Below are 57,671 nucleotides of genomic sequence, written 5' to 3'. Positions count from 1 at the left end.
CGCAGCTGTACTTCAAGGGCGGCAGCCATGTCGCGGACGACATCGCCCAGGCCGTGAAGCCCGAACTCATCCTCGACCCCGGCCCCGCCGCGGACGGCAGCGGCCGCCAGGTCACCTACGACTTCGTCCTCGACAAGGTGTGACGCCCGATGCTGTTCGCGGTACGGATGAACGTCGACATCCCGCGCGACCTCGACCCCGGGGAGCGCGCGGACCTGGTGGCGCGCGAGAAGGCGTACTGCCAGGAGCTGCAGAAGGCGGGCACCTGGGTGCACATCTGGCGTTGCGTCGGGCAGTACGCCAACCTCAGTGTCTTCGACGTCGAGGACAACGAGGCGCTGCACCAGATCCTGTGGAACCTGCCCCTCTTCCCCTATATGGCGATCGACGTCACACCCCTGGCCCAGCACCCCTCCGACCTGGCGGCCGACGCCGCCGGGGCGTGAGGGGACGTACGACGAGCACAACGAGCAACAACGAGCATGACGAGAACGGAGGCGGAAACACTATGACGACGGCTGCACCGCGCGTGGCGATCGTGGGAGCGGGCATCGGGGGACTGACCCTCGGGCTCTTCCTGCGGCAGCGCGGCATCGACGCCGAGATCTTCGAGCAGGCGGAGGAGCTGAAGGAGACCGGCGCCGCGGTGGCACTGTCCGCCAACGCCACCCGGCTGCTGGACGAACTCGGCCTCGGCGCCGCCCTCGCGGAAGCCTCCGCGGTCCCCACCGAGCTGGTCTACCGCCACTGGCGGGACGGCCACCGGGTGGCCGCGCACCCGGTCGGCGAGGTGTACCGCGAGCGGTACGGCGGCGCGTACCGGGGTGTGCACCGGGCGGTGTTCCAGACCCTCCTGAGCACGGCGTGGGGCGAGGACGGGCTGCACCTCGGAGCGCGGGTGCACGGTCTGGCCGAGGAGCACGACGGCATGCGCGACGGCATGCGGCTGGAGCTGGACGAAGGCCCCGGCGAGGACCGATTCGACCTCGTCGTCGGCGCCGATGGCGTCCACTCCGAGGTCCGCCGCTGGGTGCACGACGGTGAGCCCGCCGTGTACTCGGGCACCAGCGGCTTCCGGGGCCTGGTCCCCGCCGAACGGGTGCCGTCGCTGCCCGATCCGGGGGCCATTCAGTTCTGGATGGGTCCGGGCGCACACGTCCTGCATTACCCGATCGACCGGGACGGCACGATCAACTTCCTCGCCGTGGTCCGGGGCCCCGCCCGGTGGACCGCCGGTTCCTGGCGGACCGAGGCCGCGCCGGGTGAACTCGCCGCCGCGTTCGACGGATGGCATCCGGCGATGGCCGAGATGGTCACCGGCGCCCCGCAGAGCGACCGGTGGGCCCTGTTCGGCCAGGACCCGCTGCGCAGCTGGACCCGCGGCCGCGCGGTGCTGCTCGGCGACGCCGCGCACGCCATGCTGCCCCACCACGGGCAGGGGGCCAACCAGACCATCGAGGACGCCGCCACCCTGGCGGACTGCCTGGCCGGGGCGGACGGGCCGCAGGCGTACGGCTCGGCGCTGAGCCGTTACGAGCGGCTGCGCCGCGCCCGTACCCGGCAGGTCCAGCGCAGCTCGTGGGTGACCTCGGACCTGCTGCATCTGCCCGATGGCCCCGCCGCGCAGCGGCGCGACCGCGAACTGGCCACCGTGCCCGAGGACTTCGGCTGGATCCACGCGTACGACGTACGGCGTGCGGGAACTGCCGCCGGGTTCGGTCGAGAAGGTTGACACTCCTGCGCGGCTCCCTGACCATGCGCTGAGGTGGGAGCGCTCCCACCCCTTCGTCCCATCTCCATGTCCCGTCGTCAGCACGGCCGCCCCGAAGGAGACCCACGCGCATGACTCCGAGAGCCGCGTCGGCGGCCGTGGTGCTGCTGGTGGCCGCCGCCGGTCTGGCGGGCCCCCACCAGGCGAGCGCCTTACCGGACGGGGGAGCGCGGTCCGCCGCCTCCTCCGCCGCGGCGGAAGGCCCCGCCCTCAGCGTCGACACCACCACCGGCCGCAAGGCGATCGACCCGAACATCTACGGGATCAACTTCGCCGACGAGGCACTGGCCGAGGAACTGCGCCTGCCGGTCCGGCGCTGGGGCGGCAACGCCACCAGCCGCTACAACTACCAGCTCGACGCCTACAACGCGGGCCACGACTGGTACTTCGAGAACCTCTTCTACGACAACGGCACCGCCCAGCTCCCGGACGGCTCGCAGGCGAACAAGTTCGTCGAGCAGGACCGCCGCACCGGCACCGACACCGTGATGACCGTGCCCATGAGCGGCTGGACGACCGGGGCACGCAACACCGCCTGCGGCTTCAGCATCGCCAAGTACGGCCCCCAGAAGGCGAACGACGCCCAGTGGCGGCCGGACTGCGGCAACGGGGTGAAGACCGACGGTACGAACGTCACCGGCAACGACCCGGCCGAGACCAGCATCCCCGCGGGCCCGGAGTTCACCAAGGGCTGGGTCGAGTACCTGAAGCGCGCGTACGGCGCCGCGGACGACGGCGGTGTCCGCTTCTACAACCTCGACAACGAGCCCGACCTGTGGTGGAGCACCCATCGCGACGTCCACCCCGAGGGCACGGGCTACGACGAGATGCGCGACAGCACGTACGCCACCGCCGCCGCCATCAAGGACGCCGACCCTAAGGCGCAGACCCTCGGCCCGGTCGGCTGGGGCTTCAACTCCCTGATCTACTCCGGGCTCGACCAGAAGACCTGCAGTGAGAAGGGCGGCGACTGCTGGAACAACCCGCCCGACCGGGCCGCCCACGGCGGGCAGCTGTTCGCCCCCTGGTACCTCCAGCAGATGAAGGCGTACGAGCAGACCCACGACCGCCGCATCCTGGACTACTTCGACGAGCACATCTACCCCCAGCAGACCGGGGTGTTCGGTGGCAGCGTGGACGCCGCCACCCAGGAGCTGCGGCTGCGCTCCACCCGGCAGCTGTGGGACCCGACGTACGTGGACGAGAGCTGGATCAACCAGCCCATCCAGTTCATCCCGCGCATGCGCTCCCTGGTCGACGAGAACTACCCGGGCACCAAGCTCGCCATCACCGAGTACAACTGGGGCGCGCTGGACCACATCAACGGGGCCCTCGCCCAGGCCGATGTGCTCGGCATCTTCGGACGGGAGGGGCTGGACCTCGCCACCCTGTGGGATCCGCCCACATCCACCGAGCCCGGCGCCTTCGCGTTCCGCATGTTCCGCAACTACGACGGCGAGGGCGGCTCCTTCGGCGACACCGCGGTCCGCGCCGCCAGCGCCGATCAGGACAAGCTCGCGGTGTACGCGGCCGAGCGCAGCAGCGACAAGGCGCTGACCGTGCTCGTCGTCAACAAGACCACCGGTGATCTGACCGCCCCGGTGTCCGTGACCGGCGCCACCACCCCGGGCGGCGCGGCGCAGGTCTACCGCTACGGTCAGGACGACGTCACCGCGATCAAGCACCTGGCCGACCAGCCGCTGACCAACGGTGGCTTCACCGCCACCTTCCCGGCCTACTCCATCACCGAGTACGTGCTGCCCGCCGGATCCTCCGAGGCCGAGCCGCCCACCGTGCCCGGCACCCCGGCCGCCACCGCCGTGGCGTCCGACCGGGCCACCCTCACCTGGGGCGCCTCCACCGCCGGATCGTCCCCGGTGGCGCGATACGAGGTGTACTCCGGCGACACCACCGGCGCCCCGGTCGCCACCGTCGACGCGCCCGCCACGAGCGCCACCGTCACCGGGCTGTCCCCGGCCACCGCGTACACCTTCCGCGTGGTGGCCAAGGACACCGCCGGACGCAGCTCCCCGCCCTCGGCCCCGGTACGGGTGACCACGGCCGGGGCCCCGGCCGCCTCCTGCACGGTCGACTACCGGGTGACCACCGACTGGGGCAGCGGCTTCACGGCCAACGTCACGATCACCAACAAGGGCCCCGCCCTCAACGGCTGGCAACTGGGCTTCTCCTTCACCGGCGACCAGAAGGTCACCCAGGGCTGGAACGGCACGTGGCGCCAGAGCGCCACCGAGGTCACCGTGAAGGACGCGGGGTGGAACGCCACTCTGGCCACCGGCGGCTCCACCGCCATCGGCTTCAACGGCGCCTACACCGGCACCAATCCCGCGCCACGGGACTTCACCCTGAACGGCAAGCCGTGCACCGCCCCCGGCACCTCGGCCGCCGCACACATCGCGGCCCCGGTCGGCCACGCGCCCGGCCCGGACGCCGTACCGGACCGGAGGAGGACACGGTGACGTTGCACGCATGCGGACGCACGCTCCGGGCCGCCCTGCTCGCCACCGTGCTCGCCCTGGCGGCGGCCCTGCTCACCGTGCCCGCCAAGGCGTCCGCCGTCAACGCGCTCAGCATGCGCGGCGCCGATGTGTCGACCGCGCAGCGCGCCCTCGACCTCGGCGCCCCGTACTACGACGCGAACGGCACCGCCGCCGACCCGCTCGACATCCTCAAGGGCGCCGGAGTGAACTACGTCCGCCTGCGGGTCTGGAACAACCCCGCCAGCGGCTACAACAACAAGGCCAAGGTGCTGGCCTACGCGAAGAAGGTCAAGGCCAAGGGGCTGGCGCTGCTGATCGACTTCCACTACTCGGACACCTGGGCCGACCCGGGCAAGCAGTACAAGCCCGCGGCCTGGGCGAGCCACGGCATCGGCCAGCTGCAGACCGACGTCTACAACTACACCTACGACGTGTGCGACAGCCTCAAAGCGCAGGGCACGGCCCCGGACAGTGTGCAGATCGGCAACGAGATCAACGTCGGCATGCTGTGGAACGACGGCAAGGTGGTCAACAACGACTTCACCAACCTCAGCCTCCTGCTCAAGGCGGGCTACAACGCCACCAAGGCGTGCAACGGCAGCACCAAGGTGATCATCCACACCGCGAACGCGGACAGCGACGCCCACGCCCGCTGGTTCTACGACGGGATCAAGGCGAAGGGCGTCAGCTGGGACATCACCGGGCTGTCGTACTACTGCATGTGGCACGGCTCGCTGTCCACCCTGTACGACGTCACCGCCGACATGCGGTCCCGGTACGGCAAGGACGTGGTCATCGCCGAGACCGCGTACCCCTTCACCACGGCGAACGCCGACAGCACCGGCAACTCCGTCACCACCGGCTGCTCGGGCTATCCGCTCACTTGGGCGGGCCAGGCCGCCAACTTCACCGACGTCCAGAACACCGCCCGCAACGCCGGTGCGATCGGTGTCTTCTACTGGGAGCCCACCTGGTACGCGGTGCCCGGCAACGGCTGGGACCCGGCCGACATCAACAACAGCGGTGACGGCTGGGACAACATGGCTGTCTTCAACTGGACCGGCCAGCTGAACCCGAACATCCGGTGGACCCCCTAGCCCATGTCATCGCACACATGCTCGAATACCTAGGTACACTGCCGCCATGGGCGCGTATCTCCAGGGCTCGCTCTTCGACCAGGCCGACGACGCCGTCCTCGGCCCGCTGCGCGGGGTGCGCAGGACCGGGCTGGGCGACGGCGCCTGGATCGATCTGCTGACCGGATGGCTGCGGGGCGCCGACGACCTGTTCGCGCGCCTCGCGGCCGACGTCCCCTGGAAGGCCGAGCGGCGGCGGATGTACGACCGGACCGTGGAGGTCCCGCGGCTGCTCGCCTTCTACGGCGACGACGACACCCTGCCCCACCCCGTCCTCACCGAGGCCCGGGACGCGCTCTCCGCGTACTACGCCACCGAACTGGGGGAGCCGTTCACCACGGCCGGGCTGTGCTACTACCGCGACGGCCGCGACAGCGTGGCCTGGCACGGCGACCGGACCGGCCGGGGCAGCAGCGAGGACACCATGGTCGCCATCCTGTCCGTCGGCGCGCCACGCGATCTGCTGCTGCGCCCCCGGGGCGGCGGGGCCGCCGTGCGGCATCCGCTCGGACACGGCGATCTCATCGTGATGGGCGGCTCCTGCCAGCGCACCTGGGAGCACGCCATCCCCAAGACCTCGCGGACGGCCGGGCCCCGGATCAGCGTCCAGTTCCGGCCCGCCGGGGTGCGGTGAACACGTGGCCTCTTGAGCGGGCCGACGCTTTGCACGATGCTCATGGCCTGACCACGCACCTGCTCATGCGGGAGGAAGGTGAGGGCGATGCGTGCTGAGCTGGAGGGCGACTCCCTGCTGCGCAAGGTGCGGCTGATCCTGGGCGCCTTCGACACCGGGGCCCCGGTGCTCGGCCTGTCGGAGCTGGCGCGGCGGACCGAACTGGCGAAGACCACCGTCCACCGGGTGGCCACCGAGATGGTCGGCGTCGGCCTGCTGAACCGGCACGGCCGCCGCTACGAGCTGGGGTCCCTCCTCTTCGAGCTGGGCCAGCGCGCGCCCCGGACCAGGGCCCTGCGGCTGATCGCCGCCCGCTACCTCGAAGATCTGGCGCTGACCACCCGGGAGACCGTGGTGCTCGCCTTCCCCGGGGACCATGACGTGCTCTTCGTCGAGAAGTACTTCAGCCAGCGCGGTGGCGGCGTCGCCGTCACCGAGGTCGAGGGCCGGGTGCCGTTCCACTGCGGGGCGTCGGGCAAGGCCCTGCTGGCTTTCGGCGCCGAGGAGATACGCGCGGCCGTCATGGCCTCCCCGCTGCGCCGCCGCACCCGGTGGACGATCACCGATCCGGCCCGGCTGGAGGCCGAGCTGGAGCAGGTGCGCCGCCAGGGCTACGCCGTCGACCGCCAGGAGCTGGTCGCGGGCTACGCGGCGGTCGCCGCGCCCGTGTTCGCCGACGGTGTCGCCGTGGCGACGCTGACCGTGGTCGGCCCGGCCGAGCGGCTGGACGTACGCAAGCTGGCCCCCGTGGTCGGGGCGGCGGGCCGCGCGCTGACGCGGGACGTGGCACCGGTGAAGGGCTGAGTCCGGCAAAGCGGCTGCGCACGCGAACTTTTCGGTCCGGTGACCGGGCCAATGGCATTTCCTCCATCCACGCCTCCGCAAACAATGCGTGAACAGCTGGGCCGCATTGGTGATCGGAGAAGCGGCCCGATGGAGGGCCAATATGGCAGCAACGAAGGGCGCCCCGCGCCAGGTGCGCACGGCAGCGATAGCGAGCCTGGTCGGCAGCGCCCTGGAGTGGTACGACTTCTTTCTCTACGGCACGGCCGCCGCGCTGGTGTTCAACACCCTGTTCTTCCCCACCTTCGACCCGCTGGTGGGCACGATCGCCGCCTTCGGCACCAACGCGGCGGGATTCCTCGCCAGACCGCTCGGCGGCATCGTCTTCGGACACTTCGGTGACCGGCTCGGCCGCAAGGCGATGTTGGTCATCACCCTGATGATCATGGGGGTTTCGACCTTCTTCATCGGCGTACTGCCGGGCTACGCCACCATCGGGGTGTGGGCCCCGGTGCTGCTGGTGGGCCTGCGGATCGTGCAGGGCATCGCCGTCGGTGGCGAGTGGGGCGGCGGTGTGCTGATCGTCAGCGAACACGCCCCGGACCACCGCCGGGGCTTCTACTCGGCCTGGAGCCAGACGGGCGTGGGGCTCGGGTTCGTCCTCTCGGCCTCGGTCTTCACCCTGGTCCAGGCCGTGACCAGCAAGGACGCGTTCCTCGCCTGGGGGTGGCGCATCCCGTTCCTGGCCGGGATCGTGCTCACCGCCGTCGGACTGGTGATCCGGATGCGGGTCATGGAAACACCCGCGGCCCAGCGGGCGGCAGCGGCAGAAAAGGCCGGGAAGGCCGGGAAGGCCGAGCAGAAGGCCAGGCTGCCTCTCCTCGACGTCCTGCGCACCCACCCCAAGGCGGTGCTGATCGCCTTCGGCGCGCGCATCGCCGAGAACGGCGCGCTGTACGTGTTCCTCACCTTCAGCCTCTCCTACGCGGCCACGATCGGGCTGGACGGCGATCTGGTGCTGACCGCGGTCGTGGTGGGGATGCTGGTCGAATCGTTCGCGATGCCGATGTGGGGAGCGCTGTCCGACCGGGTCGGCCGCCGCCCGGTTTACCTCGGCGGTGCCATCGCGATGATCGTCTGGGCGTACCCGTTCTTCGCGATGTTCGACTCGCGCGACCCGGTCCTGGTGTTCGTGGCCGCGTTCGTGGCGCTCGTGATCTGCCACGGGACGATGATCGGCACCCAACCGGCGTTCTTCCACGAACTCTTCGACAGCCGGGTCCGCTACAGCGGGGTCGCCCTCGGCCACGAGCTGGCCTCGATGGTCGCCGGTGGCTTCTCGCCCATCATCGCCACCGCGCTGTTCGCCTGGGCGGGCGCGTCCTGGCCGATCGCCGTGTTCCTGATGGGCATGGGCGTGATCACCGTCGTCGCCGTGGCGCTCGCCCCCGAGACGGCGGCACACCCCGATCACGAAGAGGAGGCCGTTCCCGCATGTCCTCGCCCGAACATCTCGCACACGGGACGTTGATCCGCTACCTGGAGCTGTGCGACGTCCCCCGGCCACCGGACGCCACCGGCCGGTTGGAGGACCTGTTCACCCCGGACGCCGTATGGGAGGGCGTCGGCCCGCTCTACACCGCGAAGTTCGGCCGTACGACCGGCGCGCGGGCCATCGCGGAGATGGTGGCGGCGCATCTGCCGCCGAACCCGCACTTCCGGGCGAATGTGCATCTGCTCCACCCCGGCACGACAGGCGCCACCGGGGGCCAGGTCCGGGGGAGATGGCTGATGCAGCAGCTGTCCCGGTACGCCTCCGGGGCCGCCGAACTCGTCGTGGCCCGGCTGGAGGTCGACTTCCGTATCGACGGCGACACCGCCGCCCGCGCCGCCCGCATCCGCCACTTCCGCACCGAGCGCGTCTTCACGACCGCGCTCCCCGACGAGGCAGCGGGGGCGGCGTGATGACCGCACACGGCGACGGCCGGACGATGCTCCTCACCTGCTACCGCGACATCCGCCGCTACGGCTGGCTCCACGTGGACCTGTTCCTGCGTGACCGGGACGGCAGAGAGCTGAACTGGGTGCACTGGGGCGCCGCCGAGGAAGGCCCCGACGGCGCGGACGCCGCCTGCGCGGCCGTCGAACCCACTCTGCGCAGAACCACCGAGTGGCGCCATGGCATCCGGGCCGACGGCAGCGACTACTGGACCGCGGAAGCCGAGTGGGACCAACAAGCCGCACGCGACGACTCACAGGAAGCGACGGAATGAACATATCCAGCCTCGTCCAGGACGACCGCGTGGACGTCTCGCTCTACACCGACCCGGAGCTGTTCGAGCGGGAGATGGAGCGCATCTTCCAGCGCACCTGGGTCTGGGTGGCGCACGAGAGCGAGATCCCGAAGGCCGGTGACTTCCGGACGGCCATGGTCGGACGGCAACCGGTGATCGTGACCCGGGACCGGCGCGGCGGGATCAACGTCCTGCTGAACCGTTGCCGCCACCGCGGGGCCAGCCTGTGCGAGGCGCCCCGGGGCAACGCCAACGGCTTCACCTGCCCGTACCACGCCTGGTCGTACGCGCTCGACGGAAAGCTGCGCGGCATCCCGTACCCGGACGGCTACGAGGACGTCGTCGAGAAGAAGGACTTCCCGCTGCACCGGCTGAAGGTCGACAGCTACGCGGGGATGATCTTCGCCAGCTTCAACCCGGACGTGGAACCCCTCGCCGACTTCCTGGGACCGGCCAGGCACTGGATGGACCTGTTCATGAAGCAGGGCGCCGGATACCCGGTCAAGGTGCAGGGCGAGCACAAGTTCCGGTTCGACGGCAACTGGAAGATCCAGCTGGAGAACACCACCGACGGCTACCACTTCCCGATCGTGCACCGCTCCTGGATGTCCTCCGTGGACGCGGAGACCGCCGAGATGCTGTCGTTCATGACCGACGAGAAGGCGGTCACCCACTCCCTCGGCCATGGCCACAGCGTCATGATCATGGTGCCGGAACATGTCGACCTCGACGAGGACGACGGCACCGAGCAGCTGCAGGGGCGCTTCGGCCACATCATCGAGGAGCTGTCCCGGGAGTTCGAACCGGCGACGGTGCGGCGCATCGTGCGCTCGATGCACGGCGCCGGATTCAACCTGAACCTGTTCCCCAACGTGGCGATGTCGATGGCGTTCTTCCGGGTGCTGCGGCCCATCTCCGTGTCCGAGACGGAGATCCGGCACCTGGCGCTGGGCCTGCACGGCGGCCCGGAGATCGTCAACCGTGAACGGCTGCGGATCCACGAGCACTTCCAGGGCCCGTTCGGGTTCGGCAGCCCCGACGACTCCGAGGCCTGGGACCGGGTCCAGCGCGGCGCGGCGGCCGGTCCCGGCGTGCCGATCATGGTGAACCGCGGTCTGTCCCGGGAGCGGGACGACCACCAGGGGCGCGTGGCGCACGCCACCGACGAGACCGGTATGCGCGAGGCGTACGCGATGTGGAAGGCGATGATGACTGATGTCCGTTGAGCCGATGCCCGTTGAGCCGGTGTCTGTTGGGCCGATGTCCGTTGAGCCGATGTTCGTTGAGTTGGCCCCGGCCATCGAACTCATCTGGCGCGAGGCGCATTTGCTGGACCGCAAGCAGTACCACGAGTGGGACCGGCTCTGGGCGCCCGACGGCCGGTACGTCATCCCCATCGACCCGGAGACCGAGGACTTCGAGTCCAGCCTCAACATGGTCTACGACGACGACCGCATGCGCCGGATGCGGATCGAGCGGCTGACCTCCGGCTACTCGATCTCGGTCGCCGCCGCCGCGCGCACCGTGCGCACCCTGTCCCGGTTCGTGGTCCTGCGCCGCGACGAGGACACCGTCACGCTCAGTTCCGCACAGGTGCTGGTCGGCCACCGGCGGGAGCGGACCTTCGTACTCGGCGCGGACGTCACCCACCGGATCCGGCTGGACGGGCCCGAGCCGCTGATCCAGGAGAAGGTCATCCGGCTGGTCAACTCCGAGGACGCCGTCAACGCGTCCGGCTTCCTGCTGTAGGAGAGGCACACGATGATCAGGGCCACGGTCAGCGAGGTCACGGCCGAAACCGGCGCCGTGAAGTGTTTCCGGCTGCGGCGCAGCGACGGCCACCCGTTCGCACCGTACGAGGCGGGGGCGCACGTGGACGTGGTGGGCCCGAGCGGCGTCACCCGGCAGTACTCGCTGTGCGGACCACCCGACGACGGTGGCGCCTATGTGATCGCCGTCAAGCGGGAGGAACCCTCCCGGGGCGGGTCCTCGGCGCTCCACGACCAGGTCGGGGCCGGTGACGAACTCGTCATCAGCGAACCCCGCAACCTCTTCCGCATCGAGCCCGAGGCGGTCCGCCATGTGCTGGTCGCGGCCGGTATCGGGATCACGCCGCTGCTCAGCATGGCGTATCAACTCCGCCGTACGGGCGCGCCGTTCCGGTTGCACTACTTCGCCACCAGCCGGGAGCGGGCGGCGTTCGTCCCGCTGCTGGAGAGCGCCGAGTTCGCCGCCGACGTGGAGTTCCACTTCGGGCTCGGCCGGGACGCACAGCCCGGGGCGCTGGCGGCGGCGCTGGCGGACCCGGACCCCGGTACGCACGTCTACACCTGCGGCCCCAAGGAGTTCATGCGACGTGTCGTGGAGGTGGCGGCGGCCCGCTCGCTGCCCGAGGACCAGGTCCATGTCGAACACTTCCAGCCGCTGGAGCCGGTGGCCGAAGCCGGTGACGCGTTCGAGGTGGAACTGGACACCGGCGAGGTGTTCGCCGTGCCGCCCGGGCGGAGCATCGTGGATGTGCTGGCGGAGGGTGGCATCGAGGTCGACACGTCCTGCCGCGAGGGCATCTGCGGCACCTGTGTGCTCCCGGTGCGGGTCGGCGTACCGGACCACCGGGACAACTGCCTGACCCGCAAGGAGAAGGAGGCCGGGGACCAGATCGCCACGTGTGTGTCACGGGCCCGCACCGCCCGTCTCGTACTGGAGCTGTAGCCCACCGGAAGGGAGAGACACCGATGCCGGAAGCCCGGTACAAGGCAACGGACCTGGTGCGCGGCGCGCTGGAACGGCTCGACGCCACGGAGCCCGACATCCGGGCGTGGGTGCGGGTCGACCGGGACGGGGCGCTGGGCGCCGCCCGGCGGCTCGACGCCACGCCGCCACCGGGCGGGCCCCTGCGCGGTGTCCCGTTCGGGGTCAAGGACATCATCGACGTCCGTGGCCTGCCGACCGAATGCGGCTCACCCCTCCGGCAGGGGCAGGTGGCCGCGTCCGACGCCCCGGTGGTCGACCGGCTCCGGCAGCTCGGCGCGATTCCCCTGGGCAAGACGGTCACCACCGAATTCGCCTACTTCGCCCCCGGACCCACCCGCAATCCGCACCACCTCGCGCACACACCCGGGGGCTCCTCCAGCGGCTCGGCGGCCGCCGTGGCGGCGGGCGTGGTGCCGCTGGCTCTCGGCAGCCAGACCGCCGGTTCGCTGACCCGGCCCGCCGCGTACTGCGGTGTCGCGGGCTTCGTGGCACCGGTCGGAGCGCTCGACACGACGGGGTTCGCGGGGCTGTCCCACAGCCTCGACGCGGTCGGGCTGCTCACCCCGACCGTCGCCGATCTGCGGCTCGCCTATCTGGCGCTGACCGGTGCGGACCGGCTTCCCGGCCCGCCACCCGAACCGCCCGCTGGTGTGAGGCTCGCGGTGTGGCCGGGCACCGAACTGACCGACATCGCGGACACCCTGCGCGCGGCCCTGCGGCGCACCGCCGACCGGGCGGTGGCGGACGGCGCGGTGCTCGTGGACGTCGACTGGGCCGCGCGGACACCCGCGCTCACCGAAGCACACGCCACGGTCATGGCCTACGAGTCCGCCCGCGCCCTGGCCACCGAGGCCGCACACCCGGAGCGGCTGAGCGCGCCCCTGGGCGAACTCCTCGCGCGGGGGCGCGCCACCACGGCCACGGACTACCGTCAGGCGCTGTCCGTCGCGGAGCGGGGGCGCAGCGAGATGCTTTCGCTGCTCGCCGACGTGGACGCCGTACTGGGCCCGGCCGCCCCCGGCCCCGCCCCCAGCGGCCTCGCGGCCACCGGTTCGCCGGTCCTGAGCCGCCCGTGGCAGCTCCTGGGCCTGCCAGCGCTGACCGTACCGGGCCACCGGGACGGCCACGGCCTGCCCCTGGGCCTCCAGCTCATCGGACACCCGGACCGGCTGGAGCGGCTCTTCTCGCTCGGCCACGCCATGGAGCGGGCCATCGGGCAGGCTCCCGGCAGGGCTACGGGGCCGGTTTGATGGTCTTCATCGTGAAGTGCGAGGTGACGTTCTTGACCCGCGGGATGGTCATGACGTGCTGGCTGAGGAACGTCTCGTAGGCGGCCAGGTCGGCCACGGCCACGCGCACGAAGAAGTCGGGCGTGCTGAACAGCCGCCGCAGCTCGACCACCTCCTCGGCCTGGGTGAGCGTCTGCTCGAAGTGTCCGGTGGTCCGCGCGTCCTGGGAGTCGAGGCTGACGTCGAGCAGCACCTCGAAGGACCGCCCCACGGCGACGGGGTCGATGACGGCCCGGTAGCCGCAGATGACCCCGTCGGCCTCCAGCCGCTGCACCCGCCTCAGACACGGCCCGGTGGTGAGCCCGACCCGACGGGCCAGCTCCACGTTGGTCAGCCGCCCGTCCCGCTCCAGCTCGGCGATGATTGCTCGGTCCATGGCATCCATGGCATAAAGATTGCACGATCACGAGGGCAGCCTGCAATATTCGCAACCACATGGCGCGGCTTCCGCGAGACGATGAGCAGGTGCGACACGACGTACCCACTCAGACCACAGCGCCGGATCCGCCACCGGCTTCCGCCTCGGACACTCAGCGGCAGCGCATCGCCGCGGGGGTGCGCGACTCCTTCTCGGCGGGGCTCGGGATCTTCCCGCTGGGCATCGCGCTCGGCCTGCTGGTCATCCAGGCCGGACTGCCGTGGTGGCTCGCCCCGGCGCTGTCCCTGTCCGCGTTCGCCGGATCGCTGGAACTGCTGCTCGTGGGCATGGTGGCCACCGTCACGCCACTGGCCTCGATCGCGCTGACCGTCCTGGTGGTCAACTTCCGGCATGTGTTCTACGCCTTCTCGTTCCCGCTCCACCTGGTCAGGAATCCGTTCGCGAAGGCGTACGCCGTGTACGCGATGATCGACGAGGCGTACGCCGTCAGCGCCTCCCTGCCCGAGGCGGAACGCTCCGCGCCACGCCTGCTGGCGATGCAGATCGCCTCCGAGATCTACTGGGTCGGCGGCGGCCTGGCCGGTGTCGCCCTGGGCGCGGCCCTGCCCGGGCCGATCAAGGGGCTGGAGTTCGCGCTGTGCGCCCTGTTCACCGTGCTCACGCTGGACGCGTTCCGCTCGCGCGAGGAGATCCCCTCCGTCCTGCTGGCCGGGGCCAGTGTCACGGTCGCGCTCGTCCTCACCCCGGGCGTCGCGCTGTTCACCGCGCTGCTGCTGTTCGTCGCCCTGCTGCTGGCCCGCCACGCGTACACCACCCGCCGCCCGACCCGCTGCTCCACTGGGGAGGCCGCCGATGCCTAGCACGTCGTACCTGGTCGCCGTCCTCGCGATCGTCTTCACCATCACCCTCGCGCTGCGCGCCGTGCCCTTCGCGGTGCTGCGCACCCTGCGCACCTCGCCGATCGTGCGGCAGCTGTCGGCGTGGATGCCGGTGGGCATCCTCGCGATCCTCGCGGTGACCGCCCTGCACGGCAGCGTGGCCGCCGCACCGCACACCACGCCGTACGCGCTGCTCGCCGTCGCCGTCACGGTGGGCGTTCACCTCGCCTGCGGCCGCCGCACGATCCTGAGTGTCGGCATCGGTACGGCTGTCTACGTGGCCCTCGTCAACGCCCTCTGACCGGAGACCAGTGGCCTCCTCCGCGGGCTGATTCAGGCCGCACTTTACGGCGACGCACCGCATGGGCGTGGAATTCAGAATCCGGAATGTGCTCCGCCGATTGGGTTCGATCGGCCCGCTCAAGTGGTTTACCCAGTGGGACTCCCGCTGGGTAAATGGTGCATTCGAGGGGCACAAGGGACGCCGGTGACACGCTCTCTTCTGTCCCCGCTCACGAAAGGTACATCAATATTTAACAAGGGAAGAGAGGGGCGGTGCCGCGATGGATCTCCCCACCTGTGGCGAGATCCAGCCCGTCCTGGCAGGTACGCCGCCCGCAACTTGTTGACGGCTCAGTAACCGGATCGCTAATTTCGCCTCCGCGTCGTTCTGTGTAAATGGCGCAAGCCGTACGTTAGATGCACATGCCAGAATTATCTCCCCTTTCGCGGCTTTAGCGATTTACCCGGAGAAAACATGTCATCCGTTGCGTATCCTGGCGATCTTGTTATAGGCATCACTCCGTTCGGGGAACCGGACCCCCGACTCGCCGCGGCGGTCAGCCGCGCGGGCGGTCTCGGCGTCCTCGACCTGGGAACGACGCGCCGAACAGCACTGGACGCGTGGGAACGCGTCAACGATTGGGTGGCCGACGGACGGTACGGGGTGCGGGTGGCGGCGGGCTGCCCCCTCACGCCCGCGGATCTGCGGCACGCGGCGCCACCGGACGCCGGACCCCCAGGGCCCGGCGGGCCCGGACCGCACACTGTCATCCTCGGTGCCGGTGCGCCCTGGCCCATCGACGCCGTCGCCGCCCGCCACCGCGTACTGGCCGAGGTCGCCGACCTGGACCAGGCCCTCGAAGCGGTACGGGCCGGGGCGCACGGGCTGATCGCCCGGGGCAGTGAATGCGGCGGCCCGGTAGGCGAGTTGAGCACCTTCGTCCTGCTCCAGCGGCTCCTGGCCGAGCCCGAGGTGTCCGTACCGGTGTGGGCCTGGGGCGGCATCGGCCCGCGTACCGCCGCCGCGGCGGTGATCGGCGGCGCGGCCGGGGTCGTCCTGGACACCCAGCTGGCCCTGCTCGCCGAATCGGGGCTCCCCGAAGACCGCGCCGCGCTGCTCCGGCCCATGGACGGGTCGGAGACCACCGTGGTCGACGGACACCGCGCGCTGCGCCCGCGAGCCCGCTCCCCGCACCCCGTGCCGCCACCCCTGCCGGTGGGCCAGGACGGCTTCCTCGCCGCACGGTTCGCCCAGCGCTGGGGAGACGTCGGGCGCGCCGTCCGAGGCGTCGCTGAGGCCGTCCAGGACGCCGTACGGGACGCCGCGCACGAGGCCGCGCCCCAACTGCCCGTCGCGCAGGGCCCGATGACGCGGGTCAGCGACCGGGCGGGGTTCGCCTCCGCCGTCGCGGCGGACGGCGGACTGCCGTTCATCGCGCTCGCCCTGGCCGGACGCGAGCAGGCGCGCACCCTGCTGGAGGAGGCCTCGGCCGCGCTGGCCGGGCGTCCATGGGGAGTGGGCGTGCTCGGCTTCGCCCCCGAGGAGATCAGAAGCGCCCAGCTGGAGGCCGTACGGGAGATCCGCCCGAGCCACGCCATCATCGCGGGCGGACGGCCGTCCCAGGCCGCGGCGCTGGAGCAGGACGGCATCACCACGTATCTGCATGTGCCCTCGCCCGGACTGCTGCGCCAGTTCCTGGAGGGCGGGGCGCGGCGGTTCGTCTTCGAGGGCTCCGAATGCGGCGGCCACGTCGGCCCGCGCGCCAGCTTCCCGCTGTGGGAGGCGCAGCTCGCGGTCATCGAGGACTACCTCGACGACCCCGCACACCCAGCGGATCGCACACGCGTCGAGGTGTACTTCGCCGGTGGCGTGCACGACGCACGGTCCGCCGCGATGGTGGCCGCGCTCGCCGCCCCGCTGACCCGGCGCGGCGTCGCCGTGGGGCTGCTGATGGGCACCGCGTACCTGTTCACCGACGAGGCCGTCGCGCACGGCGCCGTACGGCCCCTCTTCCAGCGCCAGGTGCTGGCCGCCGAGCGCACCGCGCTGCTGGAGACCGCCCCCGGCCACGCCACGCGCTGCGTGCCGAGCCCCTTCACCGAGAGCTATCACGCCCTCAAGGACCGGCTGCGGGACGAGGGCGTCCCCGACCGGGAGCTGTGGGAGCGGCTGGAGCGGCTGAACGTGGGGCGGCTGCGCATCGCCAGCAAAGGCCTGGACCGCGCCCCCGACGGCCGGTTGACCGAGGCCGACGAGCAACGCCAGCTCTCCGACGGCATGTTCATGGCCGGACAGGTCGCGGTGCTGCGCTCCGCCACCACCACCATCGCCGCGCTGCACCACGCGGTGGGCCCGGCCTCGGCGGATTTCCTCGCCGAGCGGGCCGGTGCGCTGCGTACGCCGCTCGGCGTGGACGCGGCCCCCTCGGCGGCCCCGGCGCCCGCGCCGCTGGACGTGGCCGTGGTCGGCATGGCCTGCATGTTCCCGCAGGCTCCCGACCTCGCCTCGTTCTGGGCCAATGTGGTGGGCGGCGTGGACGCCATCACCGAGGTACCGCCCGAGCGCTGGGACCCCGCCGTCCACTACACGGGCGACGGGGACGGCGCCTCCACCTCCCAGTGGGGCGGCTTCCTGCCGCGCATCCCCTTCGACCCGCTGCGCTACGGCATCCCCCCGGCCTCCCTCGGCAGCATCGAACCCGTCCAGCTGCTGGCCCTGGAGGCCGCCCGCCGCGCCCTGGACGACGCCGGGTACGGGGATCCCACTGACCGTGGCCGGGCCTTCGACCGCTCGCGCACCTCCGTGGTCTTCGGCGCCGAGGCGGGCAGCGATCTGTCCAACGCGCAGACCCTGCGCACCGTTCTGCCGTCGTACTTCCGTGCGGTGCCGGAGGCCCTGGTCGAGCAGCTGCCCCGGCTCACCGAGGACTCGTTCCCGGGCATGCTCGCCAACGTCATCTCCGGGCGGATCGCCAACCGGCTCGACCTCGGCGGCGCCAACTACACCGTGGACGCGGCGTGCGCGTCCTCGCTGGCCGCCGTCGACGTCGCCTGCAAGGAGCTGACCTCGGGCACCAGCGACCTCGTCCTGTGCGGCGGCGCCGACCTGCACAACGGCATCAACGACTATGTGCTCTTCTCCTCCGTGCACGCCCTGTCCCCGACCGGCCGTTCCAAGGCGTTCGACGCGTCGGCCGACGGCATCGCGCTCGGCGAGGGCGTGGCGTGCGTCGTCCTCAAGCGGCTGTCCGACGCCGAGCGCGACGGCGACCGGATCTACGGCGTCATCAAGGGCGTCGGCTCGTCCAGTGACGGCCGCTCGCTCGGGCTGACCGCCCCGCGCCCCGAGGGCCAGCGGGCCGCGCTGGAGCGCGCCTACGCGAGCGCCGGGGTGTCCCCGGCGAGCGTCGGCCTGGTCGAGGCGCACGGCACCGGCACGGCGGTGGGGGACCGTACCGAACTCACCGTCCTCAGCGAGGTGTTCGCGGACGCCGGGGCGGCCCCCGGCGGCTGTGCGCTCGGCTCCGTCAAGTCCCAGATCGGGCACACCAAGTGCGCCGCCGGGCTGGCCGGGCTCGTGAAGACGGCGCTGGCGCTGTACACGGGAGTCAAGCCGCCGACCCTGCACGTGGAGCGGCCGAACCCGGCGTGGGACGCCGAGCGTGGCCCCTTCGCCTTCCACACCGAGGCGCGGCCGTGGGCCACGGCACCCGTGGACCGGGTGGCCGGGGTGAGCGCGTTCGGCTTCGGCGGGACCAACTTCCATGTGGTGCTCGCGGCACACGGGAAGGGCGCGCCCCCACCCGCGCACACACTCGACGCCTGGCCCTGCGAACTCTTCCTCTTCCGTGGGACCGACCGGGCGGCGGCGCTGCGCGCGGTGGAGGACACGCTGCGGCAGGCCGAGGCCAACGACACGGCGGGGCGGCCGTGGCGGCTGCGCGACCTCGCGCTGGCCGCCTCCCGGCGGGCCGACGCGGGCCACGAACCGGTGCGGGTGGCGGTGGTGGCCACGGACCTGGACGACCTGGCCGAGCGGTTACGGCGGGTGCTGGCGGGCGACGTGGCCGTGTCCGTCTCCGGATCGCCGCCCAGACCGGGCGGACGGGACAACGACGGGCTGTACGTGGCCCCGGAGGCCGCGCCGGACACCGCGCCCGACGAGCCCGTGGGCAAGGTGGCCTTCCTCTTCCCCGGGCAGGGCAGCCAGCGCCCCGGAATGTTCGCGGACGTGTTCGTGGCCTTCCCCGAACTGCGGCACCAGCTGCTCCACGGCTCCGGCTACGCCGGTGTGCTGTACCCCCCGGCCGCCTTCGACGAGGACGGGAAGAAGGCGCAACACGCCGCCCTCACCGACACCCGGGTGGCCCAGCCCGCCCTGGGCATCGTGGGGCTCGCCGCCCACACCCTGCTCACCGAGGCCGGAGTACGGCCCGACATGGCGGCCGGGCACAGCTACGGCGAATTGGTCGCGCTGTGCGCCGCGGGCGCCCTCGACCCGCGCACCCTGCCCCGGCTGAGCGCCGAGCGGGCCGCCGCCATCCTCGGCGCCGCCGAGGCCGCCGGACACGAACCCGGCACCATGGCCGCAGTCACCGCCCCGGCCGGCGACGTCGAGCGGCTGCTGCGGGAGGCCGGACTCGCCGAACACGTGGTGGCCGCCAACCACAACGCACCCCGGCAGACCGCGATCTCCGGTCCCGAGCGCGAAGTGGCCGAGGCGGTCGCGTTGCTGCGGGAGGCCGGGCACACGGTCCGGCGGCTCCCGGTGGCCTGTGCCTTCCACAGCCCACTGGTTGCCGGGGGCGGACCGCGCTTCGCCGAGGCGCTGGCCGAACACCCGGTGCGGACACCGGAGTTCACGGTCTGGGCCAACCGCACCGCCGCCCCGCACAGCGCCGAACCGGACGCCATCCGCGTCGAACTCGCCGCCCAGATCGGTGCCCCGGTCCGCTTCCAGGAGCAGATCGAGGCCATGTACGCGGCGGGTGCCCGCGTCTTCGTGGAGGCCGGGCCCGGCACCGTGCTGACCCGCCTGGTGGCGGAGATCCTGGGCGACCGGCCGCACCGTACCGTCGCCTGCGACGCGCGACGCGCCGCCGGTACGGGTGGGCGGCGTGCCTTCGAGGGCCCGCGCGGGTTCCTCGACGCCCTCGCCCAGCTGGCCGTCGCCGGGGTTCCGGTGCGTACGGGCTGGCTGTTCCGGGGCCGGGACGCCGTCGACGCGGCGTCCACCGCCCCGCCGAAGCGGCCCGGATGGACGGTCGACGGACACCTGGTCCGCACCGCGAACGGTGACCTTCTCCCCGGTGCGCTGGCACCGGCCCGACGTGTCGTGGAGGCGATGGTGAGCCAGACGGACCGCACGGACAACGGCGGACACGGGGGCCGGGAGGCCGACCGGGATGCCCTGATCGCCGAATACCTGAGAACCAGCCGCGAGATGATCGCCGCTCAGCGCGATGTCCTGCTGACCTACTTCGGCGGAGCGCCGGGGGAGCGGCCCACGGCGCCGCCACCGGTGGCCGCCGCCGCACCCGTGCCCCTGGCCGCCCCGGCCACCGCGCTGCCCCTGCCAGCGCAGCCCGCGGCACCCACTCCGGTGCCCGCCACCGCCGTACCGGCCGCCGTCCCACCCGTGGCGGAGGAACCGGCCGCACCCGCCACCGGGCCCGATGTCCTACGCGCGGTCTCCGAGATCATCAGCGAACGCACCGGCTATCCCGTCGACATGATCGACCCCGATCTCGACCTCGAAGCCGACCTCAGCATCGACTCCATCAAGCGCGCCGAGATCGCCGGTGAGCTGGCCAGACGCCTCGGTGTCGCGGGTGCCGGAACCGCCGCGCTGGGCGATGAGGAGCTGGAGGAGCTGGCCAAGGCCCGTACGACGGCGGCCGTCACCGACTGGCTCACCGCGCGTCTCGCCCCGGCCACCCACGCCCCCGCCGTCGCTGACACCGCCCCCGCCGACACCGTGGTCGTACAGGAGGAACCCACCCCCGTGCCGGGCGTGGCGCCCCGGCGGATGCGGCTGCTGCCCGTACCTCTGGAGGAGACGGGCGGGCGGCCCGACCTCAGCGGCAAGCGCTTCGCCCTGCTCGGCGGGGACACGGACGGGATAGCCACCGCCGTGGCCACCCGCCTGGCCGCGCACGGCGCCGAGGCCCTGCCGCTCGCCGCAGGCCACCTTCTCGCCGAGGCGGACGGCCCGCTGGATGGCGTGCTGCTGCTCGACCCGCTGGCCCGGTCCGGCGCGCCCCTGCTGCCCGAGGCGTTCGCCGTGCTCCAGGCGGCGCTGCGGCGCGGACCGCACTGGCTGCTGGCCGTGCGCGTGGCCGACCCGCTCGACCCGCGCCCGGCCGGGCTGCGCGGAGTGTTCCGTACGGTGGCCAGGGAATACCCGGACACGGCCGCCACCCTGGTGGAGCTGGCCACCGACGCGCCCGTGTCCGCCGATGACATGGCCGACGCCCTGCTCGACGAGCTGTCCGCACCCGCCCGTACGCCCGTCGTCCTGCGCACCGCCGACGGACGCCGCCACCGGCTGGACCTGACGCAGGCCCCGCTCGGGCCGCTCGCGGCCTCGGGCGCCGGGCCCGCCGGAGACGGCGCGGCGGAGGCCGCCGCGCTCGGCCTCGACCGCGACTCCGTGGTGGTCCTGGTCGGCGGGGCGCGCGGCATCACCGCCCGGTGCGCCCTCGCCCTCGCGTCCGCCGCCCGCTGCCGGATCGAACTGCTCGGCCGCACGCCAGAGCCCACCGGCCCGGAGGCCCCGGACACCGCCCCGGCGCGCGACGAGACGGCGCTGCGCGCGGTGCTCGCCGCCCGGGGAGGGGCGACACCGGCCGAGATCGAGCGGGAAGTGGCCCGGATCCTCGCGCGGCGCGAAGTCGCCGCGACCGTAGCGGAGTTGAGCGCCCTGGGCAGCCGGGTGCGCTACCGCTCGCTGGACGTCCGGGACGACGCGGCGGTGCTCCAGGCCGTGAAGCAGATCCACGTCGACCACGGGCGGCTGGACGGCGTCGTGTACGCGGCCGGTGTCATCGAGGACCGGCTGATCGCGGAGAAGTCCGCCGCGTCCTTCGGGCGGGTCTTCGGCACCAAGGTGGACGGCGCGCGGACCCTGTTGGACGCCCTCGCGGAACTGCCCGAACCTCCGGCGTTCACAGTGCTGTTCGGCAGCATCTCCGCCGCCCTCGGCAACCGGGGCCAGGTGGACTACGCGGCGGCCAACGACGCGCTGGAAACCCTCGCCGCGCGGTGGCGGGACCGCACCGGCCGCCGGGCGCTGACCGTGCACTGGGGGCCGTGGGCCCCGAGCGGTGCCCACGGCGGCATGGTCACACCGGAACTCGGCCGGGAGTACGCCCGCCGTGGCATCTCGCTCATCGATCCCGAAGAGGGCGCGCTGGCGCTGCTGCGCGAGCTGGCCTGGGGCGAGGAGCCGGACCAGACGGTCGTCTACACCGCCTCGGGCTGGTGACCATGACCGACCGTCACCAGCTGCCACCGGTGGCCATCGTCGGGATGTCCGTCCTGCTGCCCGGTTCCCCGGACCTGGACACCTACTGGCGCAACCTGACCGGTGGCGTGGACGCCATCACCGACGTCCCGGCCGGGCGGTGGGACGCGGGGTTCTACGACCCGCAGGGCGGCACCGGCACCCCGGCCGCGCCCGACCGGGTGTACTGCCGCCGGGGCGGCTTCGTCGACACGTACGCGGAGGTGGAGGCCGCCCGGTTCGGCATCATGCCGAACTCGGTGTCCGGCACCGAGCCCGACCAGCTGATCGCCCTCGGTGTCGCGGCGGCCGCCCTCGCCGACGCGGGCGGTGGCGACCGGCTGCCCGACCGCGAGCGGGTGGGCGTCGTACTGGGCCGGGGCGGCTACCTCACCCCCGGGCTGGTCCGGCTCGACCAGCGGGTCCGTACCGCGCACCAGCTCGTACGGACCCTCGGCGAGCTGCTGCCCGGTCTCGGCCCCGGCCACCTGGACCGGATCCGGGACGCCTTCACCGAACAGCTCGGCCCGGACCGCCCCGAGGCGGCCATCGGGCTGGTGCCCAACCTCGCCGCCTCCCGCATCGCCAACCGGCTCGACCTGCGCGGGCCCGCCTACACCGTGGACGCCGCGTGCGCGTCGTCGCTCGTCGCCGTCGACCAGGCGGTGGCGGAACTGGCCTCCGGGCGGTGCGATGTGATGCTCGCGGGCGGTGTGCACCACTGCCACGACATCACCCTGTGGAGTGTTTTCACGCAGTTGCGCGCCCTGTCCCCGAGCCAGCGCATCCGGCCCTTCGACCGCGCCGCCGACGGCCTGCTGATCGGCGAGGGCACCGGTGTCGTCGTCCTCAAACGGCTCGCCGACGCGCGGCGCGACGGCGACCGCGTGTACGCCGTCATCCGCGGTACGGGCGTGGCCTCGGACGGCCGCGCCACCGGCCTGGTCAACCCCGACCCGGGCGGCCAGACCCGCGCCGTACGGCAGGCCTGGCGCGCCGCGGGCCTCGACCCGCGCGCACCGGGCTCGATCGGCCTGCTGGAGGCGCACGGCACGGCCACGCCCGCCGGGGACGCGGCCGAACTCACCACGCTGGCCGAGGCGTTCGGGCCCGGGTCTGCTCGTGGCGAGCCCGCCGTCATCGGCTCCGTGAAGTCGATGATCGGCCACACCATGCCCGCCGCCGGGGTCGCGGGTCTCGTCAAGGCCGCCCTCGCCGTCCACCACGGGTGGCTGCTGCCCACCTTGCACTGCGACGACCCGCACCCGGGGCTCATGGCCACCCGCTTCCGTACCCTCGACGCGGCCACGCCGTGGGAGGCCACCGTGCGGCGCGCGGCGGTCAACGCCTTCGGGTTCGGTGGCATCAACGCGCATGTGGTGCTGGAGCAGGAGCCGACCGAGGCGGTGAAGCGCCGCCCGGCGGCGGTCGTGACCGAACCCGAGCGGGTGCTCGCCCTGGCCGTGGACACGCCGGAGCGGCTGGCCGAACTGCTCGCGGCCGACGAGGCGACCGTACGGGCCACCGCGCCCGCGTCCGCTAGCCGTGCTGGCACCCGGCTCGGCATCGTCGGCCCCACCGCCAAACGCCTCGCCCTCGCGCGGCGCGTGGTCGCCAAGGGGCGCCCATGGCGCGGCCGCAACGACGTCTGGTTCACCCCGGAGCCGCTGCTCGCGACCGGCGGGAAACTGGCCTTCGTCTTCCCCGGCCTGGAGGCCGAGTTCGAACCCCGCACGGACGGGATCGCCGAGTACTTCGGGCTGTCCCGCAAGACTGGTGACCAGTACGGCGAGGCCGCCCGCGTGGGCGACATCGGCCGCCACGGCGTCGGTGTCTTCGGCGTCGGACGACTGCTCCACGCGGCGCTCGGGCGCATGGGCATCGTGCCGGACGCGGTGGCCGGACACAGCGTCGGCGAGTGGTCCGCGATGGCCGCGGGCGGCCTCTACGCGGGCGACGCGGTCGACGCCTTCCTCGACTCCTTCGATCCCGACGTGCTGCGCGTCCCCGGCGTGACCTTCGCCGCCCTCGGCGCGGGCGCGGAACGCGTCCTCGGCGCGCTCGCGGAGCTGCCGGAGAACCGCATCGTGCTCTCGCACGACAACGCGCCCAGCCAGTCGATGGTGTGCGGGCCCCGGGCCGACGTCGAGGCGTTCGTCCGGTCGCTGCGCGCGACGGGCGTGATCGCGCAGGTCCTGCCGTTCCAATCCGGCTTCCACACCCCCATGCTGGCCCCCTACCTCGACCCCATCCGGACCCTGGCGGAGCGCTTTGAACTCCTCCTGCCCCCCCGCGTCCCCGTCTGGTCCGGCACCACCGCCGCGCCGTATCCCGACACCGAGGCCGAGGTGCGGCGGCTGTTCGTCCGGCACCTCCTGGAACCGGTGCGGTTCCGGCAGCTGACCGAGGCCCTGCACGACGCGGGCTTCCGCGCCTTCGTCCAGCTGGGCACCGGCCAGCTGACCTCGCTCATCGGCGACACCCTGCAGGGCCGCGACCACATCGCGGTGGCCGCGAACTCCCCCCACCGCGACGGCGTAGCCCAACTGCGCCGCGTAGCCACGGCCCTATGGACGGAGGGCGCCGAAGTAGACCCCACCCTCCCGCGCCCTGCCACGACGACGCGCCCTTCCGTCCCCGTGCGCCTGAACCTGAACGCCGCCCTGATCTCCCTGCCCGAGCCACGCCTGGCGGAGCTGCGCGCGCTGCTGGGCAATTCCCCCACCCCGCCCCTCCCCGAAACCGGGGGGCTCCGCCCCCCGGCCCCCCTTCCGGCGACGGCAGCCACGAGCCAGCCAGCGCCTCCACACCCCGCGACAGCGGACCTGGCTCAGGCCGTGCCGCCGCACGCGGCGACGGTGGGCGTGGCCCACGCCGGGGCGCTGTACTCCGCGACGGTTGGCGCGCCCAACGTCATGCCGCCGCACGCGGCGGCGGGCACCCTCCGCGCCACACCCTCGCCCCCGCCCTGGGCCGCCGAGTTCGACGCGCTTCTCCGGGAGACCGCCGACACGGCGGCCGTGGTGGTCGCGGCGGGGCATGGCAGGCGGGTCGCGCGGACCTTTGACGTGCGCGTTTCCACCGAGGCCATGCCCTACCTGCGCGATCACTGCTTCTTCTCGCAGCGGCCCGGCTGGCCCGATGAGTCCGACCGATGGCCCGTGGTTCCGGCTACCACCATCGTGCAGCACCTCATCGACGCGGCGGAGCACGCGGCGGGAAACGGGGCCGTGGCCGTGGCCGTGCGGGGGGCGCGGTTCGATCAGTGGGTGACCGCGACGCCGCCCAGCACCGTCGCGGTCACCGTGACACCGTCCGCCGCCGATCCGGCGCACTACACCGCTACGTTCGGGCGTAGTGCACGCGGCACCGTTCAGGTCGCGGCCTGCTACCCGGACGCCGCCGAGCGGCCCGCGCCGTGGCGTATCGACCCCGCCGCCGAGCGCGAACCCGAGCACACGGCGGCGCAGATCTACGGCGAGCGCTGGATGTTCCACGGCCCGGCGTTCCAGGGGCTCACCCGGCTCACCGCGATCGGGGAGTCGCATGTGCGCGGCACGATCGCCACCCCGGCCGCGCCCGGCGCGCTTCTGGACAACGTCGGTCAGCTCCTCGGGTACTGGATCATGGCGACCCGCACCAAGCGCTCCGTCGTCTTCCCGGTCGGCATGCGCCTGATGCGCTTCTACGGTCCGCCTCCGCAGCCCGGCACCGAGGTGGAGTGCCTGGTCAGGATCGTCGCGCTGACCGATGCGGCGCTGGAAGCGGACGTCCAGCTGCTGACCGGCGGTCAGGTGTGGGCGGAGCTGAACGGCTGGCACGACCGCCGGTTCGACAACGATCCGCAGACCCGCCCGGTGGAACGCTTCCCGCAGCGCAACACGCTGTCACGGCCCCAGCCGGGCGGCTGGTCGCTGGTGTACGAGCGCTGGCCGGATCTGGCCTCGCGGGATCTGATCATGCGCAATCACCTGGGCAGCGCCGAACGCGCCGAGTACGCGCGGCGGCCACCGCTCGGCCGCAGACAGTGGCTGCTGGGCCGGATCGCGGCCAAGGACGCGGTACGGCGGTGGCTGTGGGAGCACGGAGAGGGGCCGGTCTTCCCGGCCGAGATCCGGGTGTACGACGACGAAGACGGCCGCCCGTACGCCGTCGGCGTCCACGGCCGGACCCTGCCCCCGCTGGATCTGACGCTGGCACACGCGGCCGAGGCCGGGGTCGCCCTGGTGGTGCCGCGCCACGCCGAAAACACGCAAGGCGGCCCCGGCATCGCCATCCAGGAGATCGCCGACCTCGACCAGGCGGCCCTCGCCACCGCCCCCGACCGCCGCGCGACCGCCTTCGCCACCGCCGCCAAGGAGGCGGTGGCGAAGGCGGACGGCACCGGCCGGGACATCACCGTCGTCGGCGCGGACACGACGCGGCTCACCGTCGAGGTGGCCCCCGCCCCCGGACATCCGCCGCGCCGCTACCGGGTGCACTGCACGACGACCGCCAACCCGTCCGGGTTGCCGGGCAGGGAGTACGCCGTGGCCTGGACGACCGGTCCGGGCCACCGGGATCAGGACGAGGAGACCGATCAGTGACCACCGTCGAACCCACCGCCCCGGCACCCGCGCATACACCATCGACCGTGCTCGCGGACGTCGCCGGAATGCTCCGGACCATGCTCGACGAGGAGGGCCTCGACGACATCGAGGTCGCCATGGACACCCGTTTCACCGATGACCTGGAGCTGGAGAGCATCGACCTGGTGACCCTCGCGGGCACCCTTCAGGACCGGTACGGGCAGGAGGTCAACTTCGCCGAATTCGTGGCCGATCTGGAGCTGGACGAGATCATCGGCCTCACCGTCGGACAGCTCGTGGAGTACATCGTGCGCTGTCTCGCTGCGACAGAAGTCCGAGCCGCCGAGGTCAGAGTGGGCGAGGGGAGCTGACCATGGCGATGATCCACCTCGGCGGCCCGCCCGGCACCGGCGACGGACCGGACGGCATCCGTCTGCACGTACAGCGGCTGTCCCCGCCCGGCGGCCGCCCGCCCACCGCCACCGTCGTCCTCGTCCACGGACTGCTCACCGACTCCCTGGCCAGCTGGTACTTCACGGTGGCCCCGGACCTCGCCGCCGCCGGGCTGGAGGTGGTGATGTACGACCAGCGGGGCCACGGCCGCAGCGAGCGCCCCGGCTCCGGCTACCGGCTGGAGACGTTCGTCAGCGATCTGGAGCGGCTGCTCGACCAGCTGGACATCACCACCCCCGTTCACCTGGTCGGCAACTGCTTCGGCGGCACAGTGGCGTACGGATACGCCCTGCGCCACCCGGAACGGGTGGCCGGTATCGCCACGATCGAGGCGAAACCCGCCACCGAGGGCTGGCTGACGGACATCAGCGGCATCATGCGCCGCATCGTCGTCGAACTCGTCGCCCACGAGGCCGAGTCGCTGGCCTGGGTCACCGCCCACCGGGGCGCGCACACCGCACGGCTGGCCAAGTCGGCGGCCCGGCTGGTCCGTACGACCACCATCGCCGAGGACGTGGCGGCGAGCCGGACGGTGAGCGAGGAGCGGGCCCGCTCGCTGCGCTGCCCGGCTCTGGCCGTGTACGGCGCCGACTCCGAACTCGCCGGTGAGGACGGATGGCTCAGGGCGCTGCCACCCGGCACCCGGACCGTCATGCTGCCGGGGGAGGGGCACTCGGTGCTCGCCGAGGCGCCCGCGCGGATCCGCGCACTGCTGCTGTCCTGGATCGGCGAACAGGAGAGCGCCGCCGTCCCGGTGGCGGCTCTGTCCCGACGGCGTGGGTTCGAAGGGGCTGATGTGTCGTGAGCGACATGGCCGTACCCGTACCCGCACCCGTACCTGCGCTTGCATCCGCACCCGCGCCCGGCAGCCGTTTCCTCTTCGTCGTCCCGCCGCTCGTCGGCCACGTCAACCCCACCGTCGGCGTCGCGGCCGAACTGACCGCCCGTGGCCACCACGTGGCCTGGGCCGGGCTGCCGGAGGTCGTACAACCGCTGGTCGGCCCCGGCGCCACGGTTCACCGCTGCGCCGGGCCGGTGATCGGCGACGGCGGGGCGGAGCGCCCGCCCGAGGTGCGCGGCCCGGGCGCGCTGAAGTTCCTGTGGGAGGACTTCCTGGTGCCGCTCGCCGAGGCCATGGCCCCCGGCGTGGCGTGCGCCATCGAGGAGTTCCGCCCGGATGTGGTGGTGGCCGACCAGCAGACCGTGGCGGGCCCGCTCGTGGCCGAGCGGCTGGGCATACGGTGGGCCACCTCCGCCACCACCTCGGCGGAGTTCACCGGCGCGCTGGACGGCATGCCCAAGATCGACGCCTGGCTGGACGGGCTGCTGGCCACGTTACGGGGCCGGATCGGCGACCGGTACGGCACGGCCGACCCCCGGTTCTCGCCCGACCTGGTGCTCGCGTTCACCACCGAGGAGCTGGCCGGGCGGCCCGTACGGGCGGCCGACCACATCCGGTACGTGGGCCCGTCCATCGCCGGGCGCCCGGCCGAACCGGACTTTCCCTGGGAGTGGCTGGACCCCGCCCGCCCCACCGTCCTGATCACCCTCGGCACCGCGAACACCGACGCCGGGGCGCGATTCCTCGCCGCCTCGCGGGACGCCGTACGGGCCAGGGCCGACCGCTTCCAGACGGTCATCGTCGACCCGGCGGGCACCCTCGGACCACCCATCAACGGGGACAAGAACCTGCTCACGATCCCGCGCATCCCCCAACTGCGCCTGCTGGAAAAGGTGTCCGCGGTCGTGTGCCACGCGGGCCACAACACCGTGTGCGAGGCCCTGTGGCACGGTGTCCCGCTCGTCGTGGCCCCGATCCGGGACGACCAGCCCGTGGTGGCCGCCCAGGTGGTGGCCGCGGGCGCGGGCGTCCGGGTCAGGTTCGGCAGGGCGCGGGCGGCGGCGCTCGGCGAGGCCATCGACGCCGTGCTGGACGAACCGGGCCACCGCGCCGCCGCCGAGCGCGTCGGCGCGTCCTTCCGCGCGGCGGGCGGCGCCCGCGCGGCCGCGCGACACCTGGAGCGACTGGCCGCCACCACGGCCACCACCCACGCCACCACGATCCCCGAGGGGGAACGATGAGCCAGGACAACGCCACCTCGTCCATACCCGGCGCGGAAGCCCCGCGACCGTCCCGCGCCGAGGCCGTGGCCGCGCTCCGGCCGCGCTACCAGGCCGACCTCGACCAGGGCACCGAGCGGTTCTTCGAACCGCGCCGCACGGACTGCCCGTTGTGCGGCTCATCCCGGCTGAAGCGGCGGCTGCGCACCAGGGACCGGTTCCAGAACAAGCCGGGCCGCTTCGGACTGGACCTGTGCCGGGACTGCCACCTGGTGTTCCAGAACCCCCGGCTGAACGGCGACGGGCTGGAGTTCTACTACCGCGACTTCTACGACGGGCTGGGGGAGGAGGGCATGGGCAACGTGTTCTCCGGGCGGCAGAAGATGTACCGCGGCCGCGCGGAGGCGCTGAGACCCGCCGCCGACGCCCCGGCGAAGTGGCTCGACGTCGGCACCGGCCACGGCCACTTCCCCGAAGTGGCCCGCACCGTCTTCCCCGACACGGTCTTCGACGGGCTGGACTTCACCGAGGGCGTCGAACTGGCCGAGCGGGAGGGCCGGATCGACCACGGCATCCGGGGCAGCTTCCCGGAGCTGGCCGGGGAGCGGCTGGCGGGCCGCTACGACGTGGTCAGCATGTTCCACTACCTGGAGCACAGTACGGACCCCCGCGCGGAACTCCGCGCGGCCCACCGCGCCCTCGGCCCCGGTGGCCATCTGCTCATCGAAGTGCCCGACCCGGAGTGCTGGTTCGCCCGCCTCTTCGGCCGCTTCTGGCTGCCCTGGCTCCAGCCCCAGCACCTGTACTTCCTCCCGGTGGCGGCCCTGCGCAAGGAGCTGGAAGCGCTCGGCTTCACCGTGGTCCTCGAACAGCACCGCGAGTCGTCCGACACGGTCGACCTGCTCGGCGCCGTGTGGCTGGCGGCCAACGCGGCCCTGCCCGTCGACGACGCCCCCTGGCTGGCCAAGCCGCCCGGCCGCGCGCGCTGGCTGCTGCGCTGCGCGGGTCTGGTGGCGGCCATTCCCGCCCTCGTCGTGGCCACCACCCTGGACCGGCTGCTGCTCAAGCCACTGGCCGGGCTGGGGAAGATGTCCAATGCCTACCGAGTAGTAGCCCGGCGCAATGGGTGAATTCGTTCACCACTTTGCGTTTCGTAACGCCAGTGGACATGTCAGTGGCCCTTCGTGGCGCCTGAAGTCGAATAATGTGAACTCCCTTGAGCCGCATCGGTTCCGTATGCAAAGGTGCAGGTGTCGCCACGTGGGAAGGTGATTTTCCGCGCCACCGACAGGGCCGACACCCCCCACTGGTACGGACTTTTCTCGCTGCCCTGTGAAAGGGAAAAGACGTGAACGATGCTGCCCTGACGCACGGGGAGCTGCTGGGCCGTCACTGGGAGGCGGCCTTCTCCTACGCGAGCCTGTGCACCACGGGCCCCCACCCGGCGGGGATCCTCACCTCCGCCGCGTTCACCAGACTGCTCGGGGAAGCGTTACGGCGGACCGCACCGGCCACCGCGTGGCGGCCACGGGTGCTCGCCACCGTGCGCGGCATCGCGGAGGAGTGGAACACGGGCCCGCGCGGCGCACTGCTCCACCCCGGCCTGCGGGCCGTCCCCAGGGAGCGGGGGCGCATGGACGGGCGGCTGCGGCCGCCGGAGAACAGACGACTGGTGTTCCGTGCGTTCCAGCGGCTCCCCGACAGCGCCCGCTGCCTGCTGTGGCACACGGAGGTCGAGGCGGATCAACTGGCCGTACCGGCAGGGATGTTGGGGATGTCCGACGGAGCCCACGCCGAGCTGGAGCGGGCCCGTGAGCGCTGGCGTCAGGCCTGTCTCGAAGCCCACTGCGACACGGCCCCCGAGGAGGAGTGCCGACACTACAGCCGTCTGCTGGACGTCTCGCTCCACCGTGGCGACACCCACCTCGACCCCGATCTGCGGCAGCATCTGTCCCGGTGCGAACACTGCCGTCAGGCCGCCGACCAGCTGGACCACTCCACCGGCCGGACGGGCGTCCTGCTCGCCGAGGCGGTCCTGGGGTGGGGCGCGCGGGACTACCTCGACTCCCGTCCCGGCCGCCGCGCCTCCGCACCGGGCCCGGCCGCGCATGCCTCTCCCGTACCACCCATGCCCTCCACCCCGCCACGGGTCGGCGCGCCACGGGCCAGCGGCCCTCGCCACTCGGCGCGCAAGGACCCCTGGTGGAAGGCGCGCCCGGCGGCGGGCCCGGCGTTGCGCCAGGCAGTGCGCCTGGCGGCCCGCCCGTCCGCGCGCCGAAGGCGGCCACGTGTCACCCGTGGACGGCTCCTCGTCGTGGCGGCGGCCACGGTGAGCGGCTGCGTCCTGGTGTCGGTGGCGGTGGCGTCCGTCCTCCCGTCCGGCGGTGGCGACGACGCGGCGTACGACCGCGACACCCCTTCGACGACACCGGGCGCGGGTGGCACCGACGCCCCCGGCTCGGAGCCCTCCTGGATCGGCGCCGGTGGCAGCGGCGCGGACACCCTGCGGGGGCCACTGCGCAACGCCGCGAGCGGATTGTGCCTCGACATCGTGGGCGGCAAGCCCACGGCGGGCGCCGAGACCGAGGCCGTCTCCTGCGCCTCCGCGGCCACCCAGGAGTGGTCGTACGAGGCCGACGGCCTGCTGCGCAGTGGCGCCGACCCCGACCTCTGCCTCAACTCCCGTCTGAGCTTCTCGATCCGGCTCGGCGCCTGCGAGACCACTTCGCGCCGGGACGCCGCGAACGTGCGGTACGACTTCACCCTCCAGGGCACCCTGGTGCCGCGCTGGAACCAGGAGCTGGCCCTGACCCCCGACTCCACGGAGAAGGGGGCCGGGCTGGTCGTCAAAACACGGGACGACTCCGCGATGTCACAGCGCTGGCTGGCGGGCGACTCGGCGGCCGGAAACCGGCACCGGACCGAGACGGCCCGCCCGGACCGGGGCGGGGAGACGGCGACCCGCCAGGTGTCCGTCGTCCGCCCGAAGCCCGAGAAGCCCGCCCGCACCGAGCCCCCGGCGCGTCCGCGCCCGCCCGAGCCCCCGGCGCCGCCACGGTCCGCCGCGCCACCGCCCCCGTCGAAGCCCTCGAAACCGCCCCGACCGGGGCCCCCGGCGGCGGATCCGCCCGGGCGCCAGGCGGGCCCCTGGTACGGCCAGCAGAGGCAGCCCGGATGGCACGGACGCCACGGATGGCACGGGCAGTACGGGCAGCCCTGGAGCCGGGCCGGACACGACCGCGGCTGGGGGCGCGGCGGCCACCGCTGACGACGCGGCGCGGCCGGGCGCGGCCCGCCGTGAGGACGCTACTTCACGGCCACCGCCGACCTCGGAGCCGAGGGGCGTACCGGACGGTCGGCGGTGCCGGACGCGAAGTGCACGTCGGACGGCCGCACCCGCGAGGACGCCCACACGCTGACGACCGCGGTGGCCGCGAGATAGCCGCAGGCGATCCACGGAGTGCCGTGGCCGAGCGCGAGGAAGGTCGTCATGAGCAGTGGTGTGATGCCGGAGGCGTACACACCGGACAGCTGGTAGACCACGGACATGCCGGTGTACCGGACCTCCGCCGGGAACAGGGAGGCGAACAGGGTGCCCTGGGCCGCGTAGAAGGTGGCGTGGACCACGCCCAGCGTCAGCGCGATCGCCGCGGCGAATCCCCACACGCCGGTGGAGTGGAACAGCCAGAACGCGGGGAACACGCTCAGCCCGAACAGTGCCATGCCCACCATGTACATCCGGCGCGCCCCGTGCCGGTCCACCAGGGAGCCGGACAGCGGGATCAGTACGGCCATCAGCAGTGCGGCGAAGGTGACGGCGAGCAGGACCGGGGTGCGCGGCAACTCCAGCGTCGAGGTGGCGTAGGAAATGGCGAACACCCCCCAGGTGTTGAACGCGGCGCCCTCGCCCCACCTGGCCAGCATGCCCAGCACGGTGTGCCGCCGGGTGCCCGGGTCCCGCAGCAGCCGCGCCAGGGGGATCCGGGGCGCCGACTGCCGCTGCTCGATCTGGCGGAAGGCCGGGGTCTCGTCCACCTTGAGCCGCACGGTGATGCCGAGGACGACCAGCAGCAGACTCACCAGGAAGGCCACCCGCCATCCGTAGCTGAGGAAGGCGTCGTTGCTGAGCACATTGCTGAGCAGGGCGAACACACCCGTCCCCAGCGCCAGCCCGAGAGCCAGCCCGATCTGCGGGTAGCTGCCGTAGCGGCCCTCGCGGCCCGCCGGGCCGTGTTCCACCGACAGCAGCACGGCACCGGCCCACTCCCCGCCGAGCGCCACGCCCTGCGCCACGCGCAGGACGAGCAGCAGGACGGGCGCCCAGATGCCGATCTGCTGATAGGTGGGCAGCAGGCCGATGAGGGTGGTGGAGCCGCCCATCACGCTCATGGTGACGGCGAGGGTGCGTCTGCGGCCGATCCGGTCGCCGATGTGCCCGAAGAGCAGGCCCCCGATGGGCCGGGCCAGGAAGCCGACCGCGAAGGTGGCGAAGGAGAGGATGGTTCCGACGGTGTCGTTGCCGGTGGGGAAGAACAAGTCGCCGAAGACGAGGCCCGCGGCGGTGCTGTAGAGGAAGAAGTCGTACCACTCCACCGTGGTGCCCAGGAGGCTGGACAGCACCACAGTACGAAGTGGCCGACGGGACGTGTCGGACACGGGGAACTACCGTTTCATTGCATGCCGGAGCGCCGGAAATGCGGTGACGAACCGTCAGAAGCCCGCTACGGGGCCGGAAGCGTCGTCATCCGCAGGAAAGATCCGCAGGAAAGATCAGTGGGGAAGAAGCCGGGATCAGGGGCGACAGCAGGCGCTGGACTGGCGGCACAGATCGACGTGGAGGCGTTCCACGAGCGGGCCAGCAGCATTCGACATGGCCGCAAGTATGGTCGGCCTCCGCCGCCCGGCTCAAGGCGTCACCGGAACGGTCTCACCGACTGGGACAGGCTGTGGACCCGTAAAGAACAAAAACCCCAAAGTTAAGCAAAATGGGCTAGCGTCGTAGATATGAAGACCGTACGACGCGTCTTCCGGATGACGCTGGTGCTTCCGCTGGTCGTGCTCGCGCTGCTGCTCGCCGCCATCGTCGCGGCTCCCGGCGCACGCGCCGCCGACTCCCTCGACACCGCCGCGGCCTCGCTGCGCAACGGGCCGGTCTACGTCGATCCACGAGCCCGGGAGATCCTGCCCCGGACTGAGGCCGACGCCCTGTCGCAGAAGATCGAGAAGGCGGGCAAGCCGGTCTTCGTCGCCGCGTTCCCCGCTGCCGAGAAGCACGACCGGTCGACCCTGCTGCAGGATCTGCGGACGAAGGTCGGCGTCACCGGTGTGTACGCGGTCGCGCTCGGTGACCGCTTCGACGCGGGCGCCGACCGCTCCGTCCTGTCCCGCGACGCCGTACACAACCTGACCGGCGCCGCGCAGCGGTCCCACCCCGGCGACTCCGGCGCCATGCTCACCGACTTCGTCGACCAGGCCGTGGAGCAGGTCAAGGGCGACGCGCCCGCCACCTGGAACAACGGCGCCACGCCCACCAGCAGCACCGGCGCGCTGGGCCTGCTCATCACGCTCGGCGTGCTCGTCATCGTCGGCGTCGGCGGCACCTTCCTGGTGAGCAGGCGCGTCACCAAGCGGCGGCAGCAGCAGGACCGGGCCCGGCTGGAAGAACTCCGCCCGGTGGTGGACGAGGACATCACCGCCTTCGGCGAGGAGCTGACCCGGATCGGCTTCGAGCCGTCGTCCCCGAAGGCCGACGACGCGATGCGCGAGGACTACGCCCGGGCCTTGGACTCCTACGAGCACGCGAAGACGGGAATGGAGAAGGCGCGGTCCCCCAGGGACGTACGGGATGTGAGCGAGGCCCTGGAGGACGGCCGGTTCTCGCTGGCCACCCTGGAGGCCAGGCAGGACGGCAGGCCGCTGCCGGAGCGCCGCCCGCCGTGCTTCTTCGACCCACGGCACGGCCCCTCCGTCGAGGACCGGCAGTGGACCCCGGCGGGCAGCACATCCGAGCGGACCGTCCCGGTGTGCGCGGCCGACGCCGCCCGGCTGGACGACGGCGAGGAACCGCTGGCCCGGCAGGTCGACACCGCCAAGGGGCGGCGCCCGTACTGGGACGCCGGACCCGTCTACGCGCCCTGGGCGACCGGCTACTACGGCGGCGCGCTGCTGCCGGGCCTGCTGGCGGGCACCCTGCTCGGCACCTCGCTCGCCTCACCCCTCGCGTACGGCGACTACTACGGCGCCGGTCCGGCGGGCGACTACTCCGGCGGCGACCAATCGGGCGGCGACTTCGACTCGGGCGATTTCGGCGGCGGCTTCGATGGCGGCGGCTTCGGCGGGGGAGACTTCGGCGGAGGGTGACACCGCCCCGCACCACGGCGTAACGCATCGCGAAAGCAATCTTGCGCGTACCTCTTGTATCCCAGATTGCCGAACTCTAGTGTCCCAGTCTCAGCGGCCCGGCCTGCCCACCCTCTCCCGCCGGGCGCATCGACGAAAGGGACGAGAGTGGCAGACCTCAGCGGTCTCTGCGTCGCGGTCACCGGTGCCGGGCGCGGCATCGGACGGTCGATCGCCCTGCGGCTCGCCTCGGCGGGCGCGCACCTGGCCGTCATCGACCGCGACGCCGCCCGTGCCGAGGCCGTACGCGCCGAAGTGGCCGCCCTCGGCCGCCCGGCGCTCGCCGTCGAGGGCGATGTGACCCGGGCCGCCGACTGCGCCGAGATGGTGGCGCGCACCGCCGACGGCCTCGGGCGGCTCGACGTCATGGTCTGCAACGCGGGCATCGTGCAGGTCAAACCCTTCCTGGACATCACCGAAGCGGACTGGGACGCCACGTTCGCCGTCAACGTCAAGGGCGCGTTCCTGACCATGCAGGCCGCCGCCGTCCGGATGCGCACGCAGGAACCCCTGCGAACCGCCCGTCCGCGCGGGAAGATCATCACGATGTCGTCGATCGCCGGACGCTACGGCGCCGGTCCGATGGCACCCCTCACCCCGCACTACCGCGCCAGCAAGGCGTCCGTCATCAGCCTCACCCAGACCGCGGCCTACGCGCTGGCGCCGGACATCACCGTCAACGCCATCTGCCCCGGCCTGGTCGGCACCGACATGTGGCGCCAGATCGACCAGGAGTGGTCCGCCACCGAGGGGTGGACCGCGGGCGAGGCGTGGCAGCGGCGCACCGCCACCGTACCGATGGGCCGCCCGCAGACACCGGACGACGTCGCGGGCCTCGCCCTCTACCTCTGCTCACCCGATTCCGACTACATGACCGGACAGGCCGTCAACATCGACGGCGGACTGATCATGAGCTGAGCCGCCCTCCTCCCGCACGACGCGCAACGATGCGCACGATCGAGGAAGCACATGACACACGCACCCAGCGGCACCCCCGCCCCGGCCCTGGACGAGGCCGGGCAGCGCGCGGCCGTCTCGCGCATCTCCTGGCGCATCCTCCCGCTCATCGCGGTCGGCTACGTCATCGCGTACGTCGACCGCACCAACATCGGCTTCGCCCAGCTGGGCATGGGCACCGAACTGGGCATCAAGGCCGCCGCGTACGGCCTCGCCGCCTCGATCTTCTTCGTCGCGTACTTCTTCTTCGAGGTGCCGAGCAATCTGCTGCTGCGCCGCTTCGGCGCCCGCGCCTGGCTCGCCCGCATCATGGCGACCTGGGGGATCATCACCGTACTCACCGGGTTCACCACCAACGTGCAGATGCTGTACGTGATGCGCTTCCTGCTCGGCATCGCGGAAGCCGGTTTCTTCCCCGGCATCATCGTCTACCTCACCCTGTGGTTCCGCTCCGGCGACCGGGCCGTCGCGCTCGGCTGGCTGGTGCTGGCCCAGCCGGTCTCGTTCATCTGCGGCGGGCTGCTCGGCGGTCTGATCCTGGACCACACCGGGTGGTTCGGCATGGCGGGCTGGCGCTGGCTGTTCATCCTGACCGGCGTCCCCGCCGTCCTGATGGCCGTCGTGACGTACGCCTTCCTCCCCAACTCCCCGGCCACCGCGCGCTGGCTCGCCCCCGCCGACCGTGACTGGCTGCGCACCTCCCTGGAGTCCGAGCAGGGCACCGGCCACGACGAGGGCATACGGGCGCAGCTCGCCGCCCTGCGCAACCGCCGGGTGCTGCACCTGGCCGCCACCCATCTCGCGCTCGCCATCGGCACCTACGGGTTCAACCTCTTCCTGCCGCTGATCATCAAGCAGATCAACCCCGCCTACTCGGCCACCAACATCGGCTTCACCGCGGCCGTCCCCTATATCTGTGCCGCGCTCGCGCTGCTGGTCACCGCCCAGTTGTCCAAGCGCGCCCGCGAACGCAAATACCTGGTCGCCATCCCCCTCGCCATGGGAGCCGTCGGCCTCGCCGCCGTCATCGCCCTGCGAAACCACCCCGGGCCCGCGGTGGTCGCGCTCGCGATCACCGGGATCGGCGCCTTCGCCTGGCTGCCGCCGTTCTGGGCGCTCACCACCGACAGCCTGTCCAAGACCCACGCCGCGGTCGGCATCGCCGCCATCAACTCCATCGGCAACCTCGGCGGGTTCTTCGGCCCGTACATCGTCGGCAAGGAGACCGACGGCAGCACCGTCACCGCGGGCCTGCTCATCCCCGTCGTGTCGCTGGCCGTCTCCGTCGTGCTGATCCTGCTGTGGCGCAGCCCCGCACGGCAGCCCGGCTCCGAAACCGGCCCGGCGGCGGTGGCCGACACACCCGCCGCCACCCGCTGAACCCCTCCATGGAAAGGAGTCGACCGTGTCAGCCGCCAGGTCACTCACGACCCTGCTGGACGGCCCCGGCATCGTCCAGGCCCCGGGCGCGCCCGACTCGGCCACGGCCCGCCTCGTCCAGGCCGCCGGTTTCCCGGCCGTCTACCTGACCGGCTTCGGCGCCACCGCCAGCCGTCTGGGCACCCCCGACATCGGGCTGCTCACCCAGACCGAGATGACCGAACACGCCCGCAACATGACCCGCGCCGTGTCCATCCCGGTCATCGCGGACGCCGACACCGGCTACGGCGGCCCCTCCAACATCCACCGCACCGTGCGCGAATACATCCAGGCCCAGGTGGCGGCCATCCACCTGGAGGACCAGGTGGCGCCCAAGCGGTGCGGCCAGATGAGCGGCATCCGGCTGATGGACGAGGACGAGAGCGCCGCCCGGATCGCCTGTGCCGTCGAGGCCCGTGGCACCGACGACCTGCTGGTCATCGGGCGCACCGACGCCCTGCCCGCCGCCGGGATCGACGAGGCGGTACGCCGCGCCAACCGCTACCGGGACGCGGGCGCCGACCTGGTCTTCGTCGACGGCATCAAACGCGTCGGCGAGGTGGAGGCCGTCGCCAAGGCCGTCGAGGGACCCAAGGTGGTCTCCATCGTGGACGGCAACGAGACCACCCGGCTCACCGCCACCGACCTGGCCGACATGGGATTCTCCATCGTCTTCTACGCGGTCACGGCGCTGTTCACCGCCACCCGCGCGGTCGCCGACGCACTGGACCACCTGCGCACCGCCGGAACCCCGGCGGGCGGCCCGGCCCAGCACACCTACGCCGAGTTCTGCGACCTCGTCGACCTCGGCTTCCACCAGGACCTCGACCACCGCTTCGGGAGCTGAGCGCCATCATGTTCACCGTGGTCGTCACCGACTACGAATTCGCCGACCTGGAGCCCGAGCGGCGGGTCCTGGAAGGGGCAGGACTCACCCTCGTCCCCGCCCAGGCCCGCACCGAGGACGAGCTGATCGAGATCTGCGCCGACGCCGACGCCGTGATCAACCAGTACGCCCCCGTCACGGCCAAGGTCATCCGCAACCTGACCCGCTGCCAGGTGATCTCCCGCTATGGCATCGGGCTCAACACCATCGACGTCCCGGCCGCCACCGAAGCGGGCATCGCCGTCGCCAACGTGCCGGACGGCTCCCTGGAGGAGGTGTCCGACCACGCCGCCGCCCAGATCCTCACCCTCGCCCGGGGGCTGCACCGCTACGACGCCGCCATCCGCCGGGGCACCTGGGACTACACCGTCGCGAAACCCCTGCGGCGGCTGCGCGGCCGCACCCTCGGGCTCGTGGGATTCGGCCGCATCCCGCAGCGGCTCGCCGAGAAGATGAGCGGCTTCGGGATGACCCTCCTCGCCCACGACCCCTATCCGGACACCTCCCGGGCGGCGGCGCTCGGCGTCCGGCTCGTGGACCTCGACACCCTCTGCCGCGAGGCCGATGTGGTGTCCGTGCACGCCCCGCTGACGGAGCGTACCCAAGGGATGCTCGGGCCCGGGCAGTTCGCCGCCATGAAGCCCACCGCCTGCCTGGTCAACACCGCGCGCGGCCCGGTGGTGGACGAGGCCGCGCTCATCGAGGCGCTGCGCTCGGGACGTATCGCGGGCGCCGCGCTGGACGTCTTCGCCCACGAGCCCATCGGCCCCGACAGCCCCCTGGCGCACTGCGAGAACGTGGTCCTCACCCCGCACACCGCCTGGTACTCGGAGGACTCCGAGATCGAGATCCGCACGAAGACGGCCCGCAATGTGGTAGACGTCGCCCAGGGGCGGCTGCCCACGTACCTGGTCAACCACGATGTGAAGCCCGCAGGAGGACGAACCATATGACCCGTACAGCGGTGGCCACGGTCTGCCTGTCGGGAACCCTGGACGACAAGCTCACCGCCGCGGCGGACGCCGGATTCGCCGGGGTGGAGATCTTCGAACCCGACCTCGTCGCCTCCCCGCTCGCCCCCGCCGCGATCCGGGCCCGCTGCGCCGATCTCGGCCTGTCCATCGACCTCTACCAGCCCTTCCGCGACCTCGATTCCACCTCGCCGGACCGCTTCGCCGCCAACCTCACCCGGCTGGAGCGGAAGCTGGAGGTCATGCGGGCGCTCGGCACCGACACCCTGCTGGTGTGCTCCTCGGTCTCCCCGGACGCGGTCCCGGATCCCGACCTGCTCGCCGGGCAGCTGCACACGGCGGCCGAACGCGCCGCCGCACACGGCATACGCATCGCCTACGAAGCCCTCGCCTGGGGCGCCCACATCAACACCTACGAGGCGTCCCTCGACGTGGCCGCCCGCGCCGACCACCCGGCGCTCGGGCTGTGCCTGGACAGCTTCCACATCCTCTCCCGGGGCTCGGACCCGGCGGGCATCCGCGACATCCCGGCCGAGAAGCTGTTCTTCCTCCAGCTCGCCGACGCGCCCCACCTGGACATGGACGTCCTCCAGTGGAGCCGCCACCACCGGCTCTTCCCCGGCCAGGGCGCCTGGGACCTGTCCGCGTTCCTCACCCATGTGCTGGCCGCGGGCTACCGGGGACCCCTGTCGCTGGAAGTGTTCAACGATGTCTTCCGGCAGGCCGACCCGGGCCGCACGGCCATCGACGCCCACCGCTCGCTGCTCGCGCTGCGGGACGCCACCGCCCGCCACGCGGACGGGCGTACGACGGGCGCCGTGCCCGCCGTACCGGCCGCCTCGGCGCCCACCGGCGTGGCGTTCGCCGAGGTCGCCGTCGACACGGAATCCGGGCCGCTGATCGCCCAGGCGCTCGCCGGGCTCGGCTTCGTCCACACCGGCCACCACCGCACCAAACCCGTCCAGCTGTGGACCCAGGGCGAGGCCCGGCTGCTCCTCAACACCGGCGCCACCCGCCCCGGCGGCGCCATCAGCGCGCTGGGCCTCCACACCGCCGACCCGCACGCCTCGGCCGCGCGCGCCGAGGCACTGCTCGCACCGGTCCTGCCGCGCACCCGGGGCCCGGCCGAGGCCGACCTCGCCGCCGTCGCCGCCCCGGACGGCACCGAGGTCTTCTTCTGCGGCACCGGCGACGACTGGCTGGCCGACTTCACACCCGCCGCGGCGCCACCGGACCACCCCGGAGCCACGCCACCCGACCGGCCCGGCGCGGGTGTCACCCGTATCGACCACATCGCGCTGACCCAGCCGTTCGACCACTACGACGAGGCCACCCTCTTCTACCGCGCCGTCCTCGGCCTCACCCCGCAGCCCACCGCCGAATACGCCGCCCCCTTCGGCCTGGTCCGCAGCCGGGCCTTCACCGACCCCGCCGAGCGGCTCCGCATCGCGCTGTCGGTCACCCTGCTGCGCCGGGGCGACTGGGCGCCGCCGGTGGCCAGCCCCCAGCACATCGCGTTCGCCACCGACGACATCGTGGCCACCGCCCGTGCCGTACGCGACCGCGGCGCGCCCCTGCTGGCCGTCCCGGACAACTACTACGACGACCTCGACGCCCGGCTCGGCCCCGACCCCGCGCTCCTCACCGACCTCCGCGAGCTGGGCATCTTCTACGACCGCGACGCCGACGGCGCGTTCCTCCACTGCTATACGGAGATCCTGGGCGGCGCGGTGTTCTTCGAACTCGTCCAGCGCCTCGGCCGCTACACCGGCTACGGCGCCGCCAACGCCCCCGTCCGCATGGCCGCCCACCGCACCGCCCGCCTCGCCCTCACCCAGCCAGGACCGGATCCGGCGATACGACAACTACGGTAAGTTCGGGATACCCATGGACATACCGATGGACATACGCGCTGGGAGGGGCATGGCACGCACGACGGGCGGCGGACGGTCCTCGTCGCTGGCCTCCGAGGTGGCACGCCGTCTGCGCGCGGCCATCGTGGACGGCGAGTTCGACCTCGGCGAGGCGCTCTCCGAGGACGGCCTCGCCTCCGCCCTCGGGGTGAGCCGCACCCCGGTCCGCGAGGCCCTGCGCATGCTGCAGCTCCAAGGCCTGGTCGAGATCGTGCCGAAGTCCGGCACGTATGTCTTCCAGCCCACCGAGGACGAGATCTTCGAGCTGTGCGAATACCGCACCACCCTGGAGATCCGCGCCGCCCAGCTCGCCCTAGAACGCAACCCCGACGCCACCCTCGCCGCCATGCGCCGGGCCGTCGAGGCCATGACCGACGCCCTGGCGGCCAACGACACCAAGGCGTACGGCACCGCCGACACCGCCTTCCACGAGGCGTTCTTCGCCCACTGCGGCAACCGCTACCTGAGCGACGCCTACCAGATGAGCCTGGCCCGCGTCTCGGCCCTCCGCGTCCACCTCACCTTCCTCGCCACGACCGAACCGGCGCGCTCCTTCCAGGAGCACCGGCGGATCATCGAGATCTTCGCCGCGGGCCGTACGGACGAACTCGAGGAGATCCTGAAGGCGCACATCATGCGGACGCGCGAGAACTACCTGCTGGCCCTGCGCGCCCGCGTCGCCCGCGACACCGAGTCCAAGGCGGCGGGCCTGCGCCGCAAGCTGGGCCTGTCCAGCTGACCGCTCACGGCTTCCAGGGGATCGTGAGCCAGGGGCTGGTGGGGTCGGTGGTGAGGATGCGATGCGCTTCCAGCATGTCCTGGTACCAGCTGCCGAATTCCTCTTCGTCGAAGTGGAGGCAGCGGCCCAGAATGTACGACGCGGAGAACTCTTCCCAGGAGCGGTAGTTGGCCCGGCCGAGCCTGCTGGCACGGAGGATCGCGTTCTCAGCCTCTCGCTGGTCGCAGTAGCGGGCACCCAGTCCCCAGCGGGCCATTCCGACGGCCCGCCCGTAGTCCCACGCCTCCACGGTGGGGATGAACTTCCCCTCCGCCAGCAGACCGTCGGCCCGGAACCGCTTCTCGTAGCGGGCGATACGGCCGATGAGCCGCTGCACTCCCGCGATCTGCGCCGTCACATCGGCGCTGTCGCGGGGGCCGACCTTGGTCACCCCGTCGGCACTCAGCCGGTATTCGGTCTCCTCGGAGCCCCGCCGCAGCACCTGCTCGGCCGCCTGCCGCCACTGGTCCACCTCGACATGGCCGCCGAACTCCCGGGACAGCGCCCGCCGGACGCCGAGCACGAACTCCCAGACGCCGCTGACCAGTTCCGCGTCCAGCAGCCGCTCCTCGCAGCTGCGCCACTCCTCGCGGCTGGTGATGCCCCACCACTCCTTGAGGCGCCTCTTCTCCCCGGTGTAGCCCGTGCCGTGGTAGGCCCTGGTGTTCCACAGATCACCGTTGCTGACGGACAGCAGCCCGATCAGCCCCAGCCCGTGCCCCAGCGCTCCCGAGGCCGCCATGTCTCCCTCCACGGCGCGCAACCGCATGTGCTGGTGCGAGTGATCGCAGTCGGATTGCTCGATGCGCCGCACATGCTGCTGCCACAGGGTGCGATGGGCCGGTGTCGCGGGGAAGAACACCTCGCACGGACTTCCCGGGTTGATCACGATCCATGAGACGGCGCTGTCCTGCCACCCGTCCGCGAGCCAGTCCAGGGAGGTGCGGCAGAAGGCGGTCTCCGCATCGGGAGCGGGCAGCATGCCCTCGGTGAGGAGGGGCAGACAGTTGGTCCGGACCTGGGAGTACCAGTAGGACGTGAACAGATGTGTTCCCGGATGGGCTTCGATCTTGGCGACGGAGTCGGCGAAGAAGAGATCCGCCTCGGCCAGCGCATCGAAGAACGCGGGCCAGTCGCCGCGCAGCTTGGCCTCGTACAGCGTCCGCTCGACCGCACCCGGCGCCTGCCATGCGGGCGGCGCCTGGTATTCCGTCCGGCCGACCGCGATTCCCTCCCCGTCACCCATGCCACAGGACTCTACCGAGCCCTTCCGGTCCGCCGTGCGTCACCCCGCGATCACCATGGCCAGGATGTACGCGACGAACGCGGCGGGCGGCAGCCCGATGAGGGCGCCCGGACGGAGGAAGAGGGGTTTGCCGGGGGCGAGCCGGGAGGCGAAGGGGTCGGGGCCGGGGCCCGGCAGGCCCTCGATCTTTGAGTGGACCCGCCAGTTCAGCAGGAGGGTGACGGGGTTGAACAGCAGCGCGGACAGCGGATGCCACCACCCCTGCCACAGCGTCATGGCGGTGTGCTTACGGAGCAGCGCCGTGCCACAGGTCCGGCAGAAGTGTCCCTTCCGCTTCCGGAACAGCATGAAGAGGACCAGGCCCTGGTGGTGACGGATCGCCATCTGGGCCGCGGGCGACCCGCCGCACATCTGGCAGGCGAGCTGCTCCGGCGCGGCATACGGGGCCTCCGGCCCGGCCTGGCGCGCCGACGGGGCGGGGCGGAGGGGATACCCCGGCAGCGGTGGCGGATCGGCCACGGGCCGCGCCGTTCCGTACCCCGTACCGGGAACCGCGCCATAAGGGTTGCCGGCGGGCAGTGCCGGCGGTGATATCGACTTCCTCACGATGTCACCCTATGCGACGCGCCGTGCGCGGCCCACGTTGCCCGTACGGGGCCGGACGCACCGGCCCCGTACGGGTGTTGTCTTCACTTGGGGGCGGCGTCAGCGCGCATCATCACGCAGTCGAACTCCACCACGCGTCCCGTCGTGTCCTCGCGCGTCACCGGGTACATGCCCGTGATCCCGAAGCCGTTGTCCTCGTACACGGCGACGGCCTCACTCATCGGCGGGCTTCCCTCGTAGAGCCGCAGCACCGCGACCTCCGACTGCAATCCCACGAACTCCTTGATCCGGTCACCGGCGCCCGCGAACACCTCCAGGTCGTACCCTTGCGTGTCCATCTTCAGATAGGGGCGGGGATCGGAGAGCCCGGCCAGCGCCTTGTCCAGCACGCTGTCCAGCCTGCGGATCTCGATCTCCTCCGTACGGTCCTTCGCGAACCGGCGGTAGCGGTCCTTGCCGTAATCGCTGGCGGGGAGCAGGGAGTTCATGGTGGCCCAGCCCACGTGCATGGACTGGCTGGACTCCTCGCGCCCGAGGGCGAAGGGGAACACCCACCACTCGGGATCGTTCTCGGCGGCCTTCTCCAGCTTGGCGAACGCCTCGTCGGTTGGCTCGAAGGAAACGATTCTGCCGGTATAGCCGAGGCTTCGCAGCCGCCTGCCGTACTGACCGGCGTTGGCACCCACGTCGAAGACGCAGTTCACCTCGTACTTCTCCAGCAGCCCGGCCACATGGTGGCCGCACAGATACGCGGCGGCCGCCAGCTGGAGCGAGCGTTCGTCGGAGGCCTTCGCGTCGAAGAGCAGATGGGCGCCGGTGTCACCGAGCCGGACGTTCGTCCACGTGTCCGGCGGGTCGCCGCGGCCGCGGGCCACCACCCAGGTATCCGGTCGCACCCGCGTCACCGCGAAGCGGCCGCCGCCGCGTGTCACCAGATCGGCGTCCCGGCCCACGGCGACGCGCTTCCGCTTGCCGCGCCGGGAGAGCACCGCGGTGCCCGAGCCGAGGTCGAGCACCTGCACACCGATCCGGGGAAGCACATTCAGCAGTCTTCTGTAAAGGGTTTGCATCCAGACAGCGTCGCAGGTCTCGGCCGTCTCGGCTTCCCCTTGCGGCCAATTGATTGACTTCTCTGCCGCCTCCCCGGGCTGGCCTCCTGTTTCTCAAGAAAAAATGTGCCAAGCGGCTCGACCGCCAGGGGCGGCCGAGCCGTGCTCGGGTTAACGGGAGGTGGCCGAAAACGGCCGGGAATGAGCAGGCCCGCCAGGGCCGGGAGTCAGAGGGCCGGGCCCACCCGGAACCAGTCGAATTCCGCCGCACCGAGCCGGGTTGCCCCGCCCACCGGCCCGGTGGCGAAGAGCCCCACGGTCGCCCCGATCCATGTGCCCGCGGTCGCCGTGAACGGCGGGCCGAGCGGTACGAATCCCCGGCCGTCCGGGTCGGCCGCGAAACGGCACGCCGCTCCGGGGCCCACGGTCACCCGCAGCCGCACCGTGGCGCGCCCGCTCCCCAGCGGCACCGGTGGCGCGGCGTCCACCTCGGCGGCGTCCTCCTCCGCGGTGCGGCACACCAGGACGATCCGCGCCCCGTCGTGGCGCAGCCCCGCCCAGCGGTACGTGTCGCCCAGCATCACCAGCCCGGCGCGGGCGTCCGCGCTCGCGGTGGACAGCCTCATCGAGGTGGTCGCGGTGAAGGATTCGGCGGGCAGCCGCTGGCCCAGCACGTTGGGCAGCAGCCGCAGATCATGGCTGACCGGGCTGGGGCGGCAGGCCAGCGCGAGGCGGCGGGGGAAGTGGCGGAAGGACCACCAGGCCGGGTCGGCGTTCGCCTGCCAGCTCCACTGCTTCCCCAGCTCCGGCCCGGTGAACTCGTCACCGCTGGCCGGTGCCGTCACCTTCGTACGGCCGTGGACCCGTGGCTTGGTGTGCACCGGCACCGGGGTGCCCCGCCCGCTGCCGTCGTCGTGGCCCATCACCGGCCAGCCGTCGGAGCACCACCGCATCGGCTGGAGGTGCACCACCCGCCCGTAAGCGCCGCGGTCCTGGAAGTGCAGGAACCAGTCCTCACCGCCCGGTGTGCTCACCCACGCGCCCTGGTGTGGTCCGTTGACGGGGGTGTCGCCCTGGGCGAGCACGATGCGGTCCTCGTACGGGCCCTGGACGGAACGGGAGCGGAACGCCGACTGCCAGCCCTGGGTGACGCCTCCGGCCGGAGCGAAGATCCAGTACCAGCCGTCCCGCTTGTAGAGTTTCGGCCCCTCCAGCGTGGTGTAGCCGGGCAGTTCGTCGCCGTTGACGACGATGTGGCCCTCGTCGAGCAGGGTGGTCCCGTCCGGGCTCATCCGGTGCAGGGTCAGCCGGTTGTTGATGCCGCTGCGGCTCTTGGCCCAGGCGTGGATCAGATAGGCCTGCCCGTCGTCGTCCCACAGGGGGCACGGATCGATGAAGCCCTTGCCCGGCTTGAGCGGATGCGGTGTGCTCCACGGGCCGCGCGGATCGGTGGCGGTGACCACGAAGATCCCGAAGTCCGGGTCCGGGTAGAAGATCCAGAACTTGCCGTCGTGGTGGCGCAGGGCCGGGGCCCACACCCCTTGGCCGTGCCGTGGCTCGCTGAAGTGGTCCTCGGGCAGCAACTCGGTCAGGGCGTGCCCGATGACCGTCCAGTTGACCAGGTCGGTGGAGCGCAGGACGGGCAGTCCGGGCACCCGGTTGAAGGTGGAGGCGACCAGATAGAAGTGGTCGCCCACCCGGATCGCGTCGGGGTCGGACCAGTCGGCGTTGAGCACCGGGTTCTGATAGCGGCCGTCTCCCAGGTCGGCCACCCAGGGCAGTCGGCCCCGCGCCCGGGCGGCCTGCGCGCCCGCCCCCGCGAGGGTGTCGGTGGTGGCCGCCGCGGCTGGGGCGGCGCCGCCGCCCGCGCCCAGTGCCGTCGACGCGGCCGCCGCGCCGAGACCGGTCCGTAGCACGTGCCTGCGACTGTGTCGGCTCACTGACTTCTCCGCATCTCGAAATCCCGAACGGGGATGAGTACGTGTACTTATTCCAGTAAGCGCTTACCGCGCATGAGTGTGGCAGCGGGGGACTTTATGGGCAAGAAGCCCGGACGTCCTGATCTGGCGTCAGATCTACCTGGCTGGGCCGCACATGCTGGACACCAGCACAATGGTTCGCGCACGGTCCGCGCAGTCTCGGTCAAAGGAAATCGGATGAACACTCACGACTACGTCATCGTCGGCGCCGGATCCGCGGGATGCGTGCTGGCGGCCAGGTTGTCGGAGGACCCCGAAGTCCGGGTGGCGTTGATCGAGGCGGGAGGCCCGGACACGGCGCAGGAGATCCACACGCCCGCCGCCTTCCCGCAGTTGTTCAAGAGCGAGGTCGACTGGGACCTCCACACGGGCCCGGAACCGGGGCTCGGCGGCCGGCGAACCTATCTGCCCCGTGGCAAGGTGCTGGGCGGCTCCAGTTCGATCAACGCGATGATCTATATGCGCGGCAACCGCGCCGACTACGACGGCTGGGCCGCCGCCGGGGCCACCGGCTGGTCGTACGCCGAGGTGCTGCCGTACTTCCGGCGTGCGGAGGACAACGAGCGCGGCGACGACAGGTTCCACTCGGTGGGCGGGCCGCTCGCCGTCAGCGACAGCAGGTCCAACCACCCGCTCGCCACCGCGTACATCGAGGCCGCGGTGCAGGCCGGATATCCGCGTAACGAGGACTTCAACGGCCCGACGCAGTTCGGCGTCGGGCGGCATCAGCTGACCCAGCGGGGTGGCATGCGCTGCAGCGCGGCCGTCGCCTATCTGCACCCCGTCCTGAAGCGGCCGAACCTCACCGTGCTCTCGTCGGCGCGGGTCCACCGCGTGCGGATCGAGGGCGGCCGGGCCACCGGTGTGGAGGTGGAACGCGGCGGCACGGTCGAGGTGATCCGCGCCGAGCGCGAGGTGATCCTGTCCGCGGGCGCCTACGAGTCCCCGAAGCTGCTGATGCTGTCCGGGATCGGGCCCGCCGCCACGCTGTCGGCCTTCGGACTCGACGTGGTGAGCGACCTCCCGGTGGGGGAGGGCCTGCAGGACCACTACATGGCGCTGCTGAACTTCCGGACCGATGTCGAATCGCTGATGACCGCGGCGACCCCGGAGAACGCGGCGCTGCTGGCGAATGAGGGGCGCGGCCCGCTGACGTGCAACATCGGCGAGGCCGGTGGCTTCTTCCGCAGCCGCGACGGACTGGACATACCGGATGTGCAGTTCCACATGGCGCCGGTGCTCTTCCACCAGGAGGGGCTGGGCCCCGCCACCGAGCACGGCTTCGCGCTGGGTCCGTGCGTGCTCGCCCCGACCAGCCGTGGCCGGGTGACGCTGGGCTCCGCCCGCCCGGACGCCGAACCCCGCATCACGCACAACTACTTGATGACCGCCGAGGACCAGTACTGCATGGTCCAGGGGGTCCGTATCGCCCTGCGGATCGCGGCCCAGGACGCACTGACGGCGGTCACCACCGGGCCGTTCGACGTGCCGGAATCGGACTCCGACGCTGCCCTGCTCGCCTTCTCGCAGCGGGTCGGGCAGACCCTCTACCACCCGACGTCGACCTGTGCCATCGGCTCGGTCGTCGACCCCGAGCTGCGGGTGTTCGGCACGGAGGGGCTGCGGGTCGTCGACGCGTCGGTGTTCCCGATGGTGACGCGGGGGAACACCAACGCGCCCGTCATCATGGCCGCGGAGAAGGCCGCCGACCTCATCCGGGGTTTCCCCGCGGCCATACGCTGACGCCCTCACCGCACCCGGCCCGGCTCAGCCGTTCCAGCTCTCGTCGTACGGGTCGCGCGGGGCCGGGACCGGGGTGGCGCGGCTGACGTCGAGATACGGGATGACACCCCCGCCCACCGGATCCTTCGTCCGTTTGCCGGTGTAGGTGCCGGTGACCTGGAGCCAGGTGTCCGGCCGCAGGACCGGGGGAGTCCGCCCGGACAGGCCGACCTTGACGGGCTGCGCGTCGGCGGCGCAGCAGTTGAGGGCCATGCGCACGAGATAGGGCGCGCCGTGGCGGTCGAGGGCGACGAAGCCGGTGATCTTGATGTTCCGGTCGCGGAGGGACCGGCCGTGGTCGTAGACCGCGCGGCCCGCGTAGTCGGCCACGTTGAGGGTGAGCGGGCCGCGTGCGGAGAGGGCGGGGAAGCCCCAGGGCTGCCGCTGCAGCGCCGTGCCCGTGTGCATGGCGCTGTACGAGCCCAGCGCGGGCGGGGCGACCAGGATGAGGGCGAACAGGGGCAGCACCAGCAGCCAGGACACGCGTGGTTCGCGGTGCCCGGGTTCGTGGTCGTGCTCGTGGTCGTCGCGCGGCTGCCGCAGTTCGTACCAGACGGTGGCCAGCGCGGTGGCGATCAGGACGACACCGGCCGCGAGCAGCAACGGGCGCAACCCGGCCTTGACGTAGCGCAGATAGAGGTCGGTGAACCCGGCGTGCAGCACCGCCACGCCGAGCAGGAACAGCACGGCTGCCTGGGCTTGGCGGTTCACAGCAGCACCGCCCCGACCAGCGCCGATACAAGGACGGCCACCGCGAAGGTGGCGGGCGCGAACCGCAGCGCGAACCCGCGGCCGAACGTACCGGCCTGCATGGCGAACAGCTTCAGGTCGATCATCGGTCCGACGACGAGGAACGCCAGCCGGGCGGTGAGCGAGAACTGCGACAGCGACGCGGCCACGAACGCGTCGGCCTCGGAGCAGATCGACAACACCACCGCGAGGAGCCCCAGGGCGAGGATCGCCACCACGGGATTGTCCGCCGCCGTGTGCAGCCAGCTCGCGGGCACCACGGCCTTGAGGGTGGCCGCGGCCATCGCGCCCACGACCAGGAAGCCACCGGCGTGCATCACATCGTGGCGGATGGATCCCCAGAACGCCGCGCCCTTGCCCGCGCCGTCGAGCGACGGGTGGGCCGGTGGCCGCATCCAGTCGGTGCGGCCCAGCCGCTGCCACAGCCAGCCCATCGCGCACGCCACGAGCAGGCTCGCCACGAACCGGGCGAGCACCATGCGCGGTTCGCCGGGGAACGCGACGGCCGTGGAGGTCAGCACGACCGGGTTGATCGCGGGGGCGGACAGCAGGAACGCCAGCGCCGCCGACGGGGTGACACCCCGTCGTACGAGGGCCCCGGCCACCGGTACGGAGGCGCACTCACAGCCGGGCAGCACCGCCCCGGCCATCCCGGCGACCGGCACCGCGAGGGCGGGCCGCCCGGGCAGCGCGCGGGCGAAGAACGACGGGGGCACGAACACCGCGATGACGGCCGACAGCAGCACGCCGAGGACGAGGAACGGCAGGGCCTGGACGACGACCGCCACGAACACGGTCATCCAGCTCTGCATCACCGGTGCGGACAGCGCCCCGCGCACCGGCCCCTGCAGCGCCACCACCAGGACCAGCAACAGGGTCAGCGCGAGGGAGGAGTTGAACCGCCGCTCCCGGGGGCCGTCCGCGTCGTCCCGGCGGCCGCCCCGGGCCGGGGGCGCTTTGGTGAGGGTCACGGGTGAGGTACCTCCGGCGTGGACGAGCGTCGAGGGTGGGTTTCCCTCGCCGTTCAGTACGCCGGTTCAGGCGCGGCTTCTCACTGTGATCTTCGCGATCTTCGTAATCTCGTAATCCCGTGATTTCCGAGCGGCCGGTGGGCCGCCGGGGCCCGGGTGGTCAGCCGTCGAGGCCCTGCGGCGTCTGCTCGGCCCAGATGACCTTGCCCTGCGCGGTGTAGCGCGTGCCCCAGTGCCGGGCGAGCTGGGAGACCAGGAACAGGCCCCGGCCGCCCTCGTCGGTCACCCCGGCCCGCCTCAGATGGGGCGAGGTGCTGCTGCCGTCGGACACCTCGCAGATCAGGCTGCGCCCGTGCAGCAGCCGTATCCGTACGGGAGGGGCGCCGTACCGCAGCGCGTTGGTGACCAGTTCGCTGATGACCAGCTCAGCGGAGAAGGCGACATCGTCCAGCCCCCAGTCCCGTATCCGCTCGGCGCAGGCCGCGCGCAGCGGGGCGACCGCCGCCGGGTCGGTGGGCACCTCCCACTGGGCCACGTCCTTGGGGTCGAGCAGCCGGGTACGGGCCACCAGCAGGGCCGCGTCATCGGTCGGACGCGCCGGGAGGACGGTCGCGAACAGCTCACGGCAGGTCTGGGCGGGGTTGAGTTCCGGGGCGGCGGCGAGGGTGCGGCACAGGAGGTCGAGACCGGTGTCGTGGTCCCGGTCGTGGCTGGCGACGAGCCCGTTGGTGTAGAGGATCAGACGGCTGCCCTCGGGCACCTCCAGGTCGGCCGCCTCGAACGGTTCCCCGCCCAGGCCCAGCGGCGGGGAGGCCGGGATCTCGGGGACGTGTACGGTGCCGTCCGCGCGGGCCAGGACGAGGCCCGGGTGCCCGGCCCGGGCCACGCTGCACCGGCCGGAGACCGGGTCGTAGATGGCGTACAGGCAGGTGGCGCCGGTGATGCGCGCGCTGTCGGCGTCCGTCTCGCGCTCCAGGTCGAGCCGGGCGACCAGCTCGTCCAGGAGGGCGAGGACCTCGTCGGGCGGCAGGTCCAGGGCGGAGAAGTTCTGCACCGCGGTGCGCAGTCGCCCCATGGTGGCCGCCGCGTGCAGCCCCTGCCCGGCCACGTCCCCGACGACCAGGGCGACCCGCGCCCCGGGGAGCGGGAGGACGTCGAACCAGTCCCCGCCGACCCCGGCCCGCGCGGGCAGATAGTGGGAGGCCACTTCGACGGCGTCCTGGTCGGGCAGGGCGCTGGGCAGCAGGTTGCGCTGCAGGGTGGTGACCATGGTGTGCTCGCGGGTGTAGCGGCGCGCGTTGTCGACGCACACGGCGGTGCGCGTGGCCAGCTCCCCGGCGATCACCCGGTCCTCGTCGTCGAACGGCCCGCTCGGCCGCGTCCGGCAGAAGGTGGCCACGCCCAGGGGTACGTCGCGGAACCGCAGCGGGACCGCGATCAGCGAGTGGATCCCCTGGTCGAGCAGGCGGCGGGCCTCGCACTCGTACCCCTCGGGCCATCCGGCGGGGTCGCTCAGATCGGCGTGCAGGACGGCCTGCCCGCTCTCCAGTGCCCGGCGCTGCGGCGAGGACGGTGAGTGGACGGCCTTCTCGCCCGGCCGGAAGAGGGGATGCCCGGGCGGTACGCCGCCGACCGCCGTGCGGTGCAGTACGCCGTGCGGTGTCGCCGGTTCCTCGCCCCGCAGTACTGGCTCCAGCAGTTCGACGGTGGCGATGTCGGCGTACCGGGGGACGGTCACCCCCACCAGCTCCTCGGCGGTGCCGCTCAGCTCCAGGGTGGAGCCGATCCGTACGCCCGCGTCGTACAGCAGCCGCAGCCGCTCGCTCGCCGCCTCGGCCCGGCCGGACAGTGCGCGCAGTTCGGTGGTGTCCCGCAGCGTGGCCACGCTTCCGGCGGGGCCGCCCGCCCGGTCGGTGGGCCGGATGTTGACGGCCAGCAGCCGGTTCCCGGCGGCGTGCACCTCGTCGGTGACGGGCTGCCCCGCGGTCAGCAGCCGGGTCAGTGGCGGTTCGAGGCCGAGTTCGGCGGCGTGCCGCCCCTCGGGTTCGGCGGTCAGCTGGAGCAGCCGCCGGGCCTCGTCGTTGACCAGCAGCAGCCGCCCGTCGGCGTCCGAGATCAGCACGCCTTCCCGGACGGAGTGGAGCACCGCGTCGTGGTGGGTGTACATGCGCGTCATCTCGGCGGGTCCGAGCCCATGGGTCTGCCGCCGCAGCCGCCTGTTGGCCAGGGCTGTCCCGGCCGTCGCCAGGGCGAGGGCGGCGCCACCGGCGCCGAACAGCAGCGGCAGCTGGCGGTGGACCTCGTTGTTCACGCTGTCGATCCTGACCCCGACCGACACCCCGCCGAGCAGGGTGCCGTCGGCCCCGGTGATGGGGACCGCCGAGATCACGGAGGGGCCCTGGCTCGCCCGGAAGGTCCGCGCGACCGTCTTCCCGGCCAGTTCCTGACGCACCACCTCGTCGGGGCCGACGATGCGCTTGCCGATCAGCGCCGTCTCGGGGTGGGTGAGGCGCAGCCCGCGCCGGTCGAAGACCACGACGCTGTCGACGCCGGTGCGCTCGCGCACCTCCTCGGCGCGGGGCTGGAGCAGCGACGTCGGGCGGTCGCCGGTCATGGCCTCGGGGACCCCGGGGCCGCCCGCGAACGCCCTGGCGACGCTCAGGGACCGCTGGCGGGCCTCCGCCGAGGCGTGGCTGCGGGCCTCCAGCGCGAGCGCGGTCACCGCCAAGGAGACGAGGACGAGCGTCAGCAGGACCTGGAGGATGAAGACCTGTCCGGCGAGGCTCGGCGCCCGTGACAGCGCCCATATTCGGCCCCGGACCATACGAGCAAAATTGCTCATGTCGGCATTTATAACATCTGGCTTCGGGTGGCCGACCCGTGCGCCCGCCATCCGCTGTGGAGGATCATGTTCCGGCCGATCCGGGGACGAGGGTGATCTGCCTGGTCATCCGGCGGATCGCCGCCGGGGATTCCGCCCGCCGCCCGGAGGGTCACCGCGCTGCGCGGACCGCGCCTGGCTTGTTAACGACGCGTTTCCAACGGTGTCGCAGCGTAGCCGTGTCAAACGCTTAGGATCACCGCATGGTCACGGCCCGGTCGCTTTTCGGTATCCAGTTGGCTCGCGTGGTGGCGAGCCCGCTGCGTCTGCTGTGCCTGGTCGCGCTCCTGCTCGGCTTCGTCTCCATGCACGCGGTGAGCGCCGAAGCCGTATCCGGCCACCTGACCGGCTGCGCGTCCTCGGCATCGGCGAGCGCGGAGACCGGGGAGCGCGGCGATGCGGAGGGGCATCACGACGACGAGTCGGCCCACTCCACGCACGAATGCGTCCTCGCCCAGCCGGAGCAGGGTCCCGACGTGGCGGCCCCGTGCCTGGCTCTCCCGGCCGGTGCCGTATCCGATGCCACGTGGCGCGCACCGTCCTCGCACCCGGCTACGGCCACCGGTTTCACACCGCCCGATCTCCAGCGGACCACGGTTCTGCGCATCTAGCACGGACCGGCGCGACGAGTCCCGCGCCGTGATGGCGTCGTAGCGGCCTTCCGCGTCCGGGGTCTTCCGGCCCCGCGCCATGCCCACCGGCGCCCGTCTTCCGTTTCCTTGCCACTTCCCGTCCGCCACCTCCCGCCCACGTGGCGGGAGGGCGGCCGCCGTGCGGAGAAACCGAGAAACCGTGCCGATTCCTGTCTCCTGCCCACCTCCCCGGGCCGCTCGGGGTCCGTGGGGTCCGTGGTGGCCTCGCCGGATCCTGGCGTTCGTCCTGGGCGCCCTGCTGCTGACCGGACCCACCTGCCTCGGCCACCTGACCGGTGCCGAACACGCCGAGGGTTCGCGGGCCGCGTACGACGCGCGGCAGTCCCCGGCCACCGGGCCCGCCGCGCAGCCCTCCGCCGACGACCCGGCGGGCGACGAGCACTGCGCGCCCTCTCCCCGTGAGACGTCCGGCCGGGCCGCCCAGCCGTCGGCGCGTGCCCTGCCCGCCTCCGCCGCGACCGAGGCCTCCTGGGGCGTGGTCCCCGTGGCGGATCCGGACCGCCCGCACACGCCCGCCCCGCGGGCGCCGACCGTCAGATCCACCCTCTGCTCGACCAGTCGGTGGCGCATATAGACCTGCCCGTGCCCGAGATGAGCATCCGACGAGCCATCAACCACCGAAAGCGGACAGATGCGATCTCTGACCCTCAACGACGCCACCCCCACCACCCCCGGCCTGTCCGGGCTGGTCGGCAACACGCCCGTCCTGCGGGTGTCCGAGCCCCTGACCCCGGCCGGCCGCGGCTTCTGGGCCAAGCTGGAGGGCTTCAACCCCGGCGGCATCAAGGACCGGCCCGGTCTGCACATGGTCGAACGGGCCCGCGCCCGGGGCGACCTGCGCCCCGGCGGCACGATCGTCGAGTCGACCAGCGGCACGCTGGGGCTCGGCCTCGCCCTGGCCGGACTGGTGTACGGCCACCCCGTCACCCTCGTCACCGACCCCGGCCTGGAGCCGTCCATGACCCGGCTGCTGACCGCCTACGGAGCCTGGGTCGACATGGTGACCGAACCGCATCCGGAGGGCGGGTGGCAGCAGGCCCGCCGCGAGCGGGTGACCGAACTCCTCGCCCGCGACGCCGGTTCCTGGTGCCCCGACCAGTACAACAACCCCGACAACACCGCCGCCTACACCCCGCTCGCCCTCGAACTGGCCTCCCGGTTCGGCCACATCGACATCGTGGTGTGCAGCGTCGGCACCGGCGGACACTCCGCCGGGATCTCCCGCGTATTGCGCCAGCTCTACCCCGAGATCACAGTGGTCGGCGTGGACACCATCGGCTCGACCATCTTCGGACAGCCCGCCCGCACCCGGCTGATGCGCGGCCTGGGATCGAGCATCTACCCGCGCAACGTGGCCTACGACAACTTCAGCGAAGTGCACTGGGTCGCCCCGCACGAGGCGGTGTGGACCTGCCGCCAACTGGCCTCCTCGCACTACGCCACCGGCGGTTGGAGCGTGGGCGCGGTCGCGCTGGTCGCCGGGTGGCTGGCCCGGACCCACCCCGTGGACGCGCGGATCGTCACGGTCTTCCCGGACGGCCCGCAGCGGTACCTGGACACCGTGTACAACGACGACTACTGCGCCGCCAACGGCCTGCTGGACCAGCCGCCCGCGTCCGAACCGGACGTGGTGGGGCACCCCGGTGAGCGGGAAGTGTCCCGCTGGACCCGCTGCACCGCCGTGGCCGACCCGCTCGCCGCCCGGGCCGCCACCGCCGCCACCGCCGCACCGGAGGCCGTCGCCTCGGAGGCCGCCCGATGAAGGCGACACTCACCCAAGTGCGGTCGTACGAGCGCAGCGTCCAGCTGTTGATGGTGAACCAGTTCACCATCAACCTCGGCTTCTACATGCTCATGCCCTACCTCGCCGCCCACCTGTCCGGGACGCTCGGGCTCGCCGGGTGGCTGGTCGGACTCGTCCTGGGCGTACGGAACTTCAGCCAGCAGGGCATGTTCCTGGTCGGCGGCGCGCTCGCCGACCGGTTCGGCTACAAGCCGCTGATCGTGGCGGGCTGTGTGCTGCGCACCGCCGGTTTCGCCACGCTCGGGCTCGTGGAGTCGCTGCCCGCGCTGCTGGCCGCCTCCGCGGCCACCGGGCTCGCCGGGGCCCTGTTCAACCCGGCGGTCCGGGCCTATCTGGCGGCGGACGCTGGGGAGCGCCGGGTGGAGGCGTTCGCCCTGTTCAACATCTTCTACCAGGCGGGCATCCTGCTCGGCCCGCTGGTGGGCATGGTGCTGACCGGCGTCGACTTCCAGGTCACCTGCCTGGTCTCGGCCGGGATCTTCGCCCTGCTGAGCGTCGTACAGATCCGGGCGCTGCCCGCCCGCCGCGCCGATGACACCCCGGCCGCGACGGGGCAGGCCGGCCGGGAGCGGGTGCTGACCCAGTGGCGCGGGATCCTGGCCAACCGGCCGTTCCTGCTGTTCTCCGTCGCCATGATCGGCTCGTATGTGCTGTCGTTCCAGGTCTATCTGGCGCTGCCGCTGGAGGTACGACGGCTCGGCGGCGAAGGGGAGTTCGGCACCGCGGCGGTGGCGCTGCTCTTCGCCGTCTCGGGGCTCAGCACCATCGTCGGCCAGACCCGGGTGACCGCGTGGTGCAAGGCCCGCATGGCGCCCGGCCGGGCCCTGGGCTGGGGGCTGGCCCTCATGGGCGTGGCCTTCCTGCCGCTGCTGGTGGCGACCGCGCTGCCGGTCCCGGACGGCGGGCCCGGCCGGTGGGTGCTCGCGGCGGTGCCGCCCGCGCTCGCCGCGTTCCTGCTGGCGCTGGGCACGATGATCGCGTACCCGTTCGAGATGGACACCATCGTCCGGCTCTCGGGGGAGCGGCTCGTCGCCACCCACTACGGGCTGTACAACACCATCTGCGGGGTCGGCATCACACTCGGGAACCTGCTCACCGGCGCTTCGCTGGACGCGGCCCGCGAAGCGGGCATGCCCGCCGTCCCGTGGCTCGTGCTGCTCGCCCTCGGGCTGGCCTGCGCGGCCGCGCTGTTCGGACTGCACCGTACGGGCCGACTGGCACCGGCGGTGCCCGAGCGGCGCCCCGCGGCGGCCTGACGCCGCGAAAGGTGGCGACGACGCCCCCGCCGGTGGCCATGCCCGGCC

At 72.4% G+C, this 57,671-nt stretch carries 45 protein-coding genes (1 of these 45 running past the window's edge); 35 read left to right on the top strand and 10 right to left on the bottom strand.

Features of this window, described 5'->3' with window-relative positions; all coding sequences use genetic code 11:
• The 14 genes from catA to ACFV9T_RS22275 all read left to right on the top strand — a co-directional run.
• Positions 1–143, top strand: partial view of a catechol 1,2-dioxygenase gene (gene catA, locus ACFV9T_RS22340; RefSeq protein WP_385443013.1) — the 3' end only. Its footprint begins 724 nt before the window's first position; 143 of the gene's 867 nt are visible here — the last part of the coding sequence; its start codon lies beyond the left edge, outside the window; its stop codon occupies positions 141–143.
• A gap of 6 nt (positions 144–149) precedes the next feature.
• Complete coding sequence (gene catC / locus ACFV9T_RS22335; protein WP_385443010.1) at positions 150–446, top strand: muconolactone Delta-isomerase; 297 nt, start codon at positions 150–152, stop codon at positions 444–446.
• Between the two features lie 62 nt (positions 447–508).
• Positions 509–1,732 carry an FAD-dependent monooxygenase gene (locus ACFV9T_RS22330; RefSeq protein WP_385443007.1) on the top strand — a complete coding sequence of 408 codons (1,224 nt, stop codon included), beginning with the start codon at positions 509–511 and terminating at the stop codon, positions 1,730–1,732.
• A gap of 110 nt (positions 1,733–1,842) precedes the next feature.
• Positions 1,843–4,248, top strand: a complete 2,406-nt coding sequence (locus tag ACFV9T_RS22325) for a glycoside hydrolase family 44 protein (RefSeq protein WP_385443005.1) — start codon at positions 1,843–1,845, stop codon at positions 4,246–4,248.
• On the top strand, positions 4,245–5,366 hold the full coding sequence (locus ACFV9T_RS22320; protein ID WP_385443003.1) for an arabinogalactan endo-beta-1,4-galactanase: 1,122 nt from the start codon (positions 4,245–4,247) through the stop codon (positions 5,364–5,366). Before ACFV9T_RS22325 ends, ACFV9T_RS22320 begins: the two co-directional genes overlap by 4 nt.
• A 46-nt stretch (positions 5,367–5,412) precedes the next feature.
• Entirely contained in the window at positions 5,413–6,039 is a 627-nt protein-coding gene (locus ACFV9T_RS22315; protein ID WP_385443002.1) for an alpha-ketoglutarate-dependent dioxygenase AlkB, read from the top strand.
• An 87-nt stretch (positions 6,040–6,126) separates the two neighbouring features.
• Positions 6,127–6,882 (top strand): IclR family transcriptional regulator, encoded by a 756-nt coding sequence (locus tag ACFV9T_RS22310; protein WP_385443000.1) that lies wholly within the window; start codon positions 6,127–6,129, stop codon positions 6,880–6,882.
• Between the two features lie 142 nt (positions 6,883–7,024).
• The gene (locus ACFV9T_RS22305; protein WP_385442998.1) at positions 7,025–8,392 is read left to right on the top strand and encodes an MFS transporter; all 1,368 of its coding nucleotides are present in this window, start codon (positions 7,025–7,027) and stop codon (positions 8,390–8,392) included.
• Positions 8,356–8,826 (top strand): nuclear transport factor 2 family protein, encoded by a 471-nt coding sequence (locus ACFV9T_RS22300; RefSeq protein ID WP_385442996.1) that lies wholly within the window; start codon positions 8,356–8,358, stop codon positions 8,824–8,826. The genes ACFV9T_RS22305 and ACFV9T_RS22300 overlap by 37 nt, the downstream gene beginning before the upstream one ends.
• Positions 8,826–9,134 (top strand): hypothetical protein, encoded by a 309-nt coding sequence (locus ACFV9T_RS22295; RefSeq protein ID WP_385442993.1) that lies wholly within the window; start codon positions 8,826–8,828, stop codon positions 9,132–9,134. Before ACFV9T_RS22300 ends, ACFV9T_RS22295 begins: the two co-directional genes overlap by 1 nt.
• Positions 9,131–10,381 carry an aromatic ring-hydroxylating dioxygenase subunit alpha gene (locus tag ACFV9T_RS22290; protein ID WP_385442991.1) on the top strand — a complete coding sequence of 417 codons (1,251 nt, stop codon included), beginning with the start codon at positions 9,131–9,133 and terminating at the stop codon, positions 10,379–10,381. Before ACFV9T_RS22295 ends, ACFV9T_RS22290 begins: the two co-directional genes overlap by 4 nt.
• Positions 10,382–10,430: 49 nt before the next feature.
• A complete protein-coding gene (locus ACFV9T_RS22285; RefSeq protein ID WP_385442989.1) occupies positions 10,431–10,904 on the top strand; it encodes an aromatic-ring-hydroxylating dioxygenase subunit beta in 474 nt (157 codons plus the stop codon).
• Positions 10,905–10,916: 12 nt separating this feature from the next.
• Positions 10,917–11,867, top strand: a complete 951-nt coding sequence (locus ACFV9T_RS22280) for a PDR/VanB family oxidoreductase (RefSeq protein WP_385442986.1) — start codon at positions 10,917–10,919, stop codon at positions 11,865–11,867.
• Between the two features lie 23 nt (positions 11,868–11,890).
• Positions 11,891–13,159 carry an amidase gene (locus ACFV9T_RS22275; RefSeq protein ID WP_385442983.1) on the top strand — a complete coding sequence of 423 codons (1,269 nt, stop codon included), beginning with the start codon at positions 11,891–11,893 and terminating at the stop codon, positions 13,157–13,159.
• Here ACFV9T_RS22275 and ACFV9T_RS22270 read toward each other — a convergent pair.
• Positions 13,143–13,583, bottom strand: coding sequence for an Lrp/AsnC family transcriptional regulator (locus tag ACFV9T_RS22270; protein ID WP_385442982.1), 441 nt, complete (start codon positions 13,581–13,583; stop codon positions 13,143–13,145). The two genes, ACFV9T_RS22275 and ACFV9T_RS22270, sit on opposite strands and share 17 nt — an antisense overlap.
• An 80-nt stretch (positions 13,584–13,663) precedes the next feature.
• Here ACFV9T_RS22270 and ACFV9T_RS22265 point away from each other — a divergent pair, with 80 nt between their 5' ends.
• The 9 genes from ACFV9T_RS22265 (at position 13,664) to ACFV9T_RS22225 (ending at position 32,591) form a co-directional block, all read left to right on the top strand.
• On the top strand, positions 13,664–14,437 hold the full coding sequence (locus ACFV9T_RS22265; RefSeq protein WP_385442980.1) for an AzlC family ABC transporter permease: 774 nt from the start codon (positions 13,664–13,666) through the stop codon (positions 14,435–14,437).
• On the top strand, positions 14,430–14,756 hold the full coding sequence (locus tag ACFV9T_RS22260; RefSeq protein ID WP_385442978.1) for a branched-chain amino acid transporter permease: 327 nt from the start codon (positions 14,430–14,432) through the stop codon (positions 14,754–14,756). Before ACFV9T_RS22265 ends, ACFV9T_RS22260 begins: the two co-directional genes overlap by 8 nt.
• 456 nt (positions 14,757–15,212) lie before the next feature.
• Positions 15,213–22,223 carry an SDR family NAD(P)-dependent oxidoreductase gene (locus ACFV9T_RS22255; RefSeq protein ID WP_385442976.1) on the top strand — a complete coding sequence of 2,337 codons (7,011 nt, stop codon included), beginning with the start codon at positions 15,213–15,215 and terminating at the stop codon, positions 22,221–22,223.
• A gap of 2 nt (positions 22,224–22,225) precedes the next feature.
• Positions 22,226–26,827, top strand: coding sequence for a beta-ketoacyl synthase N-terminal-like domain-containing protein (locus ACFV9T_RS22250; RefSeq protein WP_385442973.1), 4,602 nt, complete (start codon positions 22,226–22,228; stop codon positions 26,825–26,827).
• 68 nt (positions 26,828–26,895) lie between these two features.
• A complete protein-coding gene (locus ACFV9T_RS22245; protein ID WP_385443120.1) occupies positions 26,896–27,180 on the top strand; it encodes an acyl carrier protein in 285 nt (94 codons plus the stop codon).
• A 2-nt stretch (positions 27,181–27,182) separates the two neighbouring features.
• Positions 27,183–28,067, top strand: coding sequence for an alpha/beta fold hydrolase (locus ACFV9T_RS22240; RefSeq protein WP_385442972.1), 885 nt, complete (start codon positions 27,183–27,185; stop codon positions 28,065–28,067).
• Between the two features lie 5 nt (positions 28,068–28,072).
• On the top strand, positions 28,073–29,344 hold the full coding sequence (locus ACFV9T_RS22235) for a glycosyltransferase (protein ID WP_385443117.1): 1,272 nt from the start codon (positions 28,073–28,075) through the stop codon (positions 29,342–29,344).
• Complete coding sequence (locus ACFV9T_RS22230; protein ID WP_385442970.1) at positions 29,341–30,453, top strand: class I SAM-dependent methyltransferase; 1,113 nt, start codon at positions 29,341–29,343, stop codon at positions 30,451–30,453. The genes ACFV9T_RS22235 and ACFV9T_RS22230 overlap by 4 nt, the downstream gene beginning before the upstream one ends.
• 218 nt (positions 30,454–30,671) lie before the next feature.
• Positions 30,672–32,591 (top strand): RICIN domain-containing protein, encoded by a 1,920-nt coding sequence (locus tag ACFV9T_RS22225; protein ID WP_385442967.1) that lies wholly within the window; start codon positions 30,672–30,674, stop codon positions 32,589–32,591.
• Positions 32,592–32,629: 38 nt separating this feature from the next.
• Here ACFV9T_RS22225 and ACFV9T_RS22220 read toward each other — a convergent pair whose 3' ends face one another.
• Both ACFV9T_RS22220 and ACFV9T_RS22215 read right to left on the bottom strand, forming a co-directional pair.
• Complete coding sequence (locus ACFV9T_RS22220) at positions 32,630–33,943, bottom strand: MFS transporter (RefSeq protein WP_385442966.1); 1,314 nt, start codon at positions 33,941–33,943, stop codon at positions 32,630–32,632.
• 171 nt (positions 33,944–34,114) lie between these two features.
• Positions 34,115–34,195 carry a putative leader peptide gene (locus ACFV9T_RS22215; protein WP_373689238.1) on the bottom strand — a complete coding sequence of 27 codons (81 nt, stop codon included), beginning with the start codon at positions 34,193–34,195 and terminating at the stop codon, positions 34,115–34,117.
• Between the two features lie 132 nt (positions 34,196–34,327).
• Here ACFV9T_RS22215 and ACFV9T_RS22210 point away from each other — a divergent pair, with 132 nt between their 5' ends.
• From ACFV9T_RS22210 to ACFV9T_RS22180, 7 genes are all read left to right on the top strand, one after another.
• Positions 34,328–35,683 (top strand): hypothetical protein, encoded by a 1,356-nt coding sequence (locus tag ACFV9T_RS22210; RefSeq protein WP_385442963.1) that lies wholly within the window; start codon positions 34,328–34,330, stop codon positions 35,681–35,683.
• Positions 35,684–35,830: 147 nt separating this feature from the next.
• A complete protein-coding gene (locus ACFV9T_RS22205) occupies positions 35,831–36,640 on the top strand; it encodes an SDR family NAD(P)-dependent oxidoreductase (RefSeq protein WP_385442961.1) in 810 nt (269 codons plus the stop codon).
• Positions 36,641–36,691: 51 nt separating this feature from the next.
• Positions 36,692–38,059: an MFS transporter gene (locus ACFV9T_RS22200; RefSeq protein WP_385442959.1), complete on the top strand. Its 1,368-nt coding sequence runs from the start codon at positions 36,692–36,694 to the stop codon at positions 38,057–38,059.
• 25 nt (positions 38,060–38,084) lie between these two features.
• Positions 38,085–38,945 carry an oxaloacetate decarboxylase gene (locus ACFV9T_RS22195; RefSeq protein WP_385442957.1) on the top strand — a complete coding sequence of 287 codons (861 nt, stop codon included), beginning with the start codon at positions 38,085–38,087 and terminating at the stop codon, positions 38,943–38,945.
• Between the two features lie 8 nt (positions 38,946–38,953).
• On the top strand, positions 38,954–39,937 hold the full coding sequence (locus tag ACFV9T_RS22190; protein WP_385442956.1) for a C-terminal binding protein: 984 nt from the start codon (positions 38,954–38,956) through the stop codon (positions 39,935–39,937).
• Positions 39,934–41,829, top strand: coding sequence for a bifunctional sugar phosphate isomerase/epimerase/4-hydroxyphenylpyruvate dioxygenase family protein (locus ACFV9T_RS22185; protein ID WP_385442954.1), 1,896 nt, complete (start codon positions 39,934–39,936; stop codon positions 41,827–41,829). Before ACFV9T_RS22190 ends, ACFV9T_RS22185 begins: the two co-directional genes overlap by 4 nt.
• Before the next feature lie 49 nt (positions 41,830–41,878).
• Positions 41,879–42,607, top strand: coding sequence for a GntR family transcriptional regulator (locus tag ACFV9T_RS22180; protein WP_385442951.1), 729 nt, complete (start codon positions 41,879–41,881; stop codon positions 42,605–42,607).
• A 4-nt stretch (positions 42,608–42,611) separates the two neighbouring features.
• Here the strand turns inward: ACFV9T_RS22180 and ACFV9T_RS22175 are convergent, their stop codons facing one another.
• From ACFV9T_RS22175 to ACFV9T_RS22160, 4 genes are all read right to left on the bottom strand, one after another.
• Positions 42,612–43,892, bottom strand: coding sequence for a DUF1266 domain-containing protein (locus ACFV9T_RS22175; protein ID WP_385442949.1), 1,281 nt, complete (start codon positions 43,890–43,892; stop codon positions 42,612–42,614).
• 39 nt (positions 43,893–43,931) lie between these two features.
• Complete coding sequence (locus ACFV9T_RS22170; protein WP_385442947.1) at positions 43,932–44,411, bottom strand: hypothetical protein; 480 nt, start codon at positions 44,409–44,411, stop codon at positions 43,932–43,934.
• 170 nt (positions 44,412–44,581) lie between these two features.
• Positions 44,582–45,568, bottom strand: coding sequence for an FkbM family methyltransferase (locus ACFV9T_RS22165; RefSeq protein WP_385442945.1), 987 nt, complete (start codon positions 45,566–45,568; stop codon positions 44,582–44,584).
• Between the two features lie 206 nt (positions 45,569–45,774).
• On the bottom strand, positions 45,775–47,319 hold the full coding sequence (locus tag ACFV9T_RS22160; RefSeq protein WP_385443115.1) for a glycoside hydrolase 43 family protein: 1,545 nt from the start codon (positions 47,317–47,319) through the stop codon (positions 45,775–45,777).
• Positions 47,320–47,703: 384 nt separating this feature from the next.
• Here ACFV9T_RS22160 and ACFV9T_RS22155 point away from each other — a divergent pair, with 384 nt between their 5' ends.
• Positions 47,704–49,269: a GMC family oxidoreductase gene (locus tag ACFV9T_RS22155; protein WP_385442943.1), complete on the top strand. Its 1,566-nt coding sequence runs from the start codon at positions 47,704–47,706 to the stop codon at positions 49,267–49,269.
• 24 nt (positions 49,270–49,293) lie between these two features.
• On the opposite strand, the gene ACFV9T_RS22150 is transcribed toward ACFV9T_RS22155, so the two are convergent.
• From ACFV9T_RS22150 to ACFV9T_RS22140, 3 genes are all read right to left on the bottom strand, one after another.
• A complete protein-coding gene (locus ACFV9T_RS22150; protein WP_385442942.1) occupies positions 49,294–50,019 on the bottom strand; it encodes a TIGR03943 family putative permease subunit in 726 nt (241 codons plus the stop codon).
• A complete protein-coding gene (locus ACFV9T_RS22145; RefSeq protein ID WP_385442940.1) occupies positions 50,016–51,029 on the bottom strand; it encodes a permease in 1,014 nt (337 codons plus the stop codon). The genes ACFV9T_RS22150 and ACFV9T_RS22145 overlap by 4 nt, the downstream gene beginning before the upstream one ends.
• A gap of 160 nt (positions 51,030–51,189) precedes the next feature.
• Positions 51,190–53,871 (bottom strand): SpoIIE family protein phosphatase, encoded by a 2,682-nt coding sequence (locus ACFV9T_RS22140; protein ID WP_385442938.1) that lies wholly within the window; start codon positions 53,869–53,871, stop codon positions 51,190–51,192.
• Positions 53,872–54,113: 242 nt separating this feature from the next.
• On the opposite strand from ACFV9T_RS22140, the gene ACFV9T_RS22135 reads away from it, so the two are divergent.
• The 4 genes from ACFV9T_RS22135 to ACFV9T_RS22120 all read left to right on the top strand — a co-directional run bounded on the left by ACFV9T_RS22135 (position 54,114) and on the right by ACFV9T_RS22120 (position 57,623).
• Positions 54,114–54,521: a DUF6153 family protein gene (locus ACFV9T_RS22135; protein ID WP_385442936.1), complete on the top strand. Its 408-nt coding sequence runs from the start codon at positions 54,114–54,116 to the stop codon at positions 54,519–54,521.
• A gap of 181 nt (positions 54,522–54,702) precedes the next feature.
• Positions 54,703–55,137, top strand: coding sequence for a hypothetical protein (locus ACFV9T_RS22130; protein ID WP_385442934.1), 435 nt, complete (start codon positions 54,703–54,705; stop codon positions 55,135–55,137).
• Positions 55,138–55,194: 57 nt separating this feature from the next.
• Entirely contained in the window at positions 55,195–56,325 is a 1,131-nt protein-coding gene (locus tag ACFV9T_RS22125; RefSeq protein ID WP_385442933.1) for a PLP-dependent cysteine synthase family protein, read from the top strand.
• Complete coding sequence (locus ACFV9T_RS22120; RefSeq protein ID WP_385442932.1) at positions 56,322–57,623, top strand: MFS transporter; 1,302 nt, start codon at positions 56,322–56,324, stop codon at positions 57,621–57,623. The genes ACFV9T_RS22125 and ACFV9T_RS22120 overlap by 4 nt, the downstream gene beginning before the upstream one ends.
• Positions 57,624–57,671 lie beyond the last annotated feature (48 nt).

Origin of the sequence: Streptomyces sp. NPDC059850 (assembly GCF_042731515.1) — a bacterium.
In the GTDB taxonomy this organism is placed as follows: domain Bacteria; phylum Actinomycetota; class Actinomycetes; order Streptomycetales; family Streptomycetaceae; genus Streptomyces.
This window is presented reverse-complemented; position numbering and strand designations above follow the sequence as displayed.

What these genes read in the sequence shown, in the direction of transcription:
- catC (WP_385443010.1), top strand. Translation starts at nt 150, where the DNA reads ATGCTGTTCGCGGTACGGATGAACGTCGACATCCCGCGCGACCTCGAC.
- ACFV9T_RS22330 (WP_385443007.1), top strand. Translation starts at nt 509, where the DNA reads ATGACGACGGCTGCACCGCGCGTGGCGATCGTGGGAGCGGGCATCGGG.
- ACFV9T_RS22325 (WP_385443005.1), top strand. Translation starts at nt 1,843, where the DNA reads ATGACTCCGAGAGCCGCGTCGGCGGCCGTGGTGCTGCTGGTGGCCGCC.
- ACFV9T_RS22315 (WP_385443002.1), top strand. Translation starts at nt 5,413, where the DNA reads ATGGGCGCGTATCTCCAGGGCTCGCTCTTCGACCAGGCCGACGACGCC.
- ACFV9T_RS22310 (WP_385443000.1), top strand. Translation starts at nt 6,127, where the DNA reads ATGCGTGCTGAGCTGGAGGGCGACTCCCTGCTGCGCAAGGTGCGGCTG.
- ACFV9T_RS22305 (WP_385442998.1), top strand. Translation starts at nt 7,025, where the DNA reads ATGGCAGCAACGAAGGGCGCCCCGCGCCAGGTGCGCACGGCAGCGATA.
- ACFV9T_RS22300 (WP_385442996.1), top strand. Translation starts at nt 8,356, where the DNA reads ATGTCCTCGCCCGAACATCTCGCACACGGGACGTTGATCCGCTACCTG.
- ACFV9T_RS22295 (WP_385442993.1), top strand. Translation starts at nt 8,826, where the DNA reads ATGACCGCACACGGCGACGGCCGGACGATGCTCCTCACCTGCTACCGC.
- ACFV9T_RS22290 (WP_385442991.1), top strand. Translation starts at nt 9,131, where the DNA reads ATGAACATATCCAGCCTCGTCCAGGACGACCGCGTGGACGTCTCGCTC.
- ACFV9T_RS22285 (WP_385442989.1), top strand. Translation starts at nt 10,431, where the DNA reads ATGTTCGTTGAGTTGGCCCCGGCCATCGAACTCATCTGGCGCGAGGCG.
- ACFV9T_RS22280 (WP_385442986.1), top strand. Translation starts at nt 10,917, where the DNA reads ATGATCAGGGCCACGGTCAGCGAGGTCACGGCCGAAACCGGCGCCGTG.
- ACFV9T_RS22275 (WP_385442983.1), top strand. Translation starts at nt 11,891, where the DNA reads ATGCCGGAAGCCCGGTACAAGGCAACGGACCTGGTGCGCGGCGCGCTG.
- ACFV9T_RS22270 (WP_385442982.1), bottom strand. Translation starts at nt 13,583, where the DNA reads ATGGATGCCATGGACCGAGCAATCATCGCCGAGCTGGAGCGGGACGGG.
- ACFV9T_RS22260 (WP_385442978.1), top strand. Translation starts at nt 14,430, where the DNA reads ATGCCTAGCACGTCGTACCTGGTCGCCGTCCTCGCGATCGTCTTCACC.
- ACFV9T_RS22255 (WP_385442976.1), top strand. Translation starts at nt 15,213, where the DNA reads ATGTCATCCGTTGCGTATCCTGGCGATCTTGTTATAGGCATCACTCCG.
- ACFV9T_RS22250 (WP_385442973.1), top strand. Translation starts at nt 22,226, where the DNA reads ATGACCGACCGTCACCAGCTGCCACCGGTGGCCATCGTCGGGATGTCC.
- ACFV9T_RS22245 (WP_385443120.1), top strand. Translation starts at nt 26,896, where the DNA reads ATGCTCCGGACCATGCTCGACGAGGAGGGCCTCGACGACATCGAGGTC.
- ACFV9T_RS22240 (WP_385442972.1), top strand. Translation starts at nt 27,183, where the DNA reads ATGGCGATGATCCACCTCGGCGGCCCGCCCGGCACCGGCGACGGACCG.
- ACFV9T_RS22235 (WP_385443117.1), top strand. Translation starts at nt 28,073, where the DNA reads ATGGCCGTACCCGTACCCGCACCCGTACCTGCGCTTGCATCCGCACCC.
- ACFV9T_RS22230 (WP_385442970.1), top strand. Translation starts at nt 29,341, where the DNA reads ATGAGCCAGGACAACGCCACCTCGTCCATACCCGGCGCGGAAGCCCCG.
- ACFV9T_RS22215 (WP_373689238.1), bottom strand. Translation starts at nt 34,195, where the DNA reads ATGTCGAATGCTGCTGGCCCGCTCGTGGAACGCCTCCACGTCGATCTG.
- ACFV9T_RS22210 (WP_385442963.1), top strand. Translation starts at nt 34,328, where the DNA reads ATGAAGACCGTACGACGCGTCTTCCGGATGACGCTGGTGCTTCCGCTG.
- ACFV9T_RS22200 (WP_385442959.1), top strand. Translation starts at nt 36,692, where the DNA reads ATGACACACGCACCCAGCGGCACCCCCGCCCCGGCCCTGGACGAGGCC.
- ACFV9T_RS22190 (WP_385442956.1), top strand. Translation starts at nt 38,954, where the DNA reads ATGTTCACCGTGGTCGTCACCGACTACGAATTCGCCGACCTGGAGCCC.
- ACFV9T_RS22185 (WP_385442954.1), top strand. Translation starts at nt 39,934, where the DNA reads ATGACCCGTACAGCGGTGGCCACGGTCTGCCTGTCGGGAACCCTGGAC.
- ACFV9T_RS22180 (WP_385442951.1), top strand. Translation starts at nt 41,879, where the DNA reads ATGGCACGCACGACGGGCGGCGGACGGTCCTCGTCGCTGGCCTCCGAG.
- ACFV9T_RS22175 (WP_385442949.1), bottom strand. Translation starts at nt 43,892, where the DNA reads ATGGGTGACGGGGAGGGAATCGCGGTCGGCCGGACGGAATACCAGGCG.
- ACFV9T_RS22165 (WP_385442945.1), bottom strand. Translation starts at nt 45,568, where the DNA reads ATGCAAACCCTTTACAGAAGACTGCTGAATGTGCTTCCCCGGATCGGT.
- ACFV9T_RS22155 (WP_385442943.1), top strand. Translation starts at nt 47,704, where the DNA reads ATGAACACTCACGACTACGTCATCGTCGGCGCCGGATCCGCGGGATGC.
- ACFV9T_RS22140 (WP_385442938.1), bottom strand. Translation starts at nt 53,871, where the DNA reads ATGAGCAATTTTGCTCGTATGGTCCGGGGCCGAATATGGGCGCTGTCA.
- ACFV9T_RS22135 (WP_385442936.1), top strand. Translation starts at nt 54,114, where the DNA reads ATGGTCACGGCCCGGTCGCTTTTCGGTATCCAGTTGGCTCGCGTGGTG.
- ACFV9T_RS22125 (WP_385442933.1), top strand. Translation starts at nt 55,195, where the DNA reads ATGCGATCTCTGACCCTCAACGACGCCACCCCCACCACCCCCGGCCTG.
- ACFV9T_RS22120 (WP_385442932.1), top strand. Translation starts at nt 56,322, where the DNA reads ATGAAGGCGACACTCACCCAAGTGCGGTCGTACGAGCGCAGCGTCCAG.